This is a genomic window from Bradyrhizobium sp. 192, from assembly GCF_023100965.1.
Classification (GTDB): domain Bacteria; phylum Pseudomonadota; class Alphaproteobacteria; order Rhizobiales; family Xanthobacteraceae; genus Bradyrhizobium; species Bradyrhizobium symbiodeficiens.
The window spans coordinates 857298-914785 of record NZ_CP064690.1; the positions used below are offsets into that span (position 1 = coordinate 857298).

Annotated in this window: 48 protein-coding genes and 1 pseudogene (2 of these 49 cut by a window edge); 24 read left to right on the forward strand and 25 right to left on the reverse strand. The window is 63.2% G+C overall.

From position 1 onward, the window contains the following. Positions 1-389: the 3' portion of a PAS domain-containing methyl-accepting chemotaxis protein gene (locus IVB24_RS04010; RefSeq protein ID WP_247772114.1), read on the forward strand. It extends 1288 nt beyond the left edge of the window; the window shows 389 of its 1677 coding nt (coding positions 1289-1677); the start codon falls outside the window, past its left edge; it ends in the stop codon at positions 387-389. A gap of 108 nt (positions 390-497) precedes the next feature. Here the strand turns inward: IVB24_RS04010 and mutS are convergent, their stop codons facing one another. Continuing rightward, the gene (gene mutS / locus IVB24_RS04015; RefSeq protein WP_247772115.1) at positions 498-3242 is read right to left on the reverse strand and encodes a DNA mismatch repair protein MutS; all 2745 of its coding nucleotides are present in this window, start codon (positions 3240-3242) and stop codon (positions 498-500) included. Positions 3243-3469: 227 nt separating this feature from the next. Between mutS and pcaF the strand changes: the two genes are divergently transcribed. The 5 genes from pcaF to IVB24_RS04040 all read left to right on the forward strand — a co-directional run bounded on the left by pcaF (position 3470) and on the right by IVB24_RS04040 (position 9273). Beyond that, positions 3470-4678, forward strand: a complete 1209-nt coding sequence (pcaF, locus tag IVB24_RS04020) for a 3-oxoadipyl-CoA thiolase (RefSeq protein WP_140481633.1) — start codon at positions 3470-3472, stop codon at positions 4676-4678. Between the two features lie 202 nt (positions 4679-4880). Next, positions 4881-5582: a protocatechuate 3,4-dioxygenase subunit beta gene (gene pcaH, locus IVB24_RS04025; protein WP_247772116.1), complete on the forward strand. Its 702-nt coding sequence runs from the start codon at positions 4881-4883 to the stop codon at positions 5580-5582. Further along, positions 5583-6185: a protocatechuate 3,4-dioxygenase subunit alpha gene (gene pcaG / locus IVB24_RS04030; protein ID WP_247772117.1), complete on the forward strand. Its 603-nt coding sequence runs from the start codon at positions 5583-5585 to the stop codon at positions 6183-6185. A gap of 256 nt (positions 6186-6441) precedes the next feature. Next, a complete protein-coding gene (locus IVB24_RS04035) occupies positions 6442-8130 on the forward strand; it encodes a methyl-accepting chemotaxis protein (protein WP_247772118.1) in 1689 nt (562 codons plus the stop codon). Positions 8131-8178: 48 nt separating this feature from the next. Then, positions 8179-9273, forward strand: coding sequence for an ecdysteroid 22-kinase family protein (locus IVB24_RS04040; protein WP_247772119.1), 1095 nt, complete (start codon positions 8179-8181; stop codon positions 9271-9273). Between the two features lie 92 nt (positions 9274-9365). On the opposite strand, the gene IVB24_RS04045 is transcribed toward IVB24_RS04040, so the two are convergent. The 3 genes from IVB24_RS04045 to IVB24_RS04055 are packed head-to-tail and all read right to left on the reverse strand — an operon-like array spanning position 9366 to position 12577. After that, entirely contained in the window at positions 9366-10922 is a 1557-nt protein-coding gene (locus tag IVB24_RS04045) for an MDR family MFS transporter (protein ID WP_247772120.1), read from the reverse strand. 4 nt (positions 10923-10926) lie between these two features. Then, positions 10927-12102 carry an HlyD family secretion protein gene (locus tag IVB24_RS04050; RefSeq protein ID WP_247772121.1) on the reverse strand — a complete coding sequence of 392 codons (1176 nt, stop codon included), beginning with the start codon at positions 12100-12102 and terminating at the stop codon, positions 10927-10929. Then, positions 12095-12577: a MarR family transcriptional regulator gene (locus tag IVB24_RS04055; protein ID WP_094976217.1), complete on the reverse strand. Its 483-nt coding sequence runs from the start codon at positions 12575-12577 to the stop codon at positions 12095-12097. Before IVB24_RS04055 ends, IVB24_RS04050 begins: the two co-directional genes overlap by 8 nt. 154 nt (positions 12578-12731) lie before the next feature. On the opposite strand from IVB24_RS04055, the gene IVB24_RS04060 reads away from it, so the two are divergent. The 5 genes from IVB24_RS04060 to IVB24_RS04080 all read left to right on the forward strand — a co-directional run bounded on the left by IVB24_RS04060 (position 12732) and on the right by IVB24_RS04080 (position 17353). After that, positions 12732-13226, forward strand: coding sequence for a transcriptional repressor (locus IVB24_RS04060; RefSeq protein WP_140481626.1), 495 nt, complete (start codon positions 12732-12734; stop codon positions 13224-13226). A gap of 36 nt (positions 13227-13262) precedes the next feature. Beyond that, a complete protein-coding gene (locus IVB24_RS04065; RefSeq protein WP_094976219.1) occupies positions 13263-14216 on the forward strand; it encodes a DMT family transporter in 954 nt (317 codons plus the stop codon). 13 nt (positions 14217-14229) lie between these two features. Next, positions 14230-15513 (forward strand): flavodoxin-dependent (E)-4-hydroxy-3-methylbut-2-enyl-diphosphate synthase, encoded by a 1284-nt coding sequence (gene ispG / locus IVB24_RS04070; protein WP_247772122.1) that lies wholly within the window; start codon positions 14230-14232, stop codon positions 15511-15513. Positions 15514-15656: 143 nt separating this feature from the next. Next, positions 15657-16553 (forward strand): TauD/TfdA family dioxygenase, encoded by an 897-nt coding sequence (locus IVB24_RS04075; RefSeq protein ID WP_247772123.1) that lies wholly within the window; start codon positions 15657-15659, stop codon positions 16551-16553. Between the two features lie 17 nt (positions 16554-16570). Beyond that, the gene (locus tag IVB24_RS04080) at positions 16571-17353 is read left to right on the forward strand and encodes an N-acetylmuramoyl-L-alanine amidase (RefSeq protein WP_247774280.1); all 783 of its coding nucleotides are present in this window, start codon (positions 16571-16573) and stop codon (positions 17351-17353) included. Positions 17354-17375: 22 nt separating this feature from the next. Here IVB24_RS04080 and IVB24_RS04085 read toward each other — a convergent pair whose 3' ends face one another. From IVB24_RS04085 to IVB24_RS04110, 6 genes and pseudogenes are all read right to left on the reverse strand, one after another. After that, positions 17376-17531: a type II toxin-antitoxin system RelE/ParE family toxin gene (locus tag IVB24_RS04085; RefSeq protein ID WP_346771356.1), complete on the reverse strand. Its 156-nt coding sequence runs from the start codon at positions 17529-17531 to the stop codon at positions 17376-17378. A 10-nt stretch (positions 17532-17541) separates the two neighbouring features. Beyond that, positions 17542-17661: pseudogene (locus IVB24_RS04090) on the reverse strand (type II toxin-antitoxin system mRNA interferase toxin, RelE/StbE family); the annotation flags it as partial. Continuing rightward, the gene (locus tag IVB24_RS04095; protein ID WP_094976223.1) at positions 17658-17888 is read right to left on the reverse strand and encodes a hypothetical protein; all 231 of its coding nucleotides are present in this window, start codon (positions 17886-17888) and stop codon (positions 17658-17660) included. The pseudogene IVB24_RS04090 and the gene IVB24_RS04095, both read right to left, overlap by 4 nt. A 37-nt stretch (positions 17889-17925) precedes the next feature. Next, complete coding sequence (locus IVB24_RS04100) at positions 17926-19533, reverse strand: Na+/H+ antiporter (RefSeq protein ID WP_247772125.1); 1608 nt, start codon at positions 19531-19533, stop codon at positions 17926-17928. A gap of 48 nt (positions 19534-19581) precedes the next feature. Continuing rightward, complete coding sequence (gene bla, locus IVB24_RS04105; RefSeq protein ID WP_247772126.1) at positions 19582-20439, reverse strand: class A beta-lactamase; 858 nt, start codon at positions 20437-20439, stop codon at positions 19582-19584. A gap of 80 nt (positions 20440-20519) precedes the next feature. After that, a complete protein-coding gene (locus IVB24_RS04110; RefSeq protein WP_094894613.1) occupies positions 20520-20894 on the reverse strand; it encodes a nuclear transport factor 2 family protein in 375 nt (124 codons plus the stop codon). Between the two features lie 93 nt (positions 20895-20987). On the opposite strand from IVB24_RS04110, the gene IVB24_RS04115 reads away from it, so the two are divergent. Beyond that, positions 20988-21416 (forward strand): GFA family protein, encoded by a 429-nt coding sequence (locus IVB24_RS04115; protein ID WP_094976226.1) that lies wholly within the window; start codon positions 20988-20990, stop codon positions 21414-21416. A 179-nt stretch (positions 21417-21595) separates the two neighbouring features. Continuing rightward, the gene (locus IVB24_RS04120) at positions 21596-23419 is read left to right on the forward strand and encodes a caspase family protein (protein WP_140481619.1); all 1824 of its coding nucleotides are present in this window, start codon (positions 21596-21598) and stop codon (positions 23417-23419) included. A gap of 34 nt (positions 23420-23453) precedes the next feature. Here the strand turns inward: IVB24_RS04120 and IVB24_RS04125 are convergent, their stop codons facing one another. Continuing rightward, complete coding sequence (locus IVB24_RS04125; RefSeq protein ID WP_094976228.1) at positions 23454-24146, reverse strand: DUF1345 domain-containing protein; 693 nt, start codon at positions 24144-24146, stop codon at positions 23454-23456. Between the two features lie 8 nt (positions 24147-24154). Continuing rightward, positions 24155-25078 carry a polyprenyl synthetase family protein gene (locus IVB24_RS04130; protein WP_247772127.1) on the reverse strand — a complete coding sequence of 308 codons (924 nt, stop codon included), beginning with the start codon at positions 25076-25078 and terminating at the stop codon, positions 24155-24157. Positions 25079-25239: 161 nt separating this feature from the next. Between IVB24_RS04130 and mtgA the strand changes: the two genes are divergently transcribed. The 3 genes from mtgA (at position 25240) to IVB24_RS04145 (ending at position 27062) form a co-directional block, all read left to right on the forward strand. Beyond that, complete coding sequence (gene mtgA / locus IVB24_RS04135; protein ID WP_094976230.1) at positions 25240-25914, forward strand: monofunctional biosynthetic peptidoglycan transglycosylase; 675 nt, start codon at positions 25240-25242, stop codon at positions 25912-25914. A 168-nt stretch (positions 25915-26082) separates the two neighbouring features. Beyond that, positions 26083-26265 (forward strand): 50S ribosomal protein L32, encoded by a 183-nt coding sequence (gene rpmF, locus IVB24_RS04140; protein WP_007598106.1) that lies wholly within the window; start codon positions 26083-26085, stop codon positions 26263-26265. A gap of 143 nt (positions 26266-26408) precedes the next feature. Further along, positions 26409-27062, forward strand: a complete 654-nt coding sequence (locus tag IVB24_RS04145) for a hypothetical protein (RefSeq protein ID WP_247772128.1) — start codon at positions 26409-26411, stop codon at positions 27060-27062. 6 nt (positions 27063-27068) lie between these two features. Here the strand turns inward: IVB24_RS04145 and IVB24_RS04150 are convergent, their stop codons facing one another. Further along, on the reverse strand, positions 27069-27329 hold the full coding sequence (locus IVB24_RS04150; RefSeq protein WP_162308947.1) for a hypothetical protein: 261 nt from the start codon (positions 27327-27329) through the stop codon (positions 27069-27071). 221 nt (positions 27330-27550) lie between these two features. Here IVB24_RS04150 and IVB24_RS04155 point away from each other — a divergent pair, with 221 nt between their 5' ends. Beyond that, positions 27551-29245 carry a GGDEF domain-containing phosphodiesterase gene (locus IVB24_RS04155; RefSeq protein ID WP_247772129.1) on the forward strand — a complete coding sequence of 565 codons (1695 nt, stop codon included), beginning with the start codon at positions 27551-27553 and terminating at the stop codon, positions 29243-29245. A 33-nt stretch (positions 29246-29278) separates the two neighbouring features. Here the strand turns inward: IVB24_RS04155 and avs4 are convergent, their stop codons facing one another. The 9 genes from avs4 to IVB24_RS04200 all read right to left on the reverse strand — a co-directional run bounded on the left by avs4 (position 29279) and on the right by IVB24_RS04200 (position 45352). Then, positions 29279-34114 carry an AVAST type 4 anti-phage nuclease Avs4 gene (gene avs4 / locus IVB24_RS04160; protein WP_247772130.1) on the reverse strand — a complete coding sequence of 1612 codons (4836 nt, stop codon included), beginning with the start codon at positions 34112-34114 and terminating at the stop codon, positions 29279-29281. Positions 34115-34424: 310 nt separating this feature from the next. Next, positions 34425-35267: a hypothetical protein gene (locus IVB24_RS04165; RefSeq protein WP_247772131.1), complete on the reverse strand. Its 843-nt coding sequence runs from the start codon at positions 35265-35267 to the stop codon at positions 34425-34427. Between the two features lie 373 nt (positions 35268-35640). Continuing rightward, on the reverse strand, positions 35641-37149 hold the full coding sequence (locus IVB24_RS04170; protein ID WP_247772132.1) for a tripartite tricarboxylate transporter permease: 1509 nt from the start codon (positions 37147-37149) through the stop codon (positions 35641-35643). Between the two features lie 4 nt (positions 37150-37153). Then, a complete protein-coding gene (locus IVB24_RS04175) occupies positions 37154-37639 on the reverse strand; it encodes a tripartite tricarboxylate transporter TctB family protein (protein WP_247772133.1) in 486 nt (161 codons plus the stop codon). 186 nt (positions 37640-37825) lie between these two features. Next, entirely contained in the window at positions 37826-38803 is a 978-nt protein-coding gene (locus tag IVB24_RS04180) for a tripartite tricarboxylate transporter substrate binding protein (protein WP_166467751.1), read from the reverse strand. 207 nt (positions 38804-39010) lie between these two features. Beyond that, entirely contained in the window at positions 39011-41878 is a 2868-nt protein-coding gene (locus IVB24_RS04185) for a PAS-domain containing protein (RefSeq protein ID WP_247772134.1), read from the reverse strand. A gap of 244 nt (positions 41879-42122) precedes the next feature. Further along, entirely contained in the window at positions 42123-42998 is an 876-nt protein-coding gene (locus IVB24_RS04190) for an acyl-CoA acyltransferase (RefSeq protein WP_247772135.1), read from the reverse strand. 116 nt (positions 42999-43114) lie between these two features. Then, a complete protein-coding gene (locus tag IVB24_RS04195) occupies positions 43115-44095 on the reverse strand; it encodes an amino acid--[acyl-carrier-protein] ligase (protein WP_247772136.1) in 981 nt (326 codons plus the stop codon). Between the two features lie 39 nt (positions 44096-44134). After that, entirely contained in the window at positions 44135-45352 is a 1218-nt protein-coding gene (locus tag IVB24_RS04200) for an acyl-CoA dehydrogenase family protein (RefSeq protein ID WP_094976240.1), read from the reverse strand. A gap of 357 nt (positions 45353-45709) precedes the next feature. On the opposite strand from IVB24_RS04200, the gene IVB24_RS04205 reads away from it, so the two are divergent. The 3 genes from IVB24_RS04205 to mtnA all read left to right on the forward strand — a co-directional run bounded on the left by IVB24_RS04205 (position 45710) and on the right by mtnA (position 48105). Continuing rightward, positions 45710-45982, forward strand: coding sequence for a phosphopantetheine-binding protein (locus IVB24_RS04205; RefSeq protein ID WP_247772137.1), 273 nt, complete (start codon positions 45710-45712; stop codon positions 45980-45982). A gap of 124 nt (positions 45983-46106) precedes the next feature. Then, positions 46107-46985 (forward strand): S-methyl-5'-thioadenosine phosphorylase, encoded by an 879-nt coding sequence (locus IVB24_RS04210; RefSeq protein WP_106947537.1) that lies wholly within the window; start codon positions 46107-46109, stop codon positions 46983-46985. 13 nt (positions 46986-46998) lie between these two features. Next, positions 46999-48105 carry an S-methyl-5-thioribose-1-phosphate isomerase gene (gene mtnA / locus IVB24_RS04215; protein WP_247772138.1) on the forward strand — a complete coding sequence of 369 codons (1107 nt, stop codon included), beginning with the start codon at positions 46999-47001 and terminating at the stop codon, positions 48103-48105. 124 nt (positions 48106-48229) lie between these two features. Here mtnA and IVB24_RS04220 read toward each other — a convergent pair whose 3' ends face one another. Next, positions 48230-48865 (reverse strand): HAD-IA family hydrolase, encoded by a 636-nt coding sequence (locus tag IVB24_RS04220; RefSeq protein ID WP_247772139.1) that lies wholly within the window; start codon positions 48863-48865, stop codon positions 48230-48232. A 106-nt stretch (positions 48866-48971) separates the two neighbouring features. Between IVB24_RS04220 and IVB24_RS04225 the strand changes: the two genes are divergently transcribed. Next, a complete protein-coding gene (locus IVB24_RS04225) occupies positions 48972-49730 on the forward strand; it encodes a trypsin-like serine protease (RefSeq protein ID WP_247772140.1) in 759 nt (252 codons plus the stop codon). A gap of 124 nt (positions 49731-49854) precedes the next feature. Next, a complete protein-coding gene (locus IVB24_RS04230; RefSeq protein ID WP_247772141.1) occupies positions 49855-51357 on the forward strand; it encodes an NAD(P)/FAD-dependent oxidoreductase in 1503 nt (500 codons plus the stop codon). Positions 51358-51450: 93 nt separating this feature from the next. On the opposite strand, the gene IVB24_RS04235 is transcribed toward IVB24_RS04230, so the two are convergent. After that, positions 51451-52377 (reverse strand): response regulator, encoded by a 927-nt coding sequence (locus tag IVB24_RS04235; RefSeq protein ID WP_247772142.1) that lies wholly within the window; start codon positions 52375-52377, stop codon positions 51451-51453. Further along, positions 52361-55732, reverse strand: a complete 3372-nt coding sequence (locus IVB24_RS04240; RefSeq protein ID WP_166467761.1) for an ATP-binding protein — start codon at positions 55730-55732, stop codon at positions 52361-52363. The genes IVB24_RS04235 and IVB24_RS04240 overlap by 17 nt, the downstream gene beginning before the upstream one ends. 169 nt (positions 55733-55901) lie before the next feature. Here IVB24_RS04240 and urtA point away from each other — a divergent pair, with 169 nt between their 5' ends. Both urtA and urtB read left to right on the forward strand, forming a co-directional pair. Beyond that, positions 55902-57161 carry an urea ABC transporter substrate-binding protein gene (gene urtA / locus IVB24_RS04245; protein WP_094976246.1) on the forward strand — a complete coding sequence of 420 codons (1260 nt, stop codon included), beginning with the start codon at positions 55902-55904 and terminating at the stop codon, positions 57159-57161. A 132-nt stretch (positions 57162-57293) separates the two neighbouring features. Then, positions 57294-57488: the 5' end (the start) of an urea ABC transporter permease subunit UrtB gene (urtB, locus tag IVB24_RS04250; RefSeq protein WP_094976247.1), read on the forward strand. Its footprint extends 732 nt past the window's final position; 195 of the gene's 927 nt are visible here — the first part of the coding sequence; it begins with the start codon at positions 57294-57296; its stop codon lies beyond the right edge, outside the window.

Sequence of the window (57488 nt, forward strand, 5' to 3'; positions counted from 1 at the left end):
AGGCGGCGCAGTCGATGAGCGGCATCGTCGAGATGATCAACAGCATCACCGGTCAGATCAACCTCTTGGCGCTGAACGCCACGATCGAATCCGCCCGCGCCGGCGAAGCGGGCCGCGGCTTTGCCGTGGTCGCCTCCGAAGTGAAGAGCCTCGCCAACCAGGCCAAGCAGGCCACCGACAAGATCGGTGCGGAGATCGGCAGCCTCAACGGCATCTCGGGCGACGTCGTCAGCGCGCTCGGCTCGATCAAGCAGGCCATCACCAGTGTCAGTGAATACGTGACGTCCACCGCCGCCGCCGTCGAGGAGCAGAGCACGGTCACGAACGAGATGTCGAACAGCATGCAGCGCGCCGCCGCGGAAGCCGCCGCGATCGCGGCAAGGGCGTAGGGCGCCACTTTTCTCTCGGCGCAAAAAGTATCGTAGCCCGTATGAGCGAAGCGATATGCGGGAACAGGCGTCCCGGATATCGCTTCGCTCATACGGGCTACGGCACGCTCACTGCTTCGGCAGCTTGGCCTTCAACGCATACAGCGCATCGAGCGCCTCGCGCGGCGACATCTCGTCCGGATGCAGCGCCTTCACGGCTTCCATCAGTTGCTCCGCCTCGCTCGGCGGCGCCGCTTCGGCGGCCGCGCGGGAGGGCACCGCGAACAGTGGCAGATCGTCCACCAGGGCTCGTGCGGTCTGGCCGCGGTCCTGCGCCTCCAGCTTGGAGAGCACCGATTTCGCGCGCGTGATCACCGCCGGCGGCAGGCCGGCGAGCTTCGCCACCTGGATGCCGTAGGAGCGGTCGGCCGAGCCAGGCAGCACCTCGTGCAGGAACACGACGTTGCCCTGCCACTCCTTCACCCGCACGGTGGCGTTGAACATGCGCGGCAGCTTGGCCGAGAGCGCGGTCAGCTCGTGATAATGCGTGGCGAACAGCGTCCGGCAACGATTGCTTTCGTGCAGATGCTCGATCGCGGCCCAGGCGATCGAGAGACCGTCGAAGGTCGCGGTGCCGCGGCCGATCTCGTCCAGGATGACGAGCGAGCGCTCGCCGGCCTGGTTCAGGATCGCAGCCGTCTCGACCATCTCCACCATGAAGGTGGAGCGGCCGCGGGCGAGATCGTCGGCGGCGCCGACGCGCGAGAACAGGCGGTCGATGATGCCGATCCGCGCGCGCGTAGCCGGCACGAAGCTGCCGATCTGGGCAAGAAGGGCAATCAGCGCGTTCTGGCGCAGGAACGTCGATTTACCGGCCATGTTCGGACCGGTGAGCAGCCAGAGCTGGCCGGATTTTTGTGCGGGTGCCGGCGACAGATCGCAGGCATTGGCGATGAACGGCTCGCCATTGCGCTTCAGCGCCTGCTCGACCACGGGATGGCGACCGGCCTCGATCGCAAAGCCAAGCGACGAGTCCACATCCGGCCGCACATAATTATCGTCGACCGCGAGCTTGGCCAGTGAGGTCGCGACGTCGAGCAAGGCGAAGGCGTGGGCAGCGGCGCGCAGATCGTCACTGATGGCCATGGCCTTCGCTGACAGCCGCTCGAAAATCTCGAGCTCGAGCCCGAGCGCACGGTCGCCCGCGTTGGCGATCTTGGCTTCGATCTCGCCTAACTCGGAGGTGGTGAAGCGTACCTGGCCCGCCAGCGTCTGGCGATGGATGAAGGTGGCATTCAGCGGCGCCGACATCAGCTTCTCGCCGTGCTGCGCGGTGACCTCGACGAAATAGCCGAGCACGTTGTTATGCCGGATCTTGAGACCTTTCACGGCGGTCGCGTCGGCGTAGCGCGCCTGCATCGAGGCCACCACGAGGCGTGAGGCGTCGCGCAGGTTGCGTGCTTCGTCGAGGGCGGGTTCATAGCCCTGCCGGACGAAGCCGCCGTCGCGCTTGATCAGGGGCAGCTGCTCGTCGAGCGCGCTGGCGAATTCCGCCGCGAGCTCGCGCGAGGGCCTTTGCAGCGCCGCCATCACCGCGGCGATTTCCTGCGGCGGCTGATCGAGCTCGCCAAGCCGCGCCAGCACCTGGTCGGCGGCGGTGATGCCGTCGCGCAGCCCCGCGAGATCGCGCGGGCCGCCGCGGCCGACCGACAGACGCGCCAGCGCACGCGACATGTCGGGCGCGCCGCGCAATATGCTGCGGATGTCTTCGCGCGCAGCTGAATCGGCGACGAAGACGCTGACCGCATCGAGCCGGCGTGCGATCGCCGGCGCATCCGTCAGCGGCGCGGCCAGACGCTGGGCGAGCAGGCGCGAGCCCGCCGAGGTCACCGTGCAGTCGATCGCATCGAGCAGCGAGCCGCGGCGTTCGCCCGCGAGCGTCCGGGTCAGCTCGAGATTGGCACGCGTCGCCGGATCGATCGCCATGGTCGCGCCGGAAGCTTCGCGCGCGGGCGGCGACAGCGGCGGATGCTTGCCGACCTGGGTGCGGTCGACATAGGTGACGGCGGCCGCTGCGGCAGTGGCTTCGAGACGCGTGAGCTGCGCCAGACCGTCCATGGTCGCGACGGCAAAATAGTCGCACAGCCGTTTCTCGGCGGTGGCGCCGTCGAAGACGTCGCGGGTCAGCGGCGTCACCGCCGGCAGTTCGCGCAAGGTCTGCCCGAGCTCGCCGTCGTTGTAGAGTGCGTCGGTGACGATGGCCTCGTTCGGGTTGATGCGCGCCAGCGTCGCGGCGAGCTCGCCGCCCGAGCACTCCATCACGGTGAACTCGGCAGTCGAGATGTCGATCCAGGCGAGCCCGAAGCGATCGCCACCGCCGGAGGCGCGGGCCCGCGCGATCGCCAGCAGGTAATTGTTGGCGCGAGCGTCGAGCAGCGTGTCCTCGGTCAGCGTGCCCGGCGTCACCAGCCGCACCACGCCGCGGCGCACGACGCTCTTGTTGCCGCGTGCTTTCGCGGCAGCGGGATCCTCGGTCTGCTCGCACACCGCGACGCGGTGGCCGGCGGTGATCAGGCGGTGCAGATAATCCTCGGACCGCTCGACCGGCACGCCGCACATCGGGATGTCATTGCCCTGATGCTTGCCGCGCTTGGTCAGCACGATGCCGAGTGTCTTCGAGGCGATCTCGGCGTCCTCGAAGAACAGCTCGTAGAAATCGCCCATCCGGTAGAACAGCAGCAGGCCCTGATGCGCCGCCTTGATTTCAAGGTACTGTTCCATCATCGGCGTGACGCGCGCGGCGGCTTCCGCCTGGGGCGCGGGCGCGGGCGCGGATTCGGGCTCTGGAGCGGAGATGGGCTGTTGCATCGTCATGGGCGGCGCAACCTACAAAATTTCGTCCCGTGCTCCTATCGCTTTGGCCGGTGAGGGCGGGTTTTCCACGTTGTCCGCATTGCGGCATGCGTGGCCGGCGTGCGGACCCCTCGGAACACGCGTGTATCAGTCAATTGACCTGCCGCGGGCGCCCTCCTAAAACTCCGCCGTCATTGAAGAATTCTGGAAGAATTCTGGCCGAACCGCGGCATTCAGGGAGAACAACGATGCGTGATGTCTTTATCTGCGATGCCGTGCGGACCCCGATCGGCCGTTTCGGCGGCTCACTCGCCAAGGTGCGCGCCGACGATCTGGCCGCAGCCCCGATCAAGGCGCTGATGGCCAGGCACCCCAATCTCGACTGGGCGCAGGTGGACGAAGTCTTCTTCGGCTGCGCCAATCAGGCCGGCGAGGACAACCGCAACGTCGCGCGCATGGCGCTGCTGTTGGCGGGCTTGCCGGATTCGGTTCCCGGCCAGACGCTGAACCGGCTCTGCGCCTCTGGCCTCGATGCGGTCGGTGCCGCAGGCCGCGCCATTCGTTCCGGCGAGATCGAGCTTGCGATCGCCGGCGGCGTCGAATCCATGACGCGCGCGCCCTTCGTGATGGGCAAGGCGCAGGAAGCCTTCTCGCGCTCGGCCGAGATCTTCGACACCACCATCGGCTGGCGCTTCATCAATCCGCTGCTGAAGGCACAGTATGGCGTCGATGCGATGCCGGAGACCGGCGAGAACGTCGCCGAGGAATTCCAGGTCTCGCGCGCCGACCAGGACGCCTTTGCGATCCGCTCGCAGCAGCGTGCCGGTGCGGCGATCGCCGCCGGCTATTTCGCCGAAGAGATCATTCCGATCACCATTCCCGGCGGCAAGGCCGGCCCGATCACGGTCGACAAGGATGAGCATCCGCGTCCCGAGACCACGCTCGAAGGCTTGGCAAAACTGAAGCCGATCGTGCGCAACCCTGGTACGGTCACCGCCGGCAACGCCTCCGGCGTCAATGACGGCGCGGCCGCGATGATCCTGGCGTCCGAAGCTGCCGTGAAGAAGCATGGTCTCACGCCCCGCGCGCGCATCCTCGGCCTTGCCTCGGCGGGCGTGCCGCCGCGCATCATGGGCATCGGCCCGGTGCCCGCAACCCGCAAGCTGATGGAGCGGCTCGGCAAGAAGATCAGCGATTTCGACCTGATCGAGCTCAACGAGGCCTTCGCCTCGCAAGGCATCGCCTGCATGCGTCAGCTCGGCGTGCCTGATGATGCGGACTTCGTCAATCCGCATGGCGGCGCCATCGCGCTTGGCCACCCCCTCGGCATGAGCGGCGCGCGCCTCGCGCTCACCGCGGTCCATGGCATGGAGAAGCGCGGCGGCAAGCTCGCGCTCGCCACCATGTGCGTCGGCGTCGGCCAGGGCGTGGCGGTTGCAATCGAGAAGCTGAACTGAGTCTCTCTCCTTCTTTCGGCCTGTGCGCGGAGAGATGGACGAAGTTCTTACACCACGAATTCGTCATGCCCGGGACAAGCCCGGCCATGACGGAATCGAGGAGCCAGGGTCCCCGAAACCTGCTTTCCTAAATTAGTTATATCCTATAATGATTGGCGGAAGTTGTCCGGCCGGACCACAATGGCCGGGGAGGAATTCGCCAATGACATTCATCTATCCCACCGACAGCAACAAGGCGCATCCGCTGCCGCTGTCGCCCGACTACAAGAGCTCGATCAAGCGCGCGCCGAACAAGCCCTTGATCCCGATGCGCCACACGTTGTCGGAGCTGACCGGTCCGGTCTATGGCCACGAGACCGTCCGCGAGGGCGACAGCGATCTCACCACCCAGCATGCGGGCGAGCCGATCGGCGAACGCATCATCGTGCACGGCCATGTGCGCGACGAGGACGGCCGCGGCGTGCCGAATTCGCTGGTCGAGATCTGGCAGGCCAATTCCTGCGGCCGCTACGTTCACGTCCGCGACCAGCACCCTGCGCCGCTCGATCCGAATTTTACGGGCGCCGGCCGCACCGTGAGCGATGCGAGCGGCTACTACCGCTTCGTCACCATCAAGCCGGGCGCCTATCCCTGGGGCAATCACCACAATGCGTGGCGTCCGGCACATATCCATCTGTCTGTGTTCGGCCATTCCTTCATCACGCGCCTCGTGACGCAGATGTACTTCCCGAACGACCCGCTGTTCCCGTTCGATCCGATCTTCAACTCGGTGCCGGACGAGAAGGCGCGAGCGCGGATGGTCTCCTCGTTCGATATCGAGAACACCCAGCCCGAATGGGCGCTCTGCTACCGCTTTGACATCGTGCTGCGCGGCAAGAACGCCACGCCCATGGAGAACCATTAAGTGCAGGATTCTGTGAAGCCCAACGGGATCACCCCATCGCAGACCGTCGGCCCGTTCTTCAAATACGGCCTGACGCCGAACGGCGAATATGCCTGGAACGACGCTTTCACTAACTCGACGCTCACGTCCGACGTTTCCGGCGAGCGCATCCGCATCGAGGGTCGCGTGTTCGACGGTGACGGCGTTGCCGTGCCGGATTGCATGCTGGAGATCTGGCAGGCGGACGCGCAAGGCCGCTTCGCCGACCCGCAGGACAAGCGTGCGCTGCCGAATGCGAGCTTCCGCGGCTTTGCCCGTTGCGGCACCGACAAGGATGGCAATTACGCTTTCGAGACCATCAAGCCGGGCGTGGTGCCGGATCCCGACGGCAAGCCGCAGGCGCCGCACATTCTTCTTGCGGTGTTCGGGCGCGGCATGCTGCGGCATCTCTATACCCGGCTCTATTTCGGCGACGAGCCCGGCAACGCCGCCGATCCCGTGCTGGCGCTGGTGCCCGCTGAGCGCCGTGCCACGCTGACCGCGGTGCGCGAGGCGGGCAAGCCGGTCTACCGGCTCGACCTGCGGCTCCAGGGCGGCGACGAGACGGTGTTCTTCGAGGTGTGAGACCCCGCGTGTCGCTGACACCGCCGTGCCCCGCACGCGTTTCTCATCCTGCGCAACCGCGGTGTTGAATCAGGCTTTGGGAGGTCTCTGCTTCCGCGCTTGTGCGTCAGTGTCATTGACCGAAAATCGATCGCTCGACGTTTCACGCCCGTAGTTTTGCGGAGCTTTTCTCCCGGGACTTTCCCGGGATGCAATCCCGTATTTACCATATTGATCTAGGCTTCACGCGGTTTCGGCGTGCGCCCTGGAATATTTCATGAAGATCCGTTTGTCGTTGTCCTCCGCGATTTTCGCGTTCGGGATCGTGCTGGCCATCGGTTTTGCCGCGGTGGCCTCGACCAGCCTCTATGCCCTGCGGGAGCTCAAGGTCGGCGGTCCGCTCTACTCCGACATCAAGCTCGGCAACGACCTCATCGCGGACATCCTGCCGCCGCCGGAATACGTCATCGAGGCCTATCTCGAGGCGACCCTGGCGATGCGGGAGCCGGACCAGCTGGCGGCCCACGGCGAACGCCTGGTTCAGCTCCGCAAGGATTACGACGAGCGCAAGGCGTTCTGGGTCACCTCCAGCCTCTCGGCCGACCTGAAGACGGCGCTGGTGTCGAAATCCGATGCCGAGGTGCAGAAATTCTGGAAGGCGTCCGACCAGCTCCTGCCGGCCCTCAAGGCCAAGGATGCAGCTGCGTCCGAGCGCATCTATGCGCAGCTCAAGGACGCCTACACCGCGCATCGCGCGGTGATCGACAGCATCGTCGAGAGCGCCAACAAGCAGAATGCCGACATGGAGAAGCTGGCCGCGGACCGCGACAGCTCCATGCTCTATATCCTGCTCGGAGTCTCCGCCGCCGTCCTCGCCTTCATTGCCGCGGGCCTGCTAGGTGTTGCCGTCGGTGTGGTGCGCCCGATCGTGCGCATGACGGGCACGATGCAGAAGCTCGCGACCGGCGATCTGGCCGCCGACATTCCGTTCGCGCACCGCCGGGACGAGGTCGGCTCGATGGCGGGTGCGCTTGTGGTGTTCAAGCAGGCGGCGGTCGAGAATTCCCGCCTGCGCGAGGAGCAGTTGCAGCAGGAGCAGGCGGCTGCGCTTGCCAAGCGCTCCGCCCTGCACCAGATGGCCGAGACCGTCGAGCGCGAGACCGGCCGCTCGGTCGACAGCGCGGGGACGGCGACGCAAGGCGTCGAGCGGGCCGCCTCCAGCCTGTCCGCGATCGCAAGGTCGCTCTCCGCTCAGTCGCAGGCCGTCGCGGCGGCCTCCACCCAGGCCCTCGGCAGCTCGCAGACCGTCTCGGCCGCGGCCGAAGAACTGAGCGCCTCGATCCGCGAGATCGCAAGCCAGGTCGCACGGACCAGCACCGTCACAAAATCGGCGGTCGCCGGCCGCGAGCAGGCGCGTTCGACCATCCAGGCGCTGGCCGGATCGGTGAAGAAAATCGCCGAGGTCTCAGACCTGATCGGCGGCATCGCCGGCCAGACCAACCTTCTGGCACTCAATGCCACGATCGAGGCGGCGCGCGCTGGCGAAGCCGGCCGCGGCTTCGCCGTGGTCGCCGCCGAGGTGAAATCCCTGTCGGATCAGACCGCCAAATCCACCGAGGAGATCGGGCGGCTCATTGCCGAGATCCAGACCTCGACGCAGGCCGCGGTCGAAGCCGTCGAGACTATGGGGGATCACATCGTCGAAATCGACGGCGTCGCGACCTCGGTTGCCGCTGCGATGGAAGAGCAGGACGCCGCGACCCGGGAGATCTCGCGGTCGATTTCCGAATCGGCTTCCGCAGCGAAGGAGGTCTCGGCCAAGATCGGCAATGTCAGCCGCGACGCAGCTTCCGTGGACGAGCGCGCGGCGGAGGTCAGGCAGGCGATCGCCGGCATGGCGGCCAATCTCGAGCAACTCCGGTCGGTCGTGGTGCGGACCGTGCGCGACTCGACCGCGGCGGCCTGAGCCCGGCATCGGTTCGGCCGCTGGGGCTTGGGGCTATGATCGTGCAGTATGGCGCGGGACAGGGGCATCGTGAATTTCATGACACCTCCACAACTGCCTGATGTCGTTGAGCCCGCCCGCTTGACGGCGGCGCTACGGCGAGGCGGCGTGCTGGACGCTGGCGCGGTCCGCGAGGTGAAGGTGCTGCATCAGCGCGACACCGTCGTGTCACATATCACCCGGCTTGGCCTGCGCTATGTCGGTGAATCCGGCGGGGCGCCGCAATCGCTGATCCTGAAGACGGCGAACGCAGCGTTCGCCGAGAAGCTTGCCAATGGCGGCCGGCAGGAAGTGACCTATTACACGGAGTTGGCGCCGGGCATGCCGCCGGGTCTCGTGCCCCGCTGCTTCGACGGACATTTCGACGAGGACAGCCTCGCTTGGCATCTCTTGCTCGAGGACCTCACGGACAGTCACGCCATCGCGGCGGTCTGGCCGCTGCCGCCATCGCGCGATCAGGCGATTGCGATCGTGACCACCCTCGCGCGCTGGCACGCGGCGTGGTGGGACCATCCGAGCCTCGGCGACGCCGTCGGCACCTGGGCGAGTGCCGACGACAGCGCGGCGCGCATGGAGACCTTCGCGGGTCATTACGACCGCTTTGCCGATTCTCTCGGGGACCGTCTCAGCGAGGAACGGCGTACCCTCTATCGCCGCCTCATCGATCAGTCGGACCGACTGTCCCAGCGTTACCACTCACGCCGTCATCTCAGCATCACCCATGGCGATGCCCATGTCTGGAATTTTCTGCTGCCACGCGCCGGCGTCGCCGATACCGTGCGCATCTTCGATTTCGACCTGTGGAGCATCAACGTTCCAACCCATGACCTCGCCTACATGATGGCGATGCACTGGTATCCGGAGCGCCGGCAGGCGCTCGAACGCTCGCTGCTCAATCTCTACCATGAGACGCTGATCGAGAGCGGCATCACCGGCTACACGCGCGGCGCGCTCGATCGCGACTACCGCTGGGCGGTGCTCTGGCAGATCACGCGGCCCATCTGGCAGTGGAGCATCAACATCCCGCCGGTGATCTGGTGGAATAATCTGGAGCGGATATTTGCGGCCGTGGATGATCTGGGCTGCGAGGAGTTGCTGGGGTAGCTCGTGTCCCGGGCGCGGCACAGCGCGGAGAGCGCGTTCACAGCGCACCGCTGAAGAAGCGCTGCGCTGCGTCCGGAGCACGCGAGCGACCCCTACTCTATCACCGCATGTTCCGGTCCCGCGGCCTGCTTGCGCAGCGTGGCTTTGGTCGAGCCGATCAGCAAGGCGAGCGGGATGGTGCAGAGGACGAAGAGCATCACCAGCTGGTAGTCGTGCGCGAAGGCGATGATCTGTGCCTGCACGCTCACCATCCTGTCGGCCATGGCGCGGCCGGCGTCGGTGGACAGGTTGATCAGGCCCCTGACGTCGGGCATCTGCAGTGCATGGTTGAACGGATTGATGTGCTCGGACAGGATCGCGTAAGTTCGTCGCGTTCCCTGCGTCAGTTGCGCGATCACCACGGAAATACCGACCGAGCTCGCGACGTTGCGCATCAGGGTCAGCATCGCGGTGCCGTCGGTGCGCAACTCGTTCGAGAGCGTCAGGAACGCCACGGTCGAGAGCGGCACGAAGACGAGGCCGAAGCCAAAGCCCTGAACGACGCTGACGGCGACGATCTCCGGCACCTGGGTCAGATCGGTCCAGCCGGTCATCTGGAACAGCGAGCCGGCGGTCAGCGTCAGACCGGAGATGATCAGCGTGCGCGCCTCGACATAGCGCATCATGCGGCCGACCAGCATCATGGCGAAGAAGGTGCCGAAGCCGCGGCTCGCCAATAGCAGTCCGGCGGTGATGATGGGATAGCCGATCACGTTCTGCATGTAGGGCGACGCCAGCGCCATGGTCGAGAACAGCACGAGCCCCATCACGACCATGAACATGCAGCCGGTGACGAAGTTGCGATCCCGAAACAGCGCGAAGCGGATGAACGGCGTCGAGGTCGTGAAGGAGTGCGCGAGGAAGAAATAGGACGCTGCGGCCGAGACGATGAATTCCGCCAGGATCTCGTTCGATTCCAGCCAGCCCAGCTGCTCGCCGCGGTCGAGCGCAAGCTGCAGCGAGCCGATCGCCACCGCCAGCGCGGCGAAGCCGAACCAGTCGAATTTGAGGCTGATATTCCTATCCGTCTCGTCCATGAAGACGATCAGCCCGAGCACGGTGATGAAGCCGAACGGCAGGTTGACGAAGAACACCCAGTGCCAGGAATAGGTCTCGGTCAGCCAGGCGCCGAGCGATGGGCCCATGATCGGGCCCATCATCACGCCCATGCCCCAGATCGACATCGCCTTGGCGCGTTCCTGCAGCGTGTAATAGTCCAGCATCACGGATTGCGACAGCGGCACCAGGGCTGCGCCGAACACGCCCTGGAGAAGCCGGAACAGCACCATCTGGTTGATGTCCTGCGCGAGTCCGCACAGCACCGAAGCCATGGTGAAGCCGGCTGCGCAGATGATGAAGATGCGCTTGCGGCCGAAGCGGTTGGCAATCCACCCTACCGGGGCCGTCATGATCGCGGCGGCGACGATGTAGGAGGTCAGCACCCAGTTGATCTGGTCCTGCGAGGCCGACAACGAGCCCTGCATGTAGGGCAGGGCGACGTTGGCGATCGTCGTGTCCAGCGCCTGCATGATGGTCGCGGTCATGGCGCAGATCGTCACCATGTTCCGGCGCAGGCCAGGGACCATCAGGGCGGGATTGGACTCCGCCATCGGATCAGTCCTTGTCCTGATCTTTGTCTTGGCTCGCCGTCGCCGACAAGCCGAACAGGCCAGCGAGCGAGCGCTTGTGGCCGGTGTCGATCGTGGCATAGACGCTCATGCCGGCCTTCAGCTTCCGCACATATTTGTCGGTCTCGTCGAAATAGATTCTGATCGGCACGCGCTGCACGACCTTGACGAAATTGCCGGTGGCGTTCTGCGGCGGCAGGATGGCGAATTGCGCACCGGTGCCGGGCGAGAGCGATCCGATCTTGCCCTTGAAGACGTGGCTGGGGAAGGCGTCGACCTCGAGCGTGACGGGCTGACCTTCGGTGACGTGGGTGAGGTCGCTCTCCTTCGGGTTGGCGTCGACCCAGGGATGGGCGACGTCGATGATGGAGAAGACCGGCGTGCCGGCGGTGACGAACCGGCCAAGTTGGATCTGCTCCACCTGTGTGGCCACGCCGTCCATCGGGGCGCGCAGCACGGTGTGGTCGAGGTTGCGCTGGGCATCGTCCAGCCTGGCTTTTGCCTGTGCGTAAGGCGGGAATTGCTCCAGCGGCAACGCTGAATCGCCGAGCAGCTGCGTCTTGGCGTTGGAGAGTTGCTGTTTGATGTATTGCGCCTGCGCGCCTGCGGTGACCAGCGCATTCGAGGCGTTGTCGAGATCGAGCTGCGAGCCGAAATTGTTCTTCACCAGCGCCTGCTTGCGCTCGACGTCGCGCTGCTTCAGATCGATGCCTTGCTGGGCAAGGTTGAGCATGTCGCCATAGATCTTGATGTTGGCGACGAGATTGTCATAGGTCGTGCGGGTTTGGGCGAGTTGCGCCTTGGCCTCGTCGACCGCGTGGCGGAACGGAACGGGGTCGATCTCGAACAGCTCGTCGCCGCGCTTGACCGACTGGCCTTCCTTCACGATCACCTTCAGGATCTTGCCGGAGATATCGGGCGTCACCAGCACTTTCTGCGCGCCGACATAGGCGTCGTCGGTGCCGACATAGCGGCCGCCATGCAGATAGAAGGTGAGGCCGCCGACGATGGCGACGAGAGGCAGCACGACCAGAAGCAGGAAGCGGCGATAACGCCGCAGGCCCGCGACCAGACGGCGTCGGGGATCGGTGCCGGCCTTCTTGGTGGGCTTGCCGGTGTCGGTCTTCTGCTCGGGCTGGAACTTGAGGACTTGATCAGCCATAGCGCTGCTCCTTGCGCGCCTGTTCCGCACCGCTGGTCTGGATCGCGGTGCGCACGTTTTCCTTGATGGTTTCGAGCTGGGTCAGCAGGCGATGAGCGTCGGCCGGCGTGATGCCGTCCAGCGCGTTGGCGGTCAGCTCCGACTTCAGCCCGCTCATCCGGCCCAGCAATTGCCGGCCGGCCTTCCTGAGATAAAGCCGCTTGACGCGGCGGTCCGAAGCGTCGCTGCGACGCTCGATCCAGTCGCTGTCGCAGAGCTTGTCGATCAGGCGGGTCAGTGTGATCGGCTGCATCTCCAGCAGCTCGGCGAGTTCCGACTGCTTCATGCCCTCGCTGCGCTCGACCTTGGCCAGCACCGCCCATTGCGCGCGGGTGATGCCGAAGCGCGAAGCCTCCTTGTCGGCATAGACGCGCAAGAGGCGGTAGAGTTCGCCCAGCGTGAACAGGAAATTCTGGTCGACGGACCCGCGGGTCATAAGCTTTGTCTCCAATGAGCTTGAATATAATAAGCAAGCTTATGATTATTTCATGCCGGGTTAGCGGGACGCTGTCCCGCAGCAAAAGCATGGCTGACAGCCACTCGGCGGTCGTGCTTTGGGTTCCCCTGCCGAAATGCTAGAAGCGGGCCGCATGACCCTCGCAAAGCCGGCATTTCCCGCGCCCGACCATGATCACGGCCGCTGCACCGCGGATGCGCTGGCGCATGCCGAGGCCGTTTGCGAGCAGCGCGCGCAGAAGTTCACGCCCATTCGTCGTCACGTGCTGGCGGCCTTGCTCTCCAGCCACCGCCCGCTCGGCGCCTACGAGGTGATCGACGAATTGGCCAAGTCGATGGCGCGTCCGGCGCCGATCACGGTCTACCGCGCGCTCGATTTCCTGATGGCCAACGGCCTCGTGCACCGCATCGAAAGCCGCAATGCCTATCTCGCCTGTGCCGCCCACGACCACGACGCGACCTCGGCGGTGGCGTTCCTGATCTGCGAGCGCTGCGGCCTGGTCGGCGAGATCCCGTCAGCGTCCTTTGCCAACGATATCAACGTTGCCGCGCGCAGTTCAGGCTTCGCACCCAAGCTGTCCGTGGTCGAGATCACGGGCATCTGCACCCATTGTCAGAAAGCTGCATAAAGCAAACAACGGCGCAAAGCCGGTTTTCGGGAAGAGATGTCCTCACCACAAGCCAACCCCTCCGCCGCACGCCCCCTCAGCGCCGGCGCCATCGCCCTGATGCTCATGCTGTGCCTGACGTGGGGGTTCAACCAGATCGCGGTGAAGCTGGTGCTGCCGGACATCCCGCCGATGCTGCAGGCCACGATCCGGTCGGCGGGCGCGCTGCCGGTGCTGTTCCTCATCGGCACGTTTCGCGGCGTCAAATTCTTCGAGAACGACGGCACGTGGAAGCCGGGTCTGATCGCCGGTCTGATGTTCGGCATCGAATTCGTGCTGATCTTCCAGGGGCTACGCCTCACCTCGGCCTCGCGCGCGGTGGTGTTCCTCTATACCGCGCCGTTCTTCGTTGCGCTCGGCTCCTACCAGGTGCTCGGCGAGCGGCTCGGCGCCTCGCAATGGCTAGGCCTCGCCATCAGCTTTGCAGGCGTCGCCCTCGCGATTGGCGTGCCGCAGCCCAATGTCGATTCGCACGTCCTGCTCGGCGACCTCATGATCGTCGGTGGTGCCGCGCTGTGGGCGGCGACCACGCTGGTTGCCAAGGGGACGCGCTTGCGGTTCGCCGCGCCCGAGAAGGCGCTGGGCTATCAGGTCGCGATCTCGATCCCGATCCTGGGGCTGGCGGCCTGGCTGTTCGGCGAGACCATCACGCACACCCCCGCGCCGCTGTCGCTCGGCCTGATGGCGTTCCAGGCGATCTGGGTGGTTGGAACCACGTTCACGCTTTGGTTCGCTCTCGTGAAGACCTATTCGGCCAGCAAATTGTCGGCTTTTACCTTCATCACCCCTTTGTTTGGCGTGGTCGGTAGCTATTTCATCATGCATGACACCCTAAGCTTGGCGTTCGGGGCGGCAGCCGTCCTTGTAATTGCTGGGCTTTTTCTGGTTAACCGTCCGAGCCAAGTCGCTGCGGCGCCGCGCGACGCATTGCTGAACGTCACCAAAACCTGATATTTGGACCCCCATGAACAAGCCCGAAACATCAATCGATTCCGACATCGCGGGGCCCGCGCCGCGCCATCGTACCACTCAGGTCAAGGTCGGCGACGTCGCCGTCGGCGGCGGTGCGCCGATCGTCGTGCAGTCGATGACCAACACCGATACCGCCGACATCGACGGTACCATTGCCCAGGTCGCAGCGCTCGCGCGCGCCGGCTCCGAAATGGTCCGCATCACCGTGGATCGCGAGGAAGCCGCTGCCGCCGTTCCGCACATTCGCGACGGCCTCGCCAAGCGCGGTATCACCACGCCGCTGATCGGCGACTTCCACTATATCGGCCACAAGCTGCTCGCGGCCTATCCGGCCTGCGCCGAGGCGCTCGCCAAGTACCGCATCAATCCCGGCAATGTCGGCTTCAAGGACAAGCGCGACACCCAGTTCGCCGACATCATCGAGATCGCCAACAAGAACAGCAAGCCGGTCCGCATCGGCGCCAATTGGGGCTCGCTCGACCAGGAGCTGCTGACCAAGCTGATGGACGAGAATACCGCCTCGTCCAATCCGCGCGATGCGCGCGCGGTGATGCGCGAAGCCATGGTGCAGTCGGCGCTGCTGTCGGCCGCGCGCGCCGAAGAGCTCGGTATGCCCAAGAACCGCATCATCCTCTCCGCAAAGGTCTCTGCGGTGCAGGATCTGATCGCGGTCTACGAGGTCCTCGCCAGCCGTTCCGACTACGCCATCCACCTTGGCCTCACCGAGGCCGGCATGGGCACCAAGGGCATCGTTGCTTCCTCCGCCGCGCTCGGCATCCTGCTGCAGCAGGGCATCGGCGACACCATCCGCATCTCGCTGACGCCGGAGCCTGGCGGCGATCGCACCCGTGAGGTGCAGGTCGGCCAGGAGCTGCTGCAGACCATGGGCTTCCGCACCTTCGTGCCGCTGGTCGCGGCCTGTCCCGGCTGCGGCCGCACCACCTCGACCACGTTCCAGGAGCTGGCAAGCTCGATCCAGGAGTTCATCCGCGACGAGATGCCGACCTGGAAGACGAAATATCCCGGCGTGGAAGAGCTCAACGTCGCGGTGATGGGCTGCATCGTCAACGGCCCCGGCGAATCCAAGCATGCCAATATCGGCATCTCCCTGCCCGGCACCGGCGAAGCGCCGGCCGCGCCTGTCTTCGTCGACGGCAAGAAGTTCCGCACGCTGCGCGGCCCCACGATCTCGGCCGACTTCAAGGCGCTCGTGACCGACTATATCGAGCAGCGTTACGGCCAAGGCGCCAAGGTGCCGGTGACTGCGGCGGAGTAGTTTGCTCCAGATCAGGAATGGTAGGGCGAGTTAGCGAAAGCGTAACCCTCCTTTTTGCGCCCGCGAAGTGGCGGGTTACGCTTCGCTAACCCGTCCTACATTGCTACGATGTCTCCCAATCAACAATGATCGGGAGACACGCCATGAGCTCACTCGCCGGCAAGCAGGGCCCGCGCTATCGCCACACGGCCGAGGATGGCGCGCCGTACGAAACCATCTCGGTCGAAAAGCTCACCCCCATCATCGGCGCCGAAATCTCGGGCGTGGACATCGGCAGGCTCGTCTCCGACGACGCCCGCTCCAACCAGCAGATGGACGAGATCCACCGCGCGCTCGCCGAAAACCTCGTCATCTTCTTCCGCGACCAGAGCATCACGCCGCAGCAGCACCTCGCTTTCGGCCGCAAGTTCGGCGAGCTGCATTTTCATCCCGCAGCTCCCCACGAGGACGAAGACCCCGCGCTGATGAAGATCTACGCCGACAAGAATTCGCCGCGTGCCAATGGCGAGGGCTGGCATTCCGACGTGTCCTGCGATCTCGAACCGCCGATGGGCTCGATCCTCTACATCAAGCAGTGCCCGCCGCGCGGCGGCGACACGCTGTTCGCCAACATGTATGCGGCCTATGATGCGCTGTCCGATCGCATGAAGGCCTATCTCGATGGCCTCACGGCTCTGCACGATGGCGAGCCGATCTATCGCGGGCTCTACGCGAATTACGGCGTCGCCGACCGCCCGGCCTATCCGAACGCCGAGCACCCCGTGGTGCGCACGCACCCGGTCACAGCCAAGAAGGCGCTCTATGTCAATCGCGGCTTCACCCGCCACATCAACGGCATCCCTCGCGACGAGAGCGACGCGATGCTCGCCTATCTCTACCAGCACGCCGAGAACCCCCTGTTCCAGTGCCGCTTCCGCTGGACCGAGAACGCCATCGCATTCTGGGACAACCGCTGCACCCAGCACCGCGCGATGTGGGACTACTGGCCGCATACGCGCTCGGGGACGCGGGTGACGGTGAAGGGGGAGCGGCCGGTGTGAGAACGTCGTGGCGTGCTATCGCGGTCTCGCTGATCCCGCTTTTGCTTTCGCCGATCGACGTTGCGTGGGCAGCCGGCGCACCCAAGCTTGCGAAGGCGAGGTCGAGAGCGATCGCGCCGGAGGCATGCGAGCCGCGCAAATTCCGAATCGTCGTGGATGTCGGCCACACCCCGGATTCCTACGGCGCGCTGAGCGCCCGCAACGATCCCGAGTTCGGCTTCAACTTCAGGCTCGCGAGGTTGGTCACGACCAAACTCAGGCACGAAGGCTTTGCGGCGACACGGCTTCTCGTCACGGACGGCAAGGCGCGACCGAGCCTGTTCAAGCGGGTCAGTGCCGCGAATGACGGCCGGGCCGATCTCTTCCTGTCGATCCACCATGATTCGGTGCCCGATAAACTGCTCGAGACCTGGGAGTTCGATGGCGCGAAGAGCTATTTCAGCGACCGCTTTACGGGTCACTCGCTGTTCGTGTCGCGGCAGAACTCGCACTTCGCCACCAGCCTGATGCTGGCCCGGATGATCGGCAGGCAGTTGAAGGAGCAGGGGCTGCATTATGCCAGCCAATACACCTTGCCGCTGATGGGCCGTTACCGGCGCCAGTTGCTCGACAAGGATTTCGGCGTCTACCGCTATGACGGGCTCGTCGTCCTGTCGCGGACGAGCAGTGCCGCAGTGCTGCTCGAGGCCGGCTCCATCATCAACCGCGACGAGGAAATGGCGATGAACTCGCCGGAGCGTCACGAGACGATTGCGGCGGCCGTGGCGGCGGCCATAGGCGAGTTTTGTGCGAGGCGGTAGATTGCGTCAGACATGGCAGGATTCAAGGCCGAGGCTGCTGCGCTCCATGACGCACATGGAGGATTACGATCTCGGCGTCTGCAGGATTGACCGTGTAAAAGATGAGATATGGGTAGCGAACGGTGGGGAACATGCGGACGCCGGGCTCGTCTGTAAGATGACCGACCTCGGGAAACATCCTGGAGCAGGCCGGCGACCGCTTTGATGCGCTCGACCACGGCGACCGCGGCCGTGCGATTACGCTCGTGAATATAGGAAAATATGTCGTCTATGTCCGAAAGTGAACTCTCGGACCAGCGCACCCTCATGCACTGTAGCGATTGAAGACGGCGGCAACCGCCTCGTCGCTCGCGAGCCTCCCTTCGCGCATGTCCTTCAGGCCACGGTGCACGGCATTTCGCTCGTCGTCGCTGAGGCGATAGATGCCGAGATGCCTGTTCTCGATGTCGGTCAGGGACCGCATCAGTTCCTCTTGGGCCTCTTCGGGCCAGGCGGACACGCGCTCCAGCAGGATTTCGAGAGCTTGCTTGGTCATTTGGCAATCGTAGCAGATCACGGGGCGATTTGCACGCCTACAGCGGCGTCCGCCGATATTCCCGGTTCGCCAGGCTCGCCTCCTCCAGATCGAGATCGCGCTCGATCCGGCGGCGGGTCTCGTCGGTGATCTGGCCGTCGCGCAGGAGATCGTGGATGAATTTTCGTTCGGCGGTGATCAGGTCGCGGGTCAGCGCGGTGCCGGCGGCGGAGACGTCGTGGTGGGTGGGGTCGAGTGAATCGGGGAGCTGACTGATACGGATGTCGTGGCGGGCGCGCAGCAGCCGCATCACTTCGTCGGAGACGTCCTTCTCTTCAGTCAGCGCGTCGAGCGATTTCAACGCGGCATCGAGGGCCTGGCGTCTCGCCGCGATCTCGGCCTCGTGCTCGGCGGCATGCTCGTTGCGGCCGGCCTCGGCGACGCCGAGCCAGCGCACCACCGGCGGCAACGTCAGGCCGACGCCGATCAGCGTGACGAAGATGACGCCGAAGGCCACGAACAGAATCAGGTCGCGATACGGAAATGCATCGCCGCCCGGCAGCGTGAACGGCAGCGCCAGCGCGGCCGCGAGCGATACCGCGCCGCGCACGCCGGTGAAGGCGAGCACGAACGGCCACTGCCAGGGCGGCGCCGGGTCGCGCTTGCGTAGCGACTTGCTGAGCATCCGCGGCAGATAGGTTGCGGGATAGAGCCAGGCAAAGCGCGCGGCCACGATGATGACCAGGACCAACGCGGTCGCGATCAGGATGTCGTCGAGCGGGAACGCCTTCGATTTCTCGTAGAGCGCCCGCATCTGGAAGCCGGTGAGCAGGAACAGCACGCCCTCAATCAGGTAGATCACGAGATCCCAGAAGAAGATGCCTTGCAGGCGCGTCGCCGACGAGATCAGCAACGGGCCGTTCCAGCTCACATAGAGGCCGCAGGCCACCGTCGCGATCACCCCGGAGCCCCCGATATGCTCGGGCAGCCAATAGGAAACGTAGGGGGTGATCAGCGACAGCGTCAGCTCGACCTGGGGATCCCCGGACCATTTGCGGAGGCGAAGGGAGAGCCAGCCGACGCCGATGCCGAAGGCGATCTCGCTGGCGACGATGAGGAGGAATTCGCCGGCGGCCAGCGGCAGCGAAAAATGACCGACCATGATGGCGGCCAGCGCGAAGCGATAGAGGATCAGCGCCGTGGCATCATTGGCGAGCCCTTCACCCTCGAGGATGACCAGCAGACGCCGCGGCATGTTGAGCCGGCGCGCGATCGCGAGCGGCGCCACCACGTCGGGCGGCGCGACGATGGCACCGAGCAGGAAGGCGATGGTCCAGGGCAGGCCGATCATGTAGTGCGTGGCGGCCGCCACCAACGCCGCAGTGAAGATCACGGCGCCGACCGCGAGCAGCACGATGGGGCGCAGATTTTTCCGGAATTCGCGCCAGCTCATGGCGACGCTGGCCGAGTAGATCAGCGGCGGCAGCACCATCAGCAGCACCAGTTCTGGCGGCAATTCCACCGCCGGCATGCCCGGCACGAAGGCGAGGCCGACGCCGGCCACCATCAGCAGGATGGCAGGGGCGACGTTGAAGCGGCGCGCAGCGAGAGCCACGCCCGCCAGTACGGAGAGCAGGATGAGAAAGGTCTGAAACTTCGCTTCCATGACGGCCTGTCTTGACCCGGAAGCGACTGCTGCGTCAATGCGGGCGGCTTACGCCAGCCGCTCGGCCACCATCCGCCCGATGCGTGCAAAGGCGGCTTCGATCTGCGCCGCATTCGGCGTGCCGCCCTGGGTATAGGCCGCCATCAGGATCGGCGTTTCGGGCTTCGGCCAGGCGACCGCGATATCGCCCGAAGCATCCTTGCCGTTGTTGCCGGTCTTGTCGCCTATGGTCCAGCCTGCGGGCAGGCCGCCGCGCAGCCGGTTCGCGCCGGTCTTGCAGTTCACCATCCACTCCGTGAGCAGGGCACGCGAGGCCGGCGTCAGTGCTTCGCCCACCACCAGGCGCCGCAAATTTCCCGCCATCGCTGCCGGCGTCGTGGTGTCATGGGGATCGCCGGGCGGCGAGCGGTTGAGTTCGGGCTCGTTGTGATCCAGCCGCGAGGTGGTGTCGCCGAGCGACCGCCAGAACGCGGTGAGCGCGGCGGGGCCGCCGATCCGCGCCAGCAGCAGATTCGCGCAGGTGTTGTCGCTGAGTTCGACGATCGCCTTGCACATGTCGCTGACCGACATCGCGCCGGCCGCAAGATTCTGCTTGGCGACCGGCGCATACTCCAGCAGATCGGCCTTGCCGTAAGCGATCGTGGCCGCAAGCTTCTCTTCGCCGCGATCGACCCGAGCCAGCACGCAGGCCGCGAGCGAGGCCTTGAAGGTCGAGCACATCACGAAGCGCTCGTCGGCGCGCCAGGTGAGCTTCTTGCCGGTCGTAAGGTTCTCCGCATAGACCCCGATCCGCCCGCCGCTCTCGCGCTCATAGGTTTCGAGTTCGGGCGGTGGCTCGGCGGCCAACGCGGGGGAAGCCGCGATCCAGCATAGCGAGGCGAGCAGGGAACGGCGATCGAGCGGCATGGGAAGCCTTCAGGCGAGTGGAGACCACCCAGAATGGGCGCCGAGCGCGGCGGATATTGGGCAGCAGAAGTGCTGAGCCTTCACTCCCTCAAATCATAACGATACGACTTCGACACGATCTGCCAACCGTCCGCGAGCTTCATCGCGACCAGATAATCGGTGAAGAAACGCGGCGGCAGCTGACATCGCACCTTGATGAAGGCGGTCTTGTCGTCCGAACGGTCGATGGTGACGATGAAATCCTCGCGCGGCTTGCCCTCGGCCTTGGCGGAGGCGCGTTTGCGGACGCGGTCGAGCCAGTCGGGGACGGTCAGGACCTGGAGCTCGCCCTTCTCGACCCAGCGCAAGTCAGCGGAGGGATGGAAGATGGTGCCGAGCTTCTCGGCGTCGCCCTCGTAAAGCCCGTCGAAATAGGATTGCACGACGGCTTCGACACTCGAACGGTTCTGGCTCATGGGTCATCCTTTTGAATGATGGCTTGGGCGGAACTTAGTCGTACGCATCGAAATGCGCTATGGGTGTCTCGCTCATCGCGCGAGGGTGTTGGCATGACCGGATCAGAAAATTCGAACGTTCGTATCCTGATCGGCGAATGCTACTGCCGCACCGTGCGGTTCGAAGTGGTCGACGCGTTCTCCTATGCGATGAACTGCCACTGTTCGAACTGCCGTCGCACCACCGGCTCCGCGTTCAAGCCGTTCGCCGGCATCGCGCAGGACAAGCTCCGCATTGTCCGAGGTGGCGACCAGAGGATGATTTTCGGCGACGACACGACCCATGATGCCCATTGTGGGCGATGCGGCTCGCTGCTTTATTCCCGGGTGCGTGAAGGACAATGGGTCCATGTCGCCATGGGAACCCTGGTCGATGCCCCCTCGATCCGGCCAAGCGCCCACATCTTCGTGGCCTCGAAGGCGCCCTGGCACGACATAACGGACAATCTGCCGCAATATCGGGGGCATATCGGGGTTGTCTGAGGGAAACCGGTTTGCCCGCATCGGCCGGCGAACCGCGACCGCGCTGGTGCGACAAACTAAGGGGGCTCTCTGGTAGTTGCCGGCACAGCCTTCGTGACCTCCATCACAAGTGCCGGCACCAGATCCTGCTAAAGCGATCCCAAAGGGGCCCAGATGGCCCGAACTTCGGAAGTCGTGTCATGCGCAATCTGCTCAGACTTTGCCCGCTTCTCCTCGCTGCCGCGTTGCTGTTCGGCGCCGGGCCCGCTTTCGCCGGAAAGCGGGTCGCTCTGGTGCTCGCCAACTCGGCGTATCAGCACGCGCCGTCGCTCGCCAACCCCGTCAATGACGGTGCGGTGATGGCGAAGACACTGAAGGAAGCCGGTTTCGATGTCGTCGATTCCCGGCACGATTTGTCGGCGCAGGAGACGCGGCGCGTGCTGCGCGAGTTCGCCGACGCGACCCGAAGCGCCGACATCGCAGTGGTCTACTATGCCGGCCACGGCATCGAGGTCGAGGGCTCGAACTATCTGATTCCTGTCGACGCCAAGCTCGAGCGTGACACCGACGTCTATGACGAAGCGCTGTCCCTCGACCGCGTTCTGGTCGCGGTCGAGCCTGCCAAGCAGCTCCGCCTGGTGATCCTGGATGCCTGCCGCGACAATCCGTTCGGCAAGACCATGAAACGCACGGTGGCATCGCGCGGCATCGGCCGGGGCCTCGCCCAGGTCGAGCCGACCAGCCCCAACACCCTGATCGCCTATTCGGCCAAGGCCGGCTTCACGGCCCAGGACGGTGACGGTGCCAACAGCCCATTTACGGTCGCGTTGTCAAAGCATCTGGCGACGCCGGGTCTCGATGTTCGCCGTGCCTTCGGCTTCGTGCGTGATGACGTGCTCAAATCGACCGGCAACAAACAGGAACCGTTCGTCTACGGCTCGCTGGGCGGTGAGGACGTGCCGTTGGTGCCGGTCAAGGTAGCAGCTGCAGCTCCGGGGGCACCCGTGGCAAACCCGCAGGCCGATATCCGCCGCGACTACGAACTCGCGCTCCAGGTCGGCAACCGGGCGGCGTGGGCTGCCTTCCTCGCCCAGCATCCCGATGGCTTCTATGCGAGCCTTGCCAAGCTTCAGGTCGAGAAAATTGGTGCCGAGCAGGCCCATGCGGCTGCCACCGAGAAGGCGAAACAGGCCGAGGCAGAACGCGATCGTCTTGCCGCGCTTGGCGCGCAGAAGGATGCGCAGGTCAGGGCGGCGGCCGATGCGAAGGCCGCCGAGCAGGCGCAGCTCGCCGCGCAGAAGGCCAAGGAGCAGGCGCAGCAGCAGGCAGCTGCCGCCGAGCAGCAGCGCGTCAACCTCGCCGCCGCGGCGCCGGGCGCTGCGCCGACCAGCACGGTGAGCCCTGCCGGCACCAACGTCGCCTCCCTGACGCCGGCGACCGCGCCGGCCGATCTCAGCCGCTCTGTGCAGACCGAGCTCGGCCGCGTCGGCTGCTACTCCGGGCAGGCCGACGGCAACTGGAATACGCCCTCTCAGCGCTCGCTGTCGCAGTTCAACCGCTATGCCGGCACCAAGCTCGACGTGAAGGTGGCGAGCACGGACGCGTTGGATGCGGTCAAGGCCAAGCCGTCGCGGGTCTGCCCGCTGGTCTGCGAGCACGGTTTCAAGGCCGATGGCGACAAGTGCACGAAGATCGTCTGCCGTGAGGGCTATGCGGTCAACAACGATAATGAGTGCGAGAAGCAGCGCGCGGCCAAGCCGGCCAAGCCCGCAACGGCGAAGCGCGACGACGGTGATGAGCGTCCCGCCCGGCAGCGTCGTCAGGGCGGCGGCGCCGCTGGCACGGCGGGCGGCTATGGCGCCGCGGCCGGCATTGCTGCTGCAGCAGGTGCCAGCCGTCCCTCGGGTGGTGGCCAGATTTTCTGCAACAACACCGGCTGTCGCCCGGTCAACCGTGGTTGCCATCTCGAATATCGCGGCGGTGGCGGTCCCTCCAATGACGCCAATGCCGAGGTTTGCAACTGACACTGCAAGTCGTCCCGGCAGTGCCGGGACGATGTCAGTTCGAGATCGCGCTCGCCGCGATATTGACCGTCAGTGCGAGCAGGGCCGTGTTGTAGATGAACGACACGATCCCGTGCGCCGTGGCCGTGCGGCGGATCGTCTTGTCGGTGATGCCGACGTCGGAGACCTGCGCGGTCATGCCGATCACGAAAGAGAAATAGACGAAGTCCCAATAGTCGGCGTGGTCTTCCTTGTCGCTGCTCGGGAACTGAAGGCCGCCCGGCTTGGCGTTGCGATAATAATCGTGCGCGTAGTGCAGCGCGAAGGTGGTGTGTACGCCGGCCCACGACAGCGCGATGGTGCTGATCGCGATGGTCAGCTCCAGCACGCCCCGATGCGGTGTGCCGAGTTCGGAGACGATCGCGGCGATGCTGGCGAAGGCGCCGATCGCCGTCACCAGCAGGATCACGAAACGGCCGTCGTCCTGCATCGCGGCGGCGCGCCTGATGTGCTGGTGGTCGTTGCAAAGCATCATTGCGTAGACCAGCACGAGATAGACCGCGATCAGCGCATCCCACCCGAACAGGAGCCGTGTCACCAGCCGGTGCGAGCCCGGCAGCAGCAGGCAGACCAGGACACCAGCCGCGAGCGCGATGAAGGTCCGGGGCCGTGCATAGATCAGCCGGACCGGCCGCGACATCTTGCGGAAGCGGGCGAGGGCGGGATCTTCTTTGCCCCCGACCGCCATTGGTATCGTCAGTTCTTCCGCTCGGCGACGAAGCGCGCGGCGGCCTGCAGCACGGCGGCGTGATCGCCGAAGATCGAGACGGCGCTGTCGGCCCGCGCGAGCAAGTCGCGCACGCGCTGCTTGGCGCCTTCGATGCCGAGCTGGGTGACGAAAGTGGTCTTGCCGAGCGCCGCATCGGCGCCGGCCGGCTTACCGAGGGCCGCCGCGTCGCCCTCGACATCGAGCAAATCGTCGGCGATCTGGAAGGCTTCGCCGAGCGCGCGGCCGTAATCGTCGAGCGCCTGATATTCTTTCTGCGAGGCCTCGCCGAGGATCGCGCCGGCGATGCAGCCGTAGCGCAAGAGCGCACCGGTCTTCATTTGCTGAATGCGGGCGACGTCGATCGGCTCGTTGCCGCCAAAGCGGCCTTCGCCGGCGAGATCGAGGATCTGGCCGCCGACCATGCCGCCGATGCCGGCGCAGCGCGCCAGCGCGCGCGTCAGCAGCAGCCGCACATTGGCGTCGCGATGGATCTCGTCGCGGGTGACGATGTCGAAGGCGAGCGTCAACAGGCCGTCGCCGGCGAGGATCGCGGTGGCGTCATCGGTCTTCTTGTGCAGGGTCGGGCGGCCGCGGCGCAGGTCCGAATTGTCCATGGCCGGCAGATCGTCGTGGATCAGCGAATAGCAATGGATGCATTCCAGCGCGGCGCCGACCAGCAGCGCGGCTTCACGGGGGACACCGAACACAGCCGCGCTCTCGACCACCAGGAACGGTCGCAGGCGCTTGCCGCCGTTCAGGCTCGAATAGCGCATTGCGTCCATCAGTCGCTTGGGCCGGGCGATCTCATCGTGCAGGATGTCGTCCGACAGCAGGCGGCCGAGCAGGGCCTCGGTATCATCAGCGGTCTTGTCCAGACGTTTGGCGAAATCGGACGGGGACGTGCCGGTCATCAAGAAGGGCTCCAGAACTAAAATTCGGCGGGACAATCCTTTATGAGCCCGCCCCAGTCAATCGTTTGGAAGGCCTAAAAAGTGCTGGAAAAGGTCCGAATTATCACAGACTTAATGGCAGGATCCGTGGCCGCTTCTGGTTCGGGGCCGGAGAGGTCGATTTGCGCATCGTCAAATTCCTGCTGATAGCGCTCGCGGTCGTCATTCTCGCGCCCTATGTGATCGCGCCGTTCTACCGCATCGGCCATCCCGTTTCGACGCTGATGGCGTGGCGCTCGCTTCGCGGCGCGCCGATGCAGCGGGAATGGATCGATCTGGCGGCGATGTCGCCCGCACTTCCGCGATCGGTGATCGCAGCCGAGGACGCCCATTTCTGCAAGCATCATGGCATCGATTGGGGCGCGCTGCGCGAGGCGATCGACGACGCCCAGGAGGATGGTACGCCGTTCCGCGGCGCCTCTACGATCACCCAGCAAGTCGCGAAAAACCTGTTCCTCTGGCAGGGCCGGGACTTCGTCCGCAAGGCGCTCGAATTCCCGCTGGCGCTCTGGATCGACCTCGTCCTGCCCAAGCCGCGGATCCTGGAGATCTACCTCAACATCGCCGAGTTCGGTCCGCGGGGCCAATTCGGCGTCGAGGCGGGCAGCGCCTATGCCTTTGGCAAATCGGCCGCCGGCCTCTCCCCCCGCGAGGCGGCCCTTCTGGCCTCGATCCTCCCAAATCCGGTCAAACGCAGCGCCAAAACCCCCGGCCCGGGCGTCCGGCGGCTGGCAGGGACCTACGTGGCGAGGGCGCAGGCGAACTCGCTCGCGACCTGTTGGCGGGAAAATCGCTGATTTTGGGCCCTTTTCGGGCGCATTTTCCGGCCCAAGAGCCTAGCTTTGCGGCCAGCCTTCCTCTATAAGCGCGGCCTTGATCGGCATTCAGCTCGCCTCGGATTGCGGGTGCTGAGCCGTCCCTCGCGGACGATGCCCTGATAACACCAATCCCTAGAGGATGTAGAAATGGCTGTTCCGAGAAGAAAAACCTCGCCGTCGCGCCGTGGCATGCGCCGCTCGGCAGACGCCATCAAGAAGCCGACCTATGTGGAAGACAAGGACTCCGGTGAGCTCCGTCGTCCGCATCATCTCGACCTCAAGACCGGCATGTACAAGGGCCGTCAGGTCCTGAAGAAGAAAGAGTCCTGAGTTAAGGACCTTTCTCCGGGCAGGATCATTTCGCCTGCCTGATTTCGGCCAACCCATGAGATATGACAGTGGCGGCGGCGGAGCTAATGCTTCGCCGCCGCATTGTCCTGTCTGGATATCTTGATCGAGAAGGCCTTTCGCCGATGGTCGGTTTCCCGCTGCTTCTGATTCCGCTCGCGGTCTACAACATCATCGCCTTCCTGATGCCGACCGTGTCCTTCACGGATGTGCTGTTCAAGGTGCCGATGGTGTCAGGCGAGGCCTGGCCGGTCACGCTGGCCGACTTGATGCTGGCGCTCGGTATCGTGCTGCTGCTGCTCGAAGTGGTTAAGGGCGCGCGGCCCGGCTCGAAATTCCTGATGGATCATCTGTTGTCGCTGATCCTGTTCGGCGGGGCCGCGGCCGAATTCGTGATGTGGCCCAAATTCGGCAACTCGACCTATTTCCTCCTGGTGCTGCTCGCAATGGCCGATTTCCTCGGCGGCATTGCCCAGCGCACGCGCCGCCGCGTCACCTATGTCGCCGAGACAACCGTGCCGGCGCCGCGCAAGGCCAAGCGCCAGGTGGAAGCTCCGGCGGACGACGCCGTGGCCGAGCCCAAGTTCGAGCCGGTGTCCGCGCCGCTCGCAGCACCGGTGACGCCGCCCGCGCCCTCGGCACAGTCGGTCGCCGAATCCGTCTTGATGGACCCTCCCGCGCCGAAGCCGGTGCAGAGCGCGCCCTCGCCGGAAGTCCCCTCGCCGCATTTGCAGCCGGGCGACGGCACCTCTCCGTCCCCCGACACGCCGCCGCGCTGATTGATCTCAAACCACCTGCCGCGTGCGCGCGCTGACGCTTTGCAGCGGGCGCTTGCCGCCATAGGCCGTCTGCGCATCTTCGGAGGAGGCGCGGCGCAGCCGGTTCGCCTGGGGCAGATGTTCGGCATTGGCGATCAGCTGGGCGACGAAGCTCGGATCGGGACGCGGCAACGGCGTCTTGTAAACCCGTTGCAAAATCGGCAGGAGCGGCACCATGGCCGTGCCTGTGCCGTTCTCCGTCGCGTCCGATCGATCCGTACTCAACATCGCAATCACCGTTGATCCGGCAGAGCCTGTCGCGTTTCGGGACGCTGGCGCCGGGGGCGTGTCAGTACTCGCAAGGCCTATGCCGGACGGGCCGGTCTGGTTCCCCGGCCCGTAGAAACGTGGTTTCCAAATTGTTTATGAACTTTGCCTAGGGTTGGCGACGAATCTGGCTTTATCCTGTGTCAGCTCAGGACTTCCCGCTGTCCCGAAACGAGGCGACTTTGACCCCCGCATTACCGCAAGCCTCTGACATCCTGGCCGCCCTCGGCCAGGCCGTGTTCGCCTGGGATATCGGCAGTGATGCGATCGTCTGGGGTGATCAGGTCGCCAGCGTCTTTCCCGGCATTCCCGTCGAGCGACTGGCGACCGGCGCCGAATTTGCCAAGCTGATCGAACCCGCGCAAACGCTGCGGACCGCAGCGCTGGCGCAGACCTCCGCCGTGCACGGCGCCGACGGTACGCCCTACCGGGTCGAATACGGCGTGCGCATGAGCGCCTCCGATCCCGTGGTCTGGGTCGAAGAGACCGGCCGCTGGTTCGCCGGCCCCGACGGCCGCCCCACGCGTGCGATTGGCTCCGTTCGCATCAACAGTGAGCGCCATGCCCGCGACGAGGAGCTGACGAAGCTGGCCCGGCTCGATCCGCTGACCGGCGAGCTCAACCGCTCTCATCTGATTGCGGCGCTGGCCGAGGCGATCGAGGAGACCACCCGCTTCCGCTCGACCGCGGCCTTCATGCTTGTCGGCATCGACCATCTTGCCCGCGTCAACGATGCCTTCGGCTTCGACGTTGCCGACGCCGTGATCCTCGACATCGCCAAGCGCATCCGCTCGCGTCTGCGTGGCGGCGACGTGCTCGGCCGCTTTTCCGGCAACAAGTTCGGCCTGATCCTGAAGACCTGCACCGTCGACGACATGAACGTCGCCGCCGAGCGTTTCCTTGCCGGCATCCGCGATGAGGTGGTGCCGACCAAATCCGGCCCGGTCTCGGTCACCGCCTCGATCGGCGCGGTCAGCCTGCCGCGCTATGCCCGCAACGCCGACGAAGCCGTCAACCGCGCCCATGAGACGCTGGATGCCGCCAAGCGCCGCCGCGTCGGCTCGTTCGCGGCCTGGCGTCCGGATGCCACGCGCGACGCGCAGCGCCGCGTCAACATCCGCGTCACCGACGAGATCGTCACTGCGCTGAACGAGCGCCGCATCAAGCTCGCCTATGAGCCGGTGGTGTCGGTCGCCTCGCGCGAGCGCGCGTTCCACGAATGCCTGGTGCGGATGGACCAGGGCGACGGTCAGGTGCTGCTCGCGCCCGACATCGTGCCGGTCGCCGAACGGCTCGGCCTGATCCGCCTGGTCGATCACCGCGTGCTCGAGCTCGTGGTCGCCGAGCTCGCCGCCGCGCCCGACATCAGCCTCAGTCTCAATATCTCGCCTGATACCACCATGGATCCGGACTGGTGGGCGGGGATCGAGTCGCTGATGCTGGCCCATCCCGGGGTCGCCGAGCGGCTGATCGTCGAGATCACCGAGACGGTCGCGATCCAGGACATCGACGATGTCCGCGGCTTCGTCACGCGGCTGAAGAATTTCGGCAGCCGCATCGCCATCGACGATTTCGGCGCGGGCTACACCTCGTTCCGAAACCTGCGCAAGCTCGGCGTCGATATCGTGAAGATCGACGGTGCGTTCGTGCAGAACATCACACATTCCGCCGACGATCGCGCCTTCGTGCAGACCCTGATCGATCTCGCGCGACGCCTCGACATCAAGACCGTTGCCGAATGGGTGCAGGACGAGGAGGCCGCAAACATGCTGCGCGACTGGGGTTGCGACTATATCCAGGGCCGCCTGATTGGTCTGGCCTCGGCCAAACGGCCGTGGGGCACGCCGCCGGACAGCGTATTGCCTGCGGCGGGGTAAGGTATCTGAAAAGGTGTCGAAGCGGCCTGTCCGTTAGAGAATGTCTTCTCTCAGCAGATATGCCGTCGCGGAACCCTTCGCTAAGAGGAAGTTCAGAATAGTAAGAACCTGATGTTGAGTTTGAGGCGTCGTGCGGACCTTATGTCGGCTCTGGAGCAAGTAGTCGCGCATCAGATTCTCCAAATAATAGACCGTGTTGACTTCGAGCTCTCTCGAATCCAGGTCGGGCGTTCGTTCGATGATCCCAGAGATCCAGGAAATCCCATCATCAACAAAGCCGCCGCCGATTTCATTCAAGAATTTCGCGAGTGAATAGAGGGCTGCAGGGTGATCTCCAATTTCCTCAGCAACCCTCTTAAAAAAGGCTTTTTCCCGGACCTTAACCGACCGCCATTCTTTTATGCCTTTCTTCCAGTATGGCCACGCCAGCAGATAGTTATGCACGACCTCTGAGCCGTAAAGCCTTCCGGTCTTGTGTTCGCAGAGCTTCTTGATGGTCGGATAAAATAGCTCCCACGCCGTCCAGAACTGTTCGTACTGATTTTGTTTGTCTTCCGCGGAAACAAGTGAGCTCAACAGAGCGGCGGCCTCGCGAGAATCGCCGAAGTGCTCCAGGAAAGGTTGCAGGTATGCCCTGATATCTCCCTTATCGGATTGCAGCACAACGTTCGCTAGCTTGTCGAAGAAGCGATGCCGAAGAGTGTAGTCAAATCGATCCTCGCGGTCCCTTTCTAGCACTCGCTTAGCAAGAGCTTTACAGGCCGCTCGCGCAAAATCCTTGTGATCTTCCTCAGCGACAGGAAGAGGCAGTAACAAAAATCCAGCGGCGAGAACACTTGCATCTATTGTGTGTACCTGCGGCAAGTCAGCGAACGTTAGCTGATTACTCCAGACCTTCTCAAGCTCGCTTTTGCACTGCTTGGAGAGCTCTTGAAAAACCTCGGTTTGCGAGAAGTTGAAAGTACGGCTCTTCCACTTCTTCTCTCTAATGGCGCTGCGAATGCCATCCAGTTTCGGCTTCAAAAGAAGATAGCTCAGAAATAATGAATTTGCGTCTATCGGGCAGTCTCTCCACATTTCATTCAAGATCGCAAATGCCGCAAAGTCTGAAAACCTCTGCGACATTCCGGCCGGGCGTTCGTTGAATAGGCCAAACAACAGAAGCTCTTTTACGCGCAGTGCGTCTTTCGGAAACGGTTTCATCAAGGTGGGGAGGACGAGCACCGCCGCGCTCACGCCATCCGAAACCTGATACTGATATCTTTCGTCGAGCGATGCGGACGCATAGTCGAGGAGAACATCTTTACAGAATTCTCGTTCTGAGGCTTCGAGAGAGTCGAGTTCATCCCTCATCAGCACAGCGCAGACATAGGCAGGAACTGCTCTATAAAGCAGGGAGAACCGCCCATCCTCGTCTTCGTCTTCGTTCGCCTCCAGGCCTTTGATGATAATCTTTGTGTCAGCCAGGGCCTGTTTGTAGTCGCCTTCGTACTGAGGATACTTCGTGTACTCACTCTCGTTGCGCTCAAATCGATAGTGCGACCAAAGCTTCAATGGCGTGTATTTCATCGCCTCTGAGGTTCTTGCAACGGCTTCTTCGCTGTACTGTCTTAGCTCAGGATCAATCTCCGGATTGAAGCTGATAAGCACCTTGTCGTCTTTGGCCTCCGTAGAAATGTTCATCTTCCGTCGATCCATGCGCGCTAGGCACAGGCGCCAAGTCTTGTCGCCGTGAGTCTCGTCTTCTTTGGCTGGTAGACAGGCGTAATATTCGTCGAAGATATGCCAAATCGTCTGTTGCCTAGCCTTGACCTGTTCCTCTGTCTCATCGCCCGATCGAAACAGCTGATACTTGAGTGCAAGGTGCTCTAAGCTCGTTTTTCTATGCTCATCGTCGCATGTATTCAGGCGTTCGCTCGTAAAGATTCCATTCGGATCAGAGCTGATCCCGAACAGACTCTTTGCAGATAAGTCCAGCTGCATTCTCCCCATTTCGAAGAAGAACAACTCCTTGGTGCGAAATAGAATCTCGGCGACATTAAATAACTTGCTCGGTTCCGCAAGAACTATACTTGTCACAACGGCGGTGATCGATGCGGAGCGCGAGTTCTCTATGAGATACAAGCACCAGCCTTCCAAGATTTCCGGCTTAGCCATCTTGGCCTGGGCGAGCAGCCATCGTTCGAATGCCATATGGATCGATTCGATAAGTGTCGGTGCGACCTGGGTGCCTCGGTAGAGGTTCCAGATGCGGTTCGATACGAATTGCTTGATAGGCGGCTTGCCGTCGATATGTATTACGACCTCTTCCACCTCGGCCTTACCGAGGTCGGTCGTGGCAAAATAGTCGACTGCCCTATTGGTGAAACTGAGAATGAAGTCCGCTGTTTCCTTTGGGGCAGCCTGCAGCAAGTTCAATATCGGTGTTTGGAGAGCGCTAGCTGGATAGTAGTCCGAATGATTGCTAGCCAGATCGAAATACGATTCCATTTCGATATCGTGGCGACCGGAGTACCAGGCATTCTCTTCTTTGGGTGGAGTGTAAATCCAGTAGAAGTTCGCGAGTGCCAGCAGCTCAGTCGGCAAATGCTTGGCGATGATACCGGTCTCAGTCGCGTCTCCGAGCGCTGCGTGCGCTAACTCATAGTAGGTGGTCCTGCGGGTTGCGTCCCCATCCGAGACGATCCGACTGAAGATTGTCTTTAATTCGCCTGTGATCTCCGTAGCGCCGTTGAAGATGGTCCTTATTAGCTGTTCCTTCGTATCGTCGTTTGTACCGTACGGAAAGTGACCGTCACCTCTCGCCAGTTCCGTGTAATAGAATAGAGCCAACTGTGCCGCGTGTTTCGTTGTGGAGCCCTGCTTGTTATAGCGGTTCCAGTCGTCTAGCACGGGAAGAACGAGATTCATGTACGCCAAACCAAGCTCGCTTTTGTGCTCACTCAAAAACGCGATAACACTATGCCACCCAGCCCCCCTGGGCTTTGCGAATAGATGAGCCAGCGCATGGCTCCTCGCTCCGAAGACCTTGAGCAGATCGTGATCGATGTCCTTGCAGGCAATTCTCAATAAGAAGAGGACTTTCGTAAGCAACAAATCCTCATGCTTGCTGCGTACAGAGATCGACCGACTATATCGAGTGAAGCTCCCCTCCTCGATCGACTTGTCGGGCAGGCTGAGCAGCCTTGCACTCACGTAGCTTACGAAGACCTCCGCATAGGGAGAGAGCATCGCGGCCACGATAACTTCGTCTCTCCAATGACGCTCGACCTCGGCAGCATCGATGGTCGATTCGATGAGCCTCTTAGCGGCGTCATCATCGGAAAGGAGCTTCTCAGAAAGCCAGCTCCGAAATGCTCGCCGTATCGGCAGCGAGCTTCCTATGGCCTCGTAGAGTTTGTCGAATGTAAGCGACGCGTGGAAGGCCCGCTCGATTATTTTGTCGAGAGCCCACTCGGCGTAAATATCGTGAGCAACGAAATAGCCGCCGGCGCCGGCGTCGTATTTTATGATTTCATCCGCTTCCAACGGAGGAAGCACATCATCATAATTTTCGACAGATACAAAGAATCTGCCTGTCGTCGCTCGCTTCCGGGCAATCTCCAAAAAGCACTGCTCTCGTTTCCGATGAAAATTATGTCGCGTGTCGGAAGTTTTCGCGATGCGAGTGTTCCACATCGCCTCTCTGAATTCCGAGTAGTCGATCTTGGTGTGCCCTCGTGGATAGTCACGAAGATATTCATTCAGGTAGAACGGATTTTGGAGCAATTTGCGCAGGCGTTCGCTTTCCGGAAGTGCAAACTGGTAGTCTTTCGCAAACTGCGCTAGTACATCGGCTGTCAGGTTCTCGACCGTTAAAGGCTTGAACGAGACGCCATACACGTGGATGAGTGTGCGCTCCAAGTCTTCAAGGTAGCTGAGACGCGTTGTGAAAATGACTTTCCAGCCAGCTGATCTGAGAGTGGACAGAAGCTCCTGGAAAACCTCTGGGTGCTCTATCCCAGACAGTTCCTCGGCGGAATCTACTATGACGTACTTCTCGTCGGCTAAACTAAATTCCTGAATCAGGTCTGATACAGTGAAGTCACCGTAATCTTTGAAGAGTTGATTGACGTTTGCAAGCGCGGTGAATTCCGTCGCCTTGAACATGAACATCGGCGTGGTAGGGGCCAGTTGATGATGGAAGTCCTTCACAACTGCGGTCTTGCCGACGCCCCCCTCTCCGCAAACTATTACGACCGGCGATTGCAGGAGCGCTTCTTTGAGCCGAAGAACAAGCGGACTTCTATCAATCTTGATGACTGCGCCGTTCGAGGCGATTTCCGATTTTATAAGATTGAGAATGGCCTCGGTATGTCGCGCCAACTCTCGAATGAGATCGATTATGCTCTTTTCGTTAGTAAAGAAATATCGCGAAATATTTGCGTTTTCTTCGCATACGAATGGCTTTTCGAAATAATTGCGCGTTCTCCAAACGATGCTCACTCCCTTGGACCGTGCGTGGTCCTCGATTTCTGTCTTGTATGAGGGTTCCTTTGCTCCTTTTTTTCTGCTCTGGCCGAAGTCGGCGCTGACGTAGAAGTAAACCTGCGTCAGGCTCGGGTTCTGAAGCTTGGCGTCATCAATGGCCTTCTTGAGCGTTTCCGTCTGCCCAGAAAATTTTTCGACAAACTTCGCCTGCCAGCCGATAACTTCACTGCCAACGGTGATCGGATCTTCTTCAATGCCGGCTTGGTTGAAGTATCGCAGAGGCCCGATCGGCTGCTTGTGCTCTTTGGCAAACAAGAGTGAGCAGAACCATTCGAAGGCTTTTTCCTCCTTGCCGTTGAACTTGGAGCGGAAGGCCGCCCAATTTGGCTCGACTAGCATGATTAGAGGTTACTCCCGCCGAGAATGTTCTGCGAATTGACGCAACCTTTCGGCGTGCTTTTATGAGGCTCAGCCTCTCCCTGCGATATGCTGAGCGAGACCGCACTGCGCCAGATTCGCGCGCAAAGAACAATTCAAGAGCATTGAAGCCAGCGGCGCATCAACAAATTATTGATCGAACTCAGCTTTTTAGAAATTGCAAAGCAAGCGATGCAAAGGATGCCGGGGGCAAATCCGCGCTCCTGAAGCGCCTTACAGATTGTGATCTGTCCGGAGGCTCTGGATTAGCAATAGTCTGCTGAGCCAAAGCTCACATGCTCTTTAACGCCTTCAATACGGCTGCCGAGAGGTCCCCGTTCGTGGGAGAGACCGTGATGCCCCGCCCAAGCGTCTGGCCATTGGCTTGGTAGAGGTGAGGGAGCAGAGCCTTAAAGCGCTGCACTCCGAATGCCTCCTTCTTACTCTTGCCCATCGAGTAATTGATAAATTCCCGCCCGGCACCGACGACCAAGTCAGCGAGTTGTAGCCTGGGCTCGAACTCCATGCCGGCGAACGCCACAGCCGGCGCGAATGCCATTTGAGCCAGCGGTCCACATTGGTATTTCACCCCACCCTGTTCAGGGCCTGACCTGCCGTAGCGCCACCCGGTATGATACTCAGAGGTAAAAGGAGCCCGATTATTCGCTTCTGGCCAATCGAGAAGCGAATCAACGCGCCTGCCTCCCGCACTGTCTTTGCAGAAGAGACCAACCCGCATCAGCAGGTTACCAAACGAATAGCCTACCAAGTCTTCCTTAGTCTTGCCGAGAACCTGCTTGTTGTTTGAGTAGGCATGGATGACGCTGACAAATATCACTGCGCCGGCCGTGGTGAGCGCGTCGAGCAAATCGGTACGAATAGCGTCACTCTTTTCGATGAGGATTTGCTTTTGGTTCTCCAGGCCATGGGCAGCAAGCGGACGATCCAAGTCACGCATATTCCATTTGACCGGACAGTGACTGTCTATGCCGTGTTTGGCCTTAAACGCCTTTACCCTCTCCAAGAGACCAACGGTCATGTCGCGACGTATGGCATACCCGCCGATAACGAGAATGTCCGGGGCTTCGGCTCCCCAGATACCGTTAAGTTCAGAGTTGTCGAACACGAGTTCCATCAAGCCGGAACATAGCTCGACGACCTCTGATTGCGAAGGCAAATTGTGCAGCCATGGCGCGGATTGTTTGCCGACTGCGGCGGTGTTTAACGCAAGCAGCTACGCTGTCGCTAACCATTCAGACATCTAAAGAAAGATCCTCAACGATACGCCGTCCGAGGTCCTGTTGAGCATCAGTGAGCGGGCAAGTTAGGGGTGGATAAACTAGTCTAGCCGCGCTGCCCGACAGCCTAGCGAGAGTTGGCGCTGATCCGCAAATTTCTTCTTTGAAATCAATCCTATTCTACTGTGCATGGGGTTGTTTTCGCGAAATTTGAAAAAGCTAGAGAGTATAGCACGGCAAGCGCGCCTTTGCCGACCCTACAATATCTCCTCACGCCCCCTCATCCAGCGCCACCAGCTCGCGCTTCTTGCGCAGTGACGGCAATAGCGGCGCGATCAGCAGCACCAAGGCAAACGCGAGACACACTGCCGAGATCGGCCGCTGCACGAAGGTCCAGAGATCGCCCTGTGACAGGATCAGCGATTTGCGCAGATTGTTCTCCATCATCGGCCCCAGCACGAAGGCCAGCACCAGCGGTGCCGGCTCGTAGCCGAGCTTGCGCATGAAATAGCCAATGATGCCGAACGCGATCATCACGTAGACGTCGAACACGTTGTTGCTGGAGCAGTAGACGCCCAGGATCGTGAACAGGATGATCAAGGGGAACAGGATATTGTAGGGCAGCTTGAGCAGCTGCACCCACATGCCGATCATCGGCAGGTTCAGGACCAGCAGCATGACGTTGCCGATATACATGCTGGCGACGATGCCCCAGAACAGGCCGGGGTTCTGTGTGATCAGCAGCGGTCCCGGCTGCAGGCCGTGAATGACGAAGGCGCCGAGCAGCAGCGCCATCACCACGTTCGGCGGAATGCCGAGCGTCATCAGCGGAATGAAGGCGCCGCCCGCCGCGGCGTTGTTCGCTGATTCCGGCCCGGCGACGCCTTCGATCGCGCCATGGCCGAAGCGTTCGGGCGTCTTCGACAGCCGCTTCTCCAGCGCGTAGGAGGCAAAGGACGCCACCACCGCGCCGCCGCCCGGCAGGATGCCGAGGAAGAAACCGAGGATGGTGCCGCGGCCGACCGGACCTGCGCTCGCCTTCCAGTCCTCTTTGCTGGGCAGCAGATGGGTGATCCTGGTGTTGATGATGTCGCGCTTGATCGCCTGCTCGGTGTTGAGCAGCACCTCGGCAACGCCGAACAGGCCCATCACCACGGGCACGAGCCCGATGCCGTCGATCAGCTCCATGCGGCCGAAGGTCAGGCGCGGCTGCGCCGTGATGCTGTCGAGCCCGATCAGCCCGAGCACGACACCGATGCAGGCCATCAGCAGTGCCTTTGGCATCGAGCCCTGCGTCAGGAAGGTGAGCACGATGAGGCCGAGCACCATCAGGCTGAAATATTCGGCCGGGCCGAACGCGATGGCGACGCTGGCAAGCTTCGGCGCGACCAGCATCAAGGCGATCAGCGCAAACGTGCCGGCAATGAAGGAGCCGAAGGCGGAGATGCCGAGCGCGGGACCCGCGCGTCCCTGCTTCGCCATCTGGTGGCCGTCGATGCAGGTGACGACGGAAGCGGCCTCGCCGGGAATGTTGACCAGGATTGAGGTGGTCGAGCCCCCATACATCGAGCCGTAATAGATGCCGGCCATCATGATGATGCCGGATTCCGGCGTCCCCGACAGCGTGACCGGCAGCAGCAGCGACATCGCCGAGATCGGCCCGATGCCCGGCAGCACGCCGACCAGCGTGCCGATGAAGACGCCGATGAAGCAGTAGAGCAGGTTGACCGGCAGAAGCGCGACGCCGAACCCATGGGCGACATTGACAAGCGTATCCATAGGGTCAACCGATCCCGAACTGGCCCGAGGGCAGCTGGATCAACAGCAGCCGCTTGAGCACCCACCACATGCCTGATGGCGCCAGCACTGCGATCGGAATCGCCAGCGTCCAGCGCACGGGATCGATCAGCCGCAACAGCAGCAGCATCAACGGGATCGAGGACAGCAGGAATCCGAGCGGCTCCAGAGCAATGGAGAATGCCACGAGACAGCCAATCAGCAGGAGCGGCTTGCTCCAGCGCGCATTTTCCCAGCGCGAGGCCAGCGTCGGCGCGCCCTCGGTGACCGCCGAGACGATGATGGCGCCTGCGAACACGCACATCAGGATGCCCGTGTAGAACAACACGTAGCCGGAGCCGGGATCGTTGATGGTGCCGAGCTTGAGCTTCATGCCGGACCAGATCACGAAGCCGCCGAGCGCGAGCCCGATCAGCCCGCCCCAGAGTTCGGAGTTGCTGAGGCGGAGCTTGACGTTGGTTTGATTGTTCATCGCGATCCCTCTCGTGCCACGGACTCAGCGCAACACCATAAGTGCGTTCACGCACGTCTTCGACGTGCTATGGTGATGCGATGCAGAGCCGGGGCCCATGAGTGTGGACGAAAAGATGGGTCCCGGCTCTGCGGTGCACCACTGAAGAAGCGCTGCACCGCGTCCGGGACACGCAGGCCGCCTAATCTACTTCTTCGCCAGCCCGAGCGTTTCGATCACCTTGCGCTCTGACTCCGTGACCTCGACGACGAACTTCTTGTAGTCCTCCGTGTTCTTGTAGTTCGGCACCATGTCGTATTTGGCGAGCGTTGCCACGACGGCGGGGTCCTCGACCGCCTTCTTGAAAGCATCGTGCAGCTTGGCGACGATCTTTGGATCGAGGCCCTTCGGGCCGGCGATGCCGAACGGGGAGTCATAGACCATGGGATAGCCGAGCTCCTTCAGCGTCGGAGCGTCGGGATAGTTCGGCGAGCGTGCGCCGGTCCATACCATCAGCAGCCGCAGCTTGCCGGCATCGACCAGCGGCCGCCATCCCGTGGAATCCGCCTGAAGCATCGTGTGCTGTCCCAGCACCGCGGCGTTGGTCTCTGCGCCGCCCTTGAAAGGAACTTGCGTCAGCTTGATGCCGGACATCCCGGCGATCTGCTCCATGCCGATATGCAGCGAGGTGCCGGCGCCCGGTGTGGCATAGGTCACCTTGCCCGGGTTCGCCTTCGCGAACTCCACCACGTCCTTCCAGGTCTTGAACTGGGATTCCGCGCTGGTGGTCACACCGAAGGTGTAGCCGGTGAGATGGATGATGTAGGTGAAATCCTTGGCCGGATCCCACGACACCTCCTGCATCAAAGGCAGGCGGAACACGGTGATCGGAATCTGCGAGATAGTATAGCCGTCCGGCTTCGCGGCCGCCGCCATGGTCGCAGGTCCCACCGTGCCGCCGCCGCCGGCCTTGTTGTCGATCACGATCGGCTGCCCCAGCACCTTCGAGGCGCTGTCGGCGATGGCGCGCATCGAGATGTCGGTCGATCCGCCGGCCGGCCACGGCACGATCAGCGTGATCGGTTTGCTGGGGTAATCCTGTGCGGTGGCGGCCGTCGAGAGCAATGCGCCCATGACGGCATGCATCGTGGCAAATGCGATCGTCTTCAGCCCGTATCGCGGCATCGAAACTCCTCCCTCGCGGCGGCCTCTTCGCGGGCCGCCGTTTCTCGTTCTTGCGAGGCGATTGTTCCTGAAATCGAGCGAGAAGAAAAGCGCATTGCGCGGGCCGAGGGCGCCGGGCGGTGCTGCAATCCCTGCAGAGACGGCACATGCGACAATTCGTCGTTTGGTCGTGTGCCGAGAGGCGGAATTTGAGGGATCAGAAAGCCGCTACGCCACGCGCCGGACCGTGCTCAGCGTCTCGATGGTGCGGCCAACTTCCGATGCGGGGCATGGCCTGCCGAAATAATAGCCCTGCACGGCGGTGCAGCCGCATTCGCGGACGAAGTCGAGTTGCTCTTCGGTCTCCACACCCTCTGCCGTCGTCTCGACGCCAAGCACGGAGCCGAGGCTTGCGATGGTGCGGACGATGGCAACGCTCTCCGGGCTTTCGCCGAGCGTGCCGACGAAGGAGCGATCGATCTTGATGCGGTCGAACGGAAACTTGCGCAGGTAGCTCAGCGAGGAATAGCCGACGCCGAAATCGTCGAGGCTGACGCGTACTCCGAGTGCGCGCAGCTGGTGCAGGATCTCGATCGTCGCCTCGCTGTCGTCGAGCAGCGCCGTTTCGGTGACCTCGAGCTCGAGCCGCTGCGGCGGCAGGCCGGCTTCGGCCAGCGCGCTCGTCACCATCGCCACCAGCCCGCGCGAACGGAACTGCGCCGGCGACAGGTTCACCGCGACGGTGAGATCGGGCCAGGACACGGCGGTCGCACAGGCGCTGCGCAGCACCCATTCGCCGATCGGAACGATCAGCCCGTTCTCCTCTGCGATTGGAATGAACTCGGCCGGCGAGACGAAGCCGCGCGAGGGATGTTTCCAGCGTAGCAGCGCCTCGAACCCGGTGAGCTCGGACGAATCGAGCCGCACCTGAGGCTGGAACACCAGGTGGAATTCGCCTGCCTCCAGCGCTCCGCGCAGATCGTGCTCCAGCGCGTGCCGGCGGCGCGCCTCTTCCTCCATTTCGGGCTCGAACAGCTGATAGGTGCCGCGACCCTTGGCCTTGGCCTGGTACAGCGCTAGGTCGGCGCATTTCATCAACTCGTCGGCATCGAGCCCGTGGTCGGGTGCGATTGCGATGCCGACGGAGACGCCGACATGGATCGACTGATTCTCCAGCGGCGGGGGATGACCGATGACCTCGACCACCCTTCTGGCCAGCTGCTCCGCCGATTGCGGCTGCGGTCCGCGCTGGAGTACGGCGAATTCGTCGCCGCCTAGGCGCGCGACGGTGTCGTGCTCGCCGACATTCTCCTTCAGCCGCGCCGCGACCCAGCGCAGCAGCCGGTCGCCGGCGGCGTGGCCGAGGCGGTCGTTGACGGTCTTGAAATTGTCGAGGTCGAAGCACAGCACGGCCATCGCGCCGCCGGCGATCGCGACCTGGTTCAGTCCCTCGCCCATCTTCTCGCGGAACAGCGCGCGGTTGGGCAGGTCCGTCAGCGAATCGTGCTGCGCCATGTGCGCGACGCGCGCCTGGGCCTTGTGGCGCTCGGTGACGTCCTCGTAGGTGACGACCCAGCCGCCATGCTCCATCCGCTTGTGATTGAGCTTGATGATGCGGCCGTCGCTCAAATGCCGGTGCAGCGTATGCTCGCCCTCGCGCAGCCGTTCGACATAGTCGGCATAGAGCCTGGCCCCTGTCATGTTCGGATGGATGCCGAGCTCGCAGCTGTGCTCCATGATCTCGCGCATCGAGACGCCGGGCTTCACGATGTCAGGCGACAGGCCGTACATCTCGATATAGCGGCGATTGCAGACGGTCACGCGCAGGCTCGCATCGAGCATGCACAGGCCCTGGCTCATGTTGTTGAGCGCCGCGTCGAAGCGGAGATACTGCTCGCTCAATTCCTCGACCGCGTGCTCGCGCTCGGTGATGTCCTCGTAGGTGGCGACGAAGCCGCCCTCGGCGAGTGCGCAATAGCGCACCGAGATCACGGCATCGTTGGACATGCGCCGGCGCATCGGCGAGCTGTCGCGGTCCGCGATCCGGGCGCGGGCGGCTTCGAGGATTTCCTGAGGGCTAAATTCCGATGCAAACGCGCCGTTCGCCATCGCACGCTCGATCAACTCACCCAGATGCGTGCCCGGCCTGGTCTCCTCCGGCGACAGCCGGTAGAGCTTGCGGTAGGTGGTGTTGCAGACGCGCAGGCGCATGTCGCTGTCGTAGAAGGCGAGCCCGTGCGCCATGTTCTCCAGCGCGGCGTCGAGAATGAAGTTCTGCTGCCGCAGCGTTTCCTCGTATTGCAGCCGCTCCGTGACGTCCTCGTGCACGGTGACCCAGCCGCCGTCGGGCAGGAAGCGGGAGACCGTCTGCACCATGCGTCCGTCGTAGCGCATCACCAGCAGGGATTTCGCCCTTCTGGTGCGCACGTCCTCCAACCTGGAGACGTGGAATTCGTCGGTCGGCATGCCCGGCAAATTGCCGCGCGAGACCCAATGGTCGAGCACCGTGCGATGCGAGGCCCCCTGCTTCACGATGCCGGGGTCGAGGTCGTAGAGGCTCAGGAAACGTTCGTTGCAGACGACAACGCGGCTGTCGGCGTCGTACATGATGAGGCCGTGCGACATGTTGGCGAGCGCGTGCTGACTGCGTTCGGTCTGCACGCGTAATTCGGCTTCGAGCCGGGCGAGGCGGGTGACATCGTCGCAGATCGTCATCCAGCCGCCGCCGGGCAGCGGCTTCAGCTCGAGCGACATGACGAGGCCGCTCGCCAGCCGCTGCTCGGTCCGGAACGGCTTTCCGCCTGCGATCTGCGCGATCCGCGATGAATACAGCGTGTCGAGCTGATCCTGGGGAAAATTGCCGCGCACCGCACTATGCGCGAGCACCTCGCGGTAGCTCGTGCCCACCCGCACGATGTCGGCCGACATGTCGAACAACGAAAGATAGCGTTGGTTGACCAGCACGATCCGGTTGTCGGCATCGTAGACGCAGACACCCTGTTCCATGTGGTCGAGCGCAAGTTGGCTCAGCGCGACCAGGGCCTCCGGGCCTTGCTCGCGGCGTGCACCAAGCTCGTTGTCGCGGGTCGACATCATGGGGGCGGCGGGTCTCGGCGGGCAATAGACTTAACGCAACCTAGTTCAACTACCGAGTGTAGCGAAGAGCCCGGAAAATTCCCTTAAGCGCTGTAGTTTACGGAGAGTGACCGGCGATGGAGAGAGGCCGCGCAAATGGCCAGCTGACAAAGCGATAGGCTGTAGCTCGGATGAGCGCAGCGATATCCGGAGCCGACGTTTCCGCATGCCGCTGCGTTCATGCTGGCGACGGAGCCGGGGTTGGCTACGGCCCGTACAACACGAGTTCCGTATCGGTGAGATCGCCGAGTTGCGGCCGGTGCGGGCCTTTGAAATATTTGCGCCCGCGCCGCTCGGTATAAATACCGGCCAGGCCGGGAATCGGCCCGTTGGAATCGATCGTCACCGCGATCTTGCCGAGCCGAAGCAGCAGGCGGCCGATACGGCCTGCACAGAGGGCGTATTCAGCGGCGCTGCGGCAATAGATCAGCTTCATCGCAGGGGGCGCGAGGAAGCCGCGGCGGATGCGCACCGGTTGCAGGATGAAGGGGAATGTTCCCTTCGGCGTGCGGCAGACGAGGCTGAGGCAATTATAGCGCGCTTGCCGCGTCAGCAGCTCGGCTTCGGCTTCGGACAGCCCCTCGATCGTCTTGGCGTGAGGCGAGATGACCTCGATCTCGCTCCAGCGCGGGGGCCGCGCCAGGGCAGGCGCCGAGAAGAATATGCCGCGGCAATAGGCGCGAAAGCCCTGCGTTTCGATGATCGGCCAGGTCCACGGCGCCGGGCTGATGTTGAAATAAGTCACGTCCTTGTGTCGCTGCGCGATCTTGGTCAGCAACGGGGCATAGTTGCGGTAGGCGGGATCGACATACCAGCTCGACAGATTGCACTGGATGGTTGTCTCTTTGCCGTTCTTCCGCGCCGTGTAGATCAGCAGCAGCACGCCGACTGGCGTGCCGTCACTGTCGAGCATGTAGCCGAAGCGGGGATAACCCTCCGGGACGGACCGGAAGGCCTGCCGGCGCAGACCCTGGATCCAATAGTTCCGTGAGCGACCGACGAAGCCGCGCGTCAGCAGGTCCGCGACCGCTTCGGCGTCGGACTCGGTGATCTCGCGGCATCGCACCTTGGTGTGAGTCACGCTCGTCTTACCCGTGGAAATGGCAGGCCTCGTTCGATCTATTGTTTCAGCATGGTCTTTTCGGAAAGCCGCTTCGCACTTTCTGTCGACGCGGCCTTCGGGTCCGGATCAAGCTGTTAGCGCCAACCTTCGACATGGGCGTCGGCCGTGACCTGCGGCTGCAGGCCCAGGATGTCTCGCACCTTGGCGGGCCAGGCCGAAAGGTCGGTGCCGTGAGTGTGGAACATGGCGACGGCCAGCCGGTCCATGCCGAAGGCGACGCAGCCGGTGTGGGCCGGTTCGCCACCGGCATCCTGGATTCCCCAGGTCGTGCCGAAATGCTCGCGGTGATAATTGAAGCTCATGCAGGCGGTCGGCTGCTCTTCCGAGCGCAGCGGAATGAGCAGTTCGAACTTGAGCTGCTGCTGCTTCTGGCTCACCGCCTTCATCTGGCCGACGCGACCGAAGAACGGATCGCTGGCATAGTCGACGCGGAAGGTGAGACCGAGGTCGGTCGCGATCGCCTGCGCGCGCACCATCCAGCGCTCACGGAAATCGGCGACGTCGTCGGGGCTGCCGATGCAGACATATTCGCGCATCCGGAACGATTGCAGCCGGTCGAGATGCTTCGACGGCTCGCGGCGGAAGCAATCCGCGGCAACGTCGAAGCGCAGGCCGCCTTTCGGCAAAGGTCCGCGGCTCGCCGCGATCGGATACACCGGATAGCAGGCGGCGGGCGACAGCACGAGGTCGGCAGGAGACAGCGAAGTGGTCCAGTCGCCGCCGGCATCGAAGCGGCTCACCGCGGCGTTGATCTCGCGTTCGGTGCCGTGCAGGCCGCAGACGCAGCCGAGCAGGTTCGGGAAGCTCTTGAGATAGCCGGATTTTTCCAACTGGGCCCGGCTCATCACCGGTGGGAAGCGCATCACCTCGGTGCCGCTCTCGCGATGGCTAGTGATCAGCGCGGCGAGCTTCTCGACGACGCCTTCATAGAGTGCGGTGCGGGCGTAGACGCCGTCGGCGCCCATGCGGTGGAACAGCTTGTCGGCGAGATGATCGAGCGGATCGATCATCTGCGGCGCGGTCGCGGGCGAGTCGGAGAGAATGGCAATGTTCATGGCGCGATGTCCTGCTATCTCGAATTTGTTGTTATTGATTCAGTCGCGAAGGCTTGTCGGCACGCCGCTCATCAGTGTCGATGTCGCGGCATTGGCCAGAATGCGGTCGTTGTTGATCATGATCGGGGACGACAGCACGTCGCGGAGGTGCCGGCCCATGGTGAACTCACCGTCGTTGCGGTAGCCGGAGAGGCCGGCCGTGCGCATCGCATGCATCACGGTCTCGACCGCGAGCTCGGAGGCCTGCACCTTCAGGAGCGTGATCGAAGATTGGAAGTCGAGCGAGCTCAGCGCGCGCTCGTCATGCTCGGCGCGGGCGAAGGCATCGATATTGGCCGACAGCAGCGCGCGAAGCTTCGCCAGCGACATCTTGGCGGCGGTGAAATGCGCCGCGGCCGGCGGCATCTGGCCGCCGGAGCTGCGGGCCGCCTTGCGGATGAAGGCCTGCGCGCGGGTCACGGCTGCGGCGGCGATGCCGGTCCAGGCCGACGACCAGCACAGATGCGCGAACGGCGTCATGGTCTGGGCGTGAATCTTGTCATAGGATTCCGGGAAGACGCGATCGGCGGGGCAATCCACCTTCAGCTCGAAGCCGGTCGAGCAGGTGCCGCGCATGCCAAGCGTTTCCCAGCCCAGCGTCCGCTTCAGCGAATAATCGTCCTTGGCGAGCGCCAGCAGCACCTGGTCGGAGGCGGCGGCCTCGGTGGCGCGGCGGGCGATGGTGACGAGGCCGTCGGCTTCCGCGCCGTAGGAGATCACGGTGGCGTCGCGCACCAGTGAAACGGTATCGCCGGCGTGGTCGACGGCCGCGGCGCTGGCGCGGATGTTGCCGCCGTTCTGGCCTTCGGTGGTGGAGGAGGCGAGCAGCCACTGGTCGCGGGCGACCCGGCGCATCATGGTTTCCATCCAGGGGATGCCGTGACCGTGCCTGATGACGCAGGCAACCTTGGTCTGGTGCATGGCGTAGATCATCGCCGTCGAGGCGCAGGCGCGTCCGAGCGTGTAGCAGATGTCGGTGACGTCGTAGATGGAGGCACCGAAGCCGCCGAACTCGACCGGGATCATGACGCCGAGCAGCTTCTGCTCGCGCGCGACCTCGAAAGCCTTGTGCGGGAAGCGGGCGTCGCGATCGACCCCGTCTGCGTCGGCTGCGGCCGCTGCGGCGGTCCGGGCGGCGCGCTCGATCAGGGAGGGACCCTGCTCGAGGAAGCTCGTTTCTGCTTCGTCGACAGTGAGGACTGCTTCACGCACGTTCATACTCGTCCGCCTCCGGTTTGCCGTTCGAGATCGCCGGCATCATTCGTGATGCCGCCGGCGATCTTCCGGTCATCTTTGCTTGTGAGATGAGGCTACGGATTTAATTCAAATTCGTCGATGAAATAGAGGGTAAACAAAGCCCAATTCCGGATGAACAGTTAAGGTCCGGTTGTTTGCATCCGCCGTTTTTCCGGCATTGCGTTAGGAATCTGGAAGAGGGTCGAATTCCGGACAATCTGAGTCATCGTTTACTAAGAAACGTGAAGTATTGGTGTCGCCCATTGCGGGACCGGCAGGCCGTGCCCATCGTAGGCGGCAAGCCGGTGCGACCTTTGACAGACAGACGGGAATTTGCCGATGCAAGCCTTTGATACCGAACTGCGCAATCGCATCATCAAGCTGGTGAAGGGTATCCTCGAACAGAATTCGCTCGCCGCTGACGTCACGCCGTCCGCCAAGCTCGTCGATGCCGGCCTGACCTCGATGGACATGGTCAATCTGATGCTCGGCGTCGAAGCCGAGTTCGACTTCACCATCCCGCAAGCCGAGATCACGCCGGAGAATTTCCAGTCCGTCGAGACGCTAGAGCGGATGGTGGCGACGCAGTTGCAACTGGCGAACGCTGCATAACTCTCCGCTGTCGTCCCTGCGCGCCCCTCACACCACCGGCATCGCCCCACCACCCCCGTTCCAAAACCGCCGCAAAACTGGCATAGCTTGACCATGTCGCAAGTGGCGAACGGGTGGAGCAGGTATGACGCAGGCGGTATTGGGCATCATCGGCGGCTCGGGCATCTATGACCTGCCAGGCCTCGAGGGTGCGCGCGAAGAGGTGATCGAGAGCCCCTGGGGCGAACCGTCGGCTCCCTTAAGGCGCGGCACCATCGCCGGTTTGCCGATCGTGTTCCTGCCGCGGCACGACAAGGGCCACCGTCTCTCGCCCTCCGACATCAACTATCGCGCCAATATCGACGTGCTGAAGCGCGCCGGCGTCACCGACCTGATCTCGCTGTCGGCCTGCGGTTCCTTCAGGGAGGAACTGCCGCCGGGCACCTTCGTTCTCGTCGATCAATTCGTCGACCGCACCCACAAGCGCGAGAGCTCGTTCTTCGGCCGGGGCTGCGTCGCGCATGTGTCGATGGCGCATCCGGTCTCCCCACGTTTGCGCATTCATCTCGCCGCGGCCGCCGAAGCCGAAAGCATCGCGATCGCGCGTGGCGGCACTTACGTCTGCATGGAGGGGCCGCAATTCTCCACCTATGCGGAGAGCATGACATACAAGACGCTGGGCTATTCCGTGATCGGCATGACCAACATGCCGGAGGCGAAGCTCGCGCGCGAGGCGGAGCTCTGTTATGCCACGGTGGCCATGGTGACGGATTTCGACTGTTGGCATCCCGATCACGATGCCGTCACCGTGCAGGATATCATCCGCGTGTTGACGTCGAACGCCGACAAGGCCAAGGCCCTGGTGGCGCGGCTGGCGAAGGATTTTCCGCGCGAGCATGAGCTGTGCCCGATCGGCTCCGACCGCGCGCTCGACACCGCGTTGATCACGGCGCCCGAGGCGCGCGATCCCGAGCTTCTGAAGAAGCTCGATGCGGTGGCCGGGCGGATCCTGCGCGTGAACTGAAAGGCAGAATGCCATGAAGGTGAACGGCAAGCATTTCCGCAGCATCTGGCGCGAGCATGACGGCTGGTCAATCGGCGCGATCGACCAGCGCAGGCTGCCGCATGAATTCGTCGTCGCGAAGCTGACTTCGTGCGAAGACGCAGCCGTCGCAATCCGCGACATGCTGGTACGTGGCGCCCCGCTGATCGGTGCGACTGCCGCCTACGGCATGGCGCTCGCCATGCGCGAGGACGCCTCCGACGCCGGCCTGAAACGGGCCTACGAGACGCTCGTGGTGGCGCGGCCGACCGCGATCAATCTGAAATGGGCACTGGACGAGATGCGCACGGCGCTCGCGCCGATCGATCCGCTGGAGCGGGCCGAGGCGGCCTATGCGCGTGCCGACGAGATCGTCGAGCAGGATGTCGAGATCAACCGCGGCATCGCCGGCAACGGCCTGAAGCTGATCGAGGCGATCGCATCGAAAAAGCCGGGCGAGACCGTCAACGTGCTGACCCATTGCAACGCCGGCTGGCTTGCCACTGTCGATTGGGGCACTGCAACGGCGCCGATCTATCTTGCGCATGAGCGCGGCTTCAAGATCCATGTCTGGGTCGACGAGACGCGCCCGCGCAACCAAGGCGCCTCGCTCACCGCCTGGGAGCTCGGCCATCACGGCGTGCCGCACACGGTGATCCCCGACAACACCGGGGGCCATCTGATGCAGCACGGCATGGTCGATCTGGCCATCGTCGGCACCGACCGCGTCGCCGCCAATGGCGACGTCTGCAACAAGATCGGCACCTATCTGAAGGCGCTGGCCGCCCACGACAACGGCGTGCCGTTTTATGTCGCGCTGCCGTCGCCGACGATCGATTTTGCCGTCCATGACGGCATCCGCGACATTCCGATCGAGCAGCGCAGCGGCGTTGAGGTGACCGACATGACCGGCCGCACTGCGGATGGAAGGCTGGAGACGGTGCGCATCGTGCCCGAGGGATCTCCGGTCGCGAATTATGCGTTCGACGTGACGCCCGCGCGGCTCGTGACCGGCCTCATCACCGAGCGCGGCGTGCTGAAGCCGGATCGCGACGAGCTCGCAGCGGCGTTTCCGGAGCGGATCGCTGCCGCAGCAAAGTGAGGTCTCGTAAGGGGGCAAAGGCGCGAAGCGCTGTGCCCAACATCTGCTTATGGTGGCACGCTTCCGCCTTCGCTCTTCGAGCTACGGCGGACAAGTCGCTTTGCCTACCCTACGGGCTTATGAACTACCCCAGCTTCATCCCCGTCGCCGCCTCTAGCTCCGCAATCGCCTGGGCGCCGCTGGCAACCTTGATCGTGGTCATCCCCATCTCTCGCGCCGGCTTCAGATTGACGCCGAGATCGTCGAGATAGACGCAATTGTTCGGATCGACCTTCAGCGTCTCCACCATCATCTTGTAAATGCGCGGGTCGGGCTTGCGCAGGCCGATCTTGGCGGACTCGATGACATGATCGAACAGCACCATGACTTCGGCGATATAAAGGGAGCGCCCGGTCATGCTGCCGATGGCGTTGGCCGGCAGGTTGTTGGTGATGCAGCCGGTCTTGAATTGCGCCTTGATGCGCCTCAGCGCCTCGACCATCTCGGGACGCAGATGGCCCTGCAGCAGCGGCAGCACGTCGCGGCCGCGCACCTCCGCGCCGAATGCCAGCGATTCCGTGGCGAACAATTCGTCGAAGGCCTCGATATCGATCTCGGCCCGCTCGAACTTGGCCCAGGCGTTTTCCAAATGGTTGGCGGCGTTGGTTCGACGTATGATGTTGACGGGCAGCCCGCGCTGGGTCTCGAACCGCGCGAACGCCTCGAACGGCGAACTCGTCAGCACGCCGCCAAAATCAAAGATCACAGCTTCGATCGCCACTATCCTGCCCTCGTCAGTTCCTTTCCAAGAGCGCTAGCATGGGGTATCGGCAAGAGCCAGTCCGAAGCAATCCGTCCTCATCCATGCCGCCGCGAAGCGTGTTCCCATGAAGAAGTCAGCAACTCTCGTCATAGCCGCGCTGCTGTTAGCCGCGCCTGCACACGCCATCGTCGGCGGCGGCACGCCGCAGGCCGACGGTGTTGCACGCGCGGTCGTCACCATCGTGGGCTCGCGTGGCAATTTCTGCACCGGCAGCTTGATTGCACCACGAGTGGTGCTCACCGTCGCCCATTGCGTGCAGCCCGGTGCGGATTACAAGATCGTCGATCGCGGCCCAGACGGCGCGCCACAATTGCTGAACGTTCGGACTGTTGCGATCCATCCGAGCTTCAACATGCAGGCGATGCAGGCACATCGCGCCACCGCCGACGTGGCGCTGCTGCAACTGGAAATTCCACTCAAGGGAAAATCCACGGTGCCGGTCGGCATGCCGCAAATTCCAATTCGGGTCGGCGGCCGCTTCGTCATCGCCGGTATTGGCGTCACCGTGCGCGGTGACGGCAAGAGTGGCGGTTTGACGCGCGTTGCCGCGCTCGTCGCCACGGGCCAGCCCGGCACCCTCCAGATTCGCCTGGTCGATCCCGTAACCAACGGTGTTCGCGAGGGAATTGGCGCCTGCACGGGAGATTCCGGAGGCCCTGTGTTCGAGGACAAGCCGAGTGGTCCCGTGCTCGTCGGCCTCATCAGTTGGTCCACGGGGCCGAACGGCGCCGCCGGTTGCGGCGGATTGACGGGGGTCACGCCGCTCACGCTCTACCGCGACTGGATCGTGCAGACCGCGCGGAGCTGGGGTGCGGCACTGTGATTTGACCGCGACTTGATCTATGTCATTTTGAAGCGGAAGCGCGGCGGGTGATCATGCCGGCCGCGGAGGAAACGCGCCGTCCGTCAAGGGCGGCCATAAAAACAAGCAAGGCATAGAAGCAACAATGAATGTCGCTGTTCGCAGTCACGCCACGGCCAAACAGGCTTCTGAACATTTCGACGTGCTGATCGTCGGCGCCGGCATCTCCGGCATCGGCAGCGCCTATCACATCGACAAGCAGCTTCCGGGTACGAGCTACGTGATCCTGGAAACGCAGGCGACGTTCGGCGGCACCTGGAGCACGCATCGTTATCCCGGCATCCGCTCGGACAGTGATCTCCATACGTTCGGCTATAGCTTCAAGCCCTGGGTGGGGCCGCCGATCGCGACCGCCGAAGAAATCCTCGCTTACATGGAGGAGGTGATCGAAGACAACGATATCGCGCGACACATCCGCTACAAGCACAAGATCAATTCCGCCAGCTGGTCGAGCGAGCAAAATCTCTGGACCATCGAGGCCGTGACGACCGACACCGGCGAGACCAGGACCTTCACCGCGAACTTCCTCTGGATGTGCCAGGGCTATTACCGCCATTCGGAAGGCTACACGCCGGAATGGAAGGGCACCGATCGCTTCAAGGGCCGCATCGTCCACCCGCAGACCTGGCCGGACGATCTCGACCTCACGAACAAGAAGGTCGTCGTGATCGGTTCGGGCGCCACCGCGGCAACGCTGGTGCCGAATATCGCGGACAAGTGCGCGCATGTCACCATGCTGCAGCGTTCGCCGACCTATTTCCGGCTCGGCCGCAACGCCATCGAGATCGCCGAGGAGTTGCGCCGGCTTCAGGTCGATGAAGCCTGGATCCACGAGATCGTTCGGCGCAAGATATTGTTCGAGCAGGATGCGTTCACGAAACTCTGCCTGTCCAAGCCCGAGCAGGTGAAAAAGGAGCTGATCGGCCAGATCAGCGCGGTCCTCGGTCAGGACTACGACGTCGAGACGCATTTCACGCCGACCTACCGGCCCTGGCGGCAGCGCATCGCCTTCGTGCCGGATGCCGATCTGTTCAAGGGCATCGCCAGCGGCAAGGCCTCCGTGGTCACCGACGAGATCGAGTGCTTCGTCGAGAACGGCATTCAGCTCAAATCCGGCAAGCTGCTGGAAGCCGATGTCATCGTCACCGCGACCGGCTTCAATCTCGCAGCGCTGGGCGACATCGCCTTCGAGATCGACGGCAAGCCGCTGGCCTTCGGCGACACCGTCACCTATCGCGGCATGATGTTCACGGGCGTTCCGAACATGGTCTGGGTGTTTGGCTATTTCCGCGCCAGCTGGACGCTTCGTGTCGACTTGGTCGCAGATTTCGTCTGCCGGTTGCTCGGCCATATGAAGGCGAAGGGCAAGAAGAAGGTCGAGGTGCGCTTGCGCGCCGAAGACCATAACATGCCGATCCTGCCCTGGATCGATCCGGAAAACTTCAACCCCGGCTACATGATGCGAAACATGGACCTGCTCCCCAAGCGCGGCGACAAGCCGGAATGGCAGCACAGCCAGGATTACTGGACCGAAAAGGACGAGATCCCGAAGACGGATCTGGATGACAAGGCGTTCGTTTACGGGTGAGGCGTTGTAGGTGAGGGGTCGTGTGGCGGGCGGCGCTCGCCACATACTCCGCCGTTTGCAGGATTGGTGGCGTCCCGACTCACTCTTGCCAGCTCACGAATTCCTCCGCGTCGCGTTCGCCGCAATCGCCGCCGCTGCCGTCCGGTTCTCCACGCCGAGCTTGGCGTAGATCTGCTCGAGATGCTTGTCGACCGTGCGCGGGCTGAGGCCCAGGATTTGCGCGATGTCGCGGTTGGTCTTGCCCTTGCTGAGCCAGGCCAGCACCTCGCCTTCGCGGGTGGTGAGGCCGAGCTCGCTGGTGAATTCAGGGGGAAGCGCGGTGCCGGACTCCCTGGAGAGCCGCAGCAGAAACTCGTTCGGCGCGGTTTCGCCCATGTAATAGAGCCGAAGCTGCGGATTGTCCGGCAAGGAAACCGCTTGGGATTTCGAGCTGCCCTTGGCCTTGGCCTGCTCCAGCCATTGCAGCAGCGATGGCGGCAGGACGAAATCGTCGGCCTGCGCGCCGTGATGATCGGACAGCAGTTTCTGCGCCTGCGGCGTTGCCCACAGCAAATTGCCATGGCGATCGACCGCGAACAGGAAACGGCCGGAGACGTCGAGCGCGGCGCGCGCGCTCTGCGTCAGGCGGGCATTGCCGAGATGGACGCGGATGCGCGCCAGCATTTCCTCGATCACGATCGGCTTCGTCACGTAATCGACGCCGCCGGCCTCGAGCCCACGAACGATGTGCTCGGTATCAGCGAGCCCCGTCATGAAGATCACGGGGACATTGGCAAGGCCCGCATCGCGCTTGAGCCGGCGACAGGTCTCGAAGCCGTCGATGCCGGGCATCATGGCATCGAGCAGAACGATGTCGGGCGTGATCTGGTCGATGATGCGTATCGCCGCCGCGCCGTCGAGTGCCACCATCACCGTCATGCCGGCGCCGTCGAGCGCATCGGTGAGCAGCCGCAGCGTCTCGGGAGAGTCATCGACAACGAGCGCGACGTCGCGCTTCTTCGACTCAATGTTCATGCGCATGCAACGTCTTCAATGTGGCCATGTACTGGTCGAGATCGAAGCGGTCGACGAGCGACCGCATCTGTGCGACGAAATCGGCATGTTCAGGATGCTCGTTGCCGATCTCGTCGAGCTTCAACTGGATGCCCCTGACGTAGCCGATCTGGCCGAGCCCGATCAGGGCCTCGATATGCCGCGCCGGGGGCCTTGATCCGCTTTCGGGGTGCCAGAACGACACCGGAATCTCGTCCGAGCCATATTGCCATTCGATCTTGAGGAGCTGGCGGACCGTCTCCAGCAGCCGCGGGATGTCGATCGGCTTCATCAAATAGCCGTCGTGGAAGGGCTGCGCCAGCGGCGCGCCGTGGGCCTCGATCGCGCTGGCCGACACCATCAGGATGCGGGCCTGGTGATGGCCGTTCGCCCGCAAGGCCTCGGCGACAGCCCAGCCGTCCATGGCGGGCATCGAGATGTCGAGCAGAAACAGATCGGGCCGGCAATGCTGAGCCAGCGCGAGGCAGCCGGGGCCGTCGGGCGCGCTGAGCAGGATGAAGCCGAGCGGCGTCAGCACCTCGCGCAGCAGGTCGCGATGCACGGGATCGTCGTCGGTGATGAGGATGGTCTTGCGCGCGCCGTGATAACCGGAGATCGGCGCCTCCACCGGCGCGATGCGCCGCGGATTGGTGACCTCCGACAGCAGGATCTTGACCTTGAACGTCGAGCCGGTGCCGACGGTGCTCATGACCTTGATGTCGCCGCCCATCACTCCGGCGAGCAATCGGCTGATGGTCAGGCCGAGTCCCGTTCCGGTCTGCGGCTGCGAAACGCCGAGCGCACCGCGCTCGAACGGCGCGAAGATGCGTTCGAGATCGTCGCCCTGGATTCCGGGACCGGTGTCGATCACCTCGAACTCCGCGACGGGGCTGCGATAATGCACGACGAACTGCACGCTGCCGGTCTGGGTGAATTTGATGGCGTTCGAGAGCAAATTGATCAGCACTTGGCGCAGCCGCTTCTCATCGGCGTAGACCACGAGCGGCAAATACGCCGGCCGCCTGAACACGAAGTCGATGCCCTTGGCGGCGGCCTGCAGGCGGAACATGCCGACCAGCTGATCGAGGAACTCGCTGAGGCGCACTTCGTCGCGCGACAGATACAGCCGCCCGGCCTCGATCTTGGAGATGTCCAGAATGCCGTCGATCAGGCCGGAGAGGTGATCGGCACTACGGCGGACGACGCGGACCTGGTCGCGCGGCTTGGTGTTCAGCGTCGTGTCCTGCTCCAGGAGCTGGGCATAGCCGCTGATCGCGTTCAGCGGCGAGCGAAGCTCGTGGCTCAGGCCCACCACGTAGCGGCTCTTGGCGAGGTTGGCGGATTCGGCGACCTCCTTGGCGCGCTGCAGCTCGGCGTCGGTGCGCTTGTGCGCGTCGATCTCCTGAATCAGCAGCGCGGTCTGCCTTCGGGTCTCCTCCTCGGCGGCGCGGCGGCTCTGCTGTGCCAGCACGAACAGCCAAGCCACCACGCCGATGATGATGCTGAGCGAGAAGAACACCTTCCAGAGCACGTCGGAGACGAGCGCGTTCTCGCCATGCACGCTTGCCGAGGTCTGCAGATAGATCAGGCCCAGCACCAGCGCGACGAGACCGGCGGAAACCACGAACACGCCGACATAGTGGCCGAGTTGCGAATTGATGCGCGCGTAGATCGGCTGCGGCATCAGCTTGCCCAGCGTCTCCGATATCTGCGCCTGGATCCGCGCATGCGGCTTGCAGAGATCGTGGCATCGGGCATCCAGCGAACAGCACAAGGAGCAAATCGGTCCGGCGTAAGCGGGGCAGGAGGCCATGTCCTCCGGCTCGAACGAGTGCTCGCAGATGCAGCACTGGATCGCCTCGAGGTCCTGCCAGCTCCGCTTCGGCTTGCGCGCGATGTAGTACTTGCCATCCGTGGCCCAGGCAATCAACGGCGCGACGATGAAAGCAACCGCGAGCGCGATGAAGGCTGACAGCGCCTTCGCGGTAGGCCCGAACAGGCCGTAAAAGGCGCTGATCGAGACGATGGTTGCGATCGTCATCGCGCCCACGCCGACCGGATTGACGTCGTAGAGATGCGCGCGCTTGAATTCGATCTGCTGTGGCCGCAAGCCAAGCGGCTTGTTGATGACGAGATCGGCGACCAGCGCACCGACCCAGGCGATCGCGACGTTGGAATAGAGCGCCAAGGTTTGCTCGAGTGCCTTGTAGACGCCGATCTCCATCAACAGCAGCGCCACGATCACGTTGAAGACCAGCCAGACGACGCGGCCGGGATGGCTGTGGGTCAGGCGCGAGAAGAAGTTCGACCAGGCGATCGAGCCGGCATAGGCGTTGGTGACGTTGATCTTCACCTGGGACAGGATCACGAACGTGCCGGTCAGCGCCAGCGCGAGATCAGGCTGCGACAGCACGTAGCGGAACGCTTCGAGATACATATGCGCCGGCTCGGCAGCCTCTTCGGGCGGCACCCCATGGCTGAGCGCGAAGAAGGCGAGGAACGAGCCCGCCAGGAGTTTCAGGGCGCCAAGCACGATCCATCCGGGGCCAGCGCTCATCATCGCTATCCACCAGGACGCCCTGGACGCGCGGCGGTCGCGCGGAAGGAAGCGCAGGAAGTCGACCTGCTCGCCGATCTGCGCCACCAGCGAAAATACCACGGAGGCCGCAACCCCGAACAGTAGCAGGTCGAAATGCCCGTTGAGATCGCCGTGCTCGCCCGAGAATTTGCGCCACTCCGTAAAGGAGTGCGGGTTGTGCCAGGCGATCGCCGCGAACGGAATGATGTGGAGCACGATCCACAGCGGCTGCGTCCACAATTGGAAGCGGCTGATCAGCGTGATGCCGTAGGCCACCAGCGGGATGATGACGACGGCGCTGATGAGATAGCCGACCGGCCGCGGAATCCCGAAGCACATCTCGAGCGCGGAAGCGAGGATTACGGCTTCGATCGCAAAGAAAATGAATGTGAAGGAGGCGTAGATCAGGGAGGTGACGGTCGAGCCGATGTAGCCGAAGCCGGCGCCGCGCGTGAGCAGGTCGATGTCGATGCCGCATTTAGCGGCATAATAGGCGATCGGCACGCCGCAGCAGAAGATGATGAGGGAGACCACGAGGATGGCGGCAGTCGCGTTGGTGACGCCGTAGTTCAGGGTGATGGTACCGCCGATCGCCTCCATCGCCAGGAACGAAATCGCGCCCAGCGCCGTGTTGGCGACCCGGGCGGCGGACCAGCGCCGCGCGCTCTTGGCGGTGAAGCGCAGCGCATAGTCTTCCAGCGTCTGGTTGGCGACCCATTGGTTATACTGTCGCCTGACGCGGTCTATTCGCTGCCGCCCTGCCACGCTTTACCCCACTTCCGATACGGACCTGGATCCCTCGCAAATTCCGTACCAAAGCCTACGTCGGCATTTTGCGGTGCAGTATACGCGATCTTGCGTATGCTTCCGCCACCCGGATCCGAGCCATCCTCACGGCACCAATCGCGTGTTCTCGAACAAAAGTGGGGTGCTCATGTCAGACGAACCAAACAAGGGCCTTTTGTCGCCGCTCCGGCGCAAACTATTGATGGGAATGGCCGCCGTGCCCGCCATCACGATGCTGCCGCGGGCGTCATTTGCGCAGGCCCCGGCGACTTCGGCGGTCAACACCACCGGCCTTGCGGTCACCGACACCGAGGTGACGGTCGGCATCCTGCACTCGGCGACCGGCACCATGGCCATCTCCGAGACCGGCTCGATCGAGGCCGAAAAGCTCGCCATCGAGCAGATCAACGCCATGGGCGGCGTGCTCGGTCGCAAGATCAAGTTCATCCAGGAAGACGGCGCCAGCGACTGGCCGACTTTCGCGGAGAAGGCCAAGAAGCTGCTTGTCAACGACAAGGTCGCGGCAATCATGGGTTGCTGGACCTCAGCCTCGCGCAAGGCGGTGCTGCCGGTCGTGGAGCAGTATAACGGCATGCTCTATTATCCGACCTTCTACGAAGGTCTCGAGCAGTCCAAGAACGTGATCTACACCGGCCAGGAGGCGACCCAGCAGATTCTCGCCGGCCTGAACTGGATCGCGAAGGAGAAGGGCGCGAAGAGCTTCTTCTTCATCGGCTCCGACTACATCTGGCCGCGCACCTCCAACAAGATCGCGCGCAAGCACGTCGAGAACGTGCTCAAGGGCAAGGTCGTCGGCGAGGAATACTATCCGCTCGGCAACACCCAGTTCAACTCGGTCATCAACAAGATCAAGCTGACCAAGCCCGACGTGATCTTCACCGACGTCGTGGGCGGCTCCAACGTCGCCTTCTACAAGCAGCTCAAGGCCGCCGGCATCGATCTCTCCAAGCAGGCGCTGCTGACGATCTCGGTGACCGAAGACGAAATCGACGGCATCGGCGGCGAGAACATCGCCGGCGCCTATGCCTGCATGAAGTACTTCCAGTCGCTCGACAATCCCAACAACAAGGCCTTCGTGCCGGCGTTCAAGAAGATGTGGGGCGAAAAGACCGTCATCGGAGACGTCACCCAGGCTGCCTATCTCGGCCCGTGGCTGTGGAAATTGACGGTCGAGAAGGCCGGTTCCTTCGACGTCGACAAGATCGCGGCGGCTTCGCCCGGCGTCGAGTTCAAGGGCGCGCCGGAAGGCTATGTGCGCATCCACGAGAATCATCACCTCTGGTCGAAGACCCGGGTGGGGCGCGCCAAGCTGGATGGCCAGTTCGAGCTGATCTACGAGACCGCCGATCTCGTCGAGCCCGATCCGTTCCCGAAGGGCTACCAGTAAGAAGCGCTCCTCGCCGCGCATTCTTCCAAACACCAAGCCTCTCCCTGGCGTGGACAGCAAATCCACGCCCAAGACCCCCGCGCCGCGAATCTTCTCGCGGCGCGGGGACCTTATCCCCGACGGAGGACATCGATGTTCGGCGACTACTCGCTTGGTGATCTCGGCTCCATCTTCGTCATGCAGGGCTTTGCAGGACTGATCCTGTTCTCGGTCTACGTGCTGATGGCGCTCGGGCTTGCGATCATTTTCGGCCAGATGGGCGTCATCAACATGGCCCATGGCGAATTCATGATCCTCGGCGCCTACGTCACCTGGATGACCTCGAGC

Bases quoted from the DNA above. Each gene is read 5' to 3' on its own strand.
- IVB24_RS04150 (WP_162308947.1), bottom strand. From the start codon at position 27,329: ATGTTGAGTACGGATCGATCGGACGCGACGGAGAACGGCACAGGCACG.
- IVB24_RS04100 (WP_247772125.1), bottom strand. From the start codon at position 19,533: ATGGAAGCGAAGTTTCAGACCTTTCTCATCCTGCTCTCCGTACTGGCG.
- IVB24_RS04060 (WP_140481626.1), top strand. From the start codon at position 12,732: ATGACCCTCGCAAAGCCGGCATTTCCCGCGCCCGACCATGATCACGGC.
- IVB24_RS04230 (WP_247772141.1), top strand. From the start codon at position 49,855: ATGAATGTCGCTGTTCGCAGTCACGCCACGGCCAAACAGGCTTCTGAA.
- IVB24_RS04175 (WP_247772133.1), bottom strand. From the start codon at position 37,639: ATGAACAATCAAACCAACGTCAAGCTCCGCCTCAGCAACTCCGAACTC.
- IVB24_RS04120 (WP_140481619.1), top strand. From the start codon at position 21,596: ATGCGCAATCTGCTCAGACTTTGCCCGCTTCTCCTCGCTGCCGCGTTG.
- bla (WP_247772126.1), bottom strand. From the start codon at position 20,439: ATGCCGCTCGATCGCCGTTCCCTGCTCGCCTCGCTATGCTGGATCGCG.
- avs4 (WP_247772130.1), bottom strand. From the start codon at position 34,114: ATGCTAGTCGAGCCAAATTGGGCGGCCTTCCGCTCCAAGTTCAACGGC.
- ispG (WP_247772122.1), top strand. From the start codon at position 14,230: ATGAACAAGCCCGAAACATCAATCGATTCCGACATCGCGGGGCCCGCG.
- IVB24_RS04180 (WP_166467751.1), bottom strand. From the start codon at position 38,803: ATGCCGCGATACGGGCTGAAGACGATCGCATTTGCCACGATGCATGCC.
- IVB24_RS04205 (WP_247772137.1), top strand. From the start codon at position 45,710: ATGCAAGCCTTTGATACCGAACTGCGCAATCGCATCATCAAGCTGGTG.
- pcaF (WP_140481633.1), top strand. From the start codon at position 3,470: ATGCGTGATGTCTTTATCTGCGATGCCGTGCGGACCCCGATCGGCCGT.
- IVB24_RS04195 (WP_247772136.1), bottom strand. From the start codon at position 44,095: ATGAACATTGCCATTCTCTCCGACTCGCCCGCGACCGCGCCGCAGATG.
- IVB24_RS04115 (WP_094976226.1), top strand. From the start codon at position 20,988: ATGACCGGATCAGAAAATTCGAACGTTCGTATCCTGATCGGCGAATGC.
- IVB24_RS04125 (WP_094976228.1), bottom strand. From the start codon at position 24,146: ATGGCGGTCGGGGGCAAAGAAGATCCCGCCCTCGCCCGCTTCCGCAAG.
- IVB24_RS04065 (WP_094976219.1), top strand. From the start codon at position 13,263: ATGTCCTCACCACAAGCCAACCCCTCCGCCGCACGCCCCCTCAGCGCC.
- IVB24_RS04130 (WP_247772127.1), bottom strand. From the start codon at position 25,078: ATGACCGGCACGTCCCCGTCCGATTTCGCCAAACGTCTGGACAAGACC.
- urtA (WP_094976246.1), top strand. From the start codon at position 55,902: ATGTCAGACGAACCAAACAAGGGCCTTTTGTCGCCGCTCCGGCGCAAA.
- mtnA (WP_247772138.1), top strand. From the start codon at position 46,999: ATGAAGGTGAACGGCAAGCATTTCCGCAGCATCTGGCGCGAGCATGAC.
- IVB24_RS04170 (WP_247772132.1), bottom strand. From the start codon at position 37,149: ATGGATACGCTTGTCAATGTCGCCCATGGGTTCGGCGTCGCGCTTCTG.
- IVB24_RS04085 (WP_346771356.1), bottom strand. From the start codon at position 17,531: ATGTTTCCCGAGGTCGGTCATCTTACAGACGAGCCCGGCGTCCGCATG.
- pcaH (WP_247772116.1), top strand. From the start codon at position 4,881: ATGACATTCATCTATCCCACCGACAGCAACAAGGCGCATCCGCTGCCG.
- mutS (WP_247772115.1), bottom strand. From the start codon at position 3,242: ATGACGATGCAACAGCCCATCTCCGCTCCAGAGCCCGAATCCGCGCCC.
- IVB24_RS04045 (WP_247772120.1), bottom strand. From the start codon at position 10,922: ATGGCGGAGTCCAATCCCGCCCTGATGGTCCCTGGCCTGCGCCGGAAC.
- IVB24_RS04055 (WP_094976217.1), bottom strand. From the start codon at position 12,577: ATGACCCGCGGGTCCGTCGACCAGAATTTCCTGTTCACGCTGGGCGAA.
- IVB24_RS04235 (WP_247772142.1), bottom strand. From the start codon at position 52,377: ATGCGCATGAACATTGAGTCGAAGAAGCGCGACGTCGCGCTCGTTGTC.
- IVB24_RS04075 (WP_247772123.1), top strand. From the start codon at position 15,657: ATGAGCTCACTCGCCGGCAAGCAGGGCCCGCGCTATCGCCACACGGCC.
- IVB24_RS04210 (WP_106947537.1), top strand. From the start codon at position 46,107: ATGACGCAGGCGGTATTGGGCATCATCGGCGGCTCGGGCATCTATGAC.
- IVB24_RS04165 (WP_247772131.1), bottom strand. From the start codon at position 35,267: ATGGAACTCGTGTTCGACAACTCTGAACTTAACGGTATCTGGGGAGCC.
- IVB24_RS04050 (WP_247772121.1), bottom strand. From the start codon at position 12,102: ATGGCTGATCAAGTCCTCAAGTTCCAGCCCGAGCAGAAGACCGACACC.
- IVB24_RS04035 (WP_247772118.1), top strand. From the start codon at position 6,442: ATGAAGATCCGTTTGTCGTTGTCCTCCGCGATTTTCGCGTTCGGGATC.
- IVB24_RS04145 (WP_247772128.1), top strand. From the start codon at position 26,409: ATGGTCGGTTTCCCGCTGCTTCTGATTCCGCTCGCGGTCTACAACATC.
- IVB24_RS04040 (WP_247772119.1), top strand. From the start codon at position 8,179: ATGGCGCGGGACAGGGGCATCGTGAATTTCATGACACCTCCACAACTG.
- rpmF (WP_007598106.1), top strand. From the start codon at position 26,083: ATGGCTGTTCCGAGAAGAAAAACCTCGCCGTCGCGCCGTGGCATGCGC.
- IVB24_RS04185 (WP_247772134.1), bottom strand. From the start codon at position 41,878: ATGATGTCGACCCGCGACAACGAGCTTGGTGCACGCCGCGAGCAAGGC.
- IVB24_RS04095 (WP_094976223.1), bottom strand. From the start codon at position 17,888: ATGACCAAGCAAGCTCTCGAAATCCTGCTGGAGCGCGTGTCCGCCTGG.
- IVB24_RS04200 (WP_094976240.1), bottom strand. From the start codon at position 45,352: ATGAACGTGCGTGAAGCAGTCCTCACTGTCGACGAAGCAGAAACGAGC.
- IVB24_RS04110 (WP_094894613.1), bottom strand. From the start codon at position 20,894: ATGAGCCAGAACCGTTCGAGTGTCGAAGCCGTCGTGCAATCCTATTTC.
- IVB24_RS04225 (WP_247772140.1), top strand. From the start codon at position 48,972: ATGAAGAAGTCAGCAACTCTCGTCATAGCCGCGCTGCTGTTAGCCGCG.